This is a genomic window from Pseudomonas sp. NY15364, from assembly GCF_048068235.1.
GTDB classification, from domain to species: domain Bacteria; phylum Pseudomonadota; class Gammaproteobacteria; order Pseudomonadales; family Pseudomonadaceae; genus Aquipseudomonas; species Aquipseudomonas mendocina_D.
The window spans coordinates 52,310-97,063 of record NZ_JBLUPX010000016.1; the positions used below are offsets into that span (position 1 = coordinate 52,310).

General features: G+C 64.0%; 44 protein-coding genes, 2 tRNA genes and 2 pseudogenes. 17 read left to right on the forward strand and 31 right to left on the reverse strand.

Annotated features, from left to right (window positions below):
* Nucleotides 1–140 precede the first annotated feature (140 nt).
* Both ACNFCJ_RS14810 and ACNFCJ_RS14815 read right to left on the reverse strand, forming a co-directional pair.
* Nucleotides 141–1,478: a histidine kinase sensor domain-containing protein gene (locus tag ACNFCJ_RS14810; protein ID WP_416772108.1), complete on the reverse strand. Its 1,338-nt coding sequence runs from the start codon at nt 1,476–1,478 to the stop codon at nt 141–143.
* Entirely contained in the window at nt 1,475–2,185 is a 711-nt protein-coding gene (locus tag ACNFCJ_RS14815) for a response regulator transcription factor (protein WP_416772110.1), read from the reverse strand. Before ACNFCJ_RS14815 ends, ACNFCJ_RS14810 begins: the two co-directional genes overlap by 4 nt.
* Nucleotides 2,186–2,305: 120 nt before the next feature.
* Between ACNFCJ_RS14815 and ACNFCJ_RS14820 the strand changes: the two genes are divergently transcribed.
* The 4 genes from ACNFCJ_RS14820 to ACNFCJ_RS14835 are packed head-to-tail and all read left to right on the forward strand — an operon-like array spanning nt 2,306 to nt 6,923.
* Nucleotides 2,306–5,056, forward strand: coding sequence for a response regulator (locus ACNFCJ_RS14820; protein ID WP_416772112.1), 2,751 nt, complete (start codon nt 2,306–2,308; stop codon nt 5,054–5,056).
* A 9-nt stretch (nt 5,057–5,065) separates the two neighbouring features.
* A complete protein-coding gene (locus tag ACNFCJ_RS14825) occupies nt 5,066–6,061 on the forward strand; it encodes a 2-hydroxyacid dehydrogenase (RefSeq protein WP_416772114.1) in 996 nt (331 codons plus the stop codon).
* Nucleotides 6,062–6,088: 27 nt separating this feature from the next.
* Entirely contained in the window at nt 6,089–6,520 is a 432-nt protein-coding gene (locus ACNFCJ_RS14830; protein WP_125834578.1) for a hypothetical protein, read from the forward strand.
* A gap of 4 nt (nt 6,521–6,524) precedes the next feature.
* Nucleotides 6,525–6,923: an META domain-containing protein gene (locus ACNFCJ_RS14835; RefSeq protein ID WP_416772116.1), complete on the forward strand. Its 399-nt coding sequence runs from the start codon at nt 6,525–6,527 to the stop codon at nt 6,921–6,923.
* Between the two features lie 231 nt (nt 6,924–7,154).
* On the opposite strand, the gene dinB is transcribed toward ACNFCJ_RS14835, so the two are convergent.
* Nucleotides 7,155–8,207, reverse strand: coding sequence for a DNA polymerase IV (dinB, locus tag ACNFCJ_RS14840; RefSeq protein ID WP_416772118.1), 1,053 nt, complete (start codon nt 8,205–8,207; stop codon nt 7,155–7,157).
* Between the two features lie 136 nt (nt 8,208–8,343).
* On the opposite strand from dinB, the gene ACNFCJ_RS14845 reads away from it, so the two are divergent.
* The 8 genes from ACNFCJ_RS14845 (at nt 8,344) to ACNFCJ_RS14880 (ending at nt 13,449) form a co-directional block, all read left to right on the forward strand.
* A tRNA-Met gene (locus ACNFCJ_RS14845) sits at nt 8,344–8,420 on the forward strand.
* A gap of 114 nt (nt 8,421–8,534) precedes the next feature.
* Nucleotides 8,535–8,611, forward strand: a tRNA-Met gene (locus ACNFCJ_RS14850).
* A 135-nt stretch (nt 8,612–8,746) separates the two neighbouring features.
* On the forward strand, nt 8,747–9,295 hold the full coding sequence (locus ACNFCJ_RS14855; protein ID WP_416772119.1) for a cytochrome b: 549 nt from the start codon (nt 8,747–8,749) through the stop codon (nt 9,293–9,295).
* 97 nt (nt 9,296–9,392) lie between these two features.
* Complete coding sequence (gene rimO, locus ACNFCJ_RS14860; protein ID WP_416772120.1) at nt 9,393–10,715, forward strand: 30S ribosomal protein S12 methylthiotransferase RimO; 1,323 nt, start codon at nt 9,393–9,395, stop codon at nt 10,713–10,715.
* A gap of 102 nt (nt 10,716–10,817) precedes the next feature.
* Nucleotides 10,818–11,528: an rRNA pseudouridine synthase gene (locus ACNFCJ_RS14865; protein WP_416772121.1), complete on the forward strand. Its 711-nt coding sequence runs from the start codon at nt 10,818–10,820 to the stop codon at nt 11,526–11,528.
* Nucleotides 11,529–11,571: 43 nt separating this feature from the next.
* Entirely contained in the window at nt 11,572–11,778 is a 207-nt protein-coding gene (locus ACNFCJ_RS14870; RefSeq protein WP_416772122.1) for a hypothetical protein, read from the forward strand.
* A 9-nt stretch (nt 11,779–11,787) separates the two neighbouring features.
* Nucleotides 11,788–12,489: a tRNA (N6-threonylcarbamoyladenosine(37)-N6)-methyltransferase TrmO gene (tsaA, locus tag ACNFCJ_RS14875; protein WP_416772124.1), complete on the forward strand. Its 702-nt coding sequence runs from the start codon at nt 11,788–11,790 to the stop codon at nt 12,487–12,489.
* A gap of 186 nt (nt 12,490–12,675) precedes the next feature.
* The gene (locus ACNFCJ_RS14880) at nt 12,676–13,449 is read left to right on the forward strand and encodes an SDR family oxidoreductase (protein ID WP_416772125.1); all 774 of its coding nucleotides are present in this window, start codon (nt 12,676–12,678) and stop codon (nt 13,447–13,449) included.
* Between the two features lie 297 nt (nt 13,450–13,746).
* Here the strand turns inward: ACNFCJ_RS14880 and ACNFCJ_RS14885 are convergent, their stop codons facing one another.
* The 9 genes and pseudogenes from ACNFCJ_RS14885 to ACNFCJ_RS14925 form a co-directional block, all read right to left on the reverse strand.
* Complete coding sequence (locus ACNFCJ_RS14885; RefSeq protein ID WP_372237962.1) at nt 13,747–14,619, reverse strand: methyl-accepting chemotaxis protein; 873 nt, start codon at nt 14,617–14,619, stop codon at nt 13,747–13,749.
* A pseudogene (locus ACNFCJ_RS14890) lies at nt 14,605–15,696 on the reverse strand (HAMP domain-containing protein); the annotation flags it as partial. The pseudogene ACNFCJ_RS14890 and the gene ACNFCJ_RS14885, both read right to left, overlap by 15 nt.
* A 304-nt stretch (nt 15,697–16,000) precedes the next feature.
* Nucleotides 16,001–17,461, reverse strand: coding sequence for a sodium-dependent transporter (locus ACNFCJ_RS14895; protein WP_416772127.1), 1,461 nt, complete (start codon nt 17,459–17,461; stop codon nt 16,001–16,003).
* A 91-nt stretch (nt 17,462–17,552) separates the two neighbouring features.
* Entirely contained in the window at nt 17,553–18,203 is a 651-nt protein-coding gene (gene maiA, locus ACNFCJ_RS14900) for a maleylacetoacetate isomerase (protein WP_416772128.1), read from the reverse strand.
* An 82-nt stretch (nt 18,204–18,285) separates the two neighbouring features.
* Nucleotides 18,286–19,272 (reverse strand): fumarylacetoacetate hydrolase family protein, encoded by a 987-nt coding sequence (locus tag ACNFCJ_RS14905; protein ID WP_143504276.1) that lies wholly within the window; start codon nt 19,270–19,272, stop codon nt 18,286–18,288.
* Between the two features lie 97 nt (nt 19,273–19,369).
* The gene (locus ACNFCJ_RS14910; RefSeq protein ID WP_416772130.1) at nt 19,370–20,509 is read right to left on the reverse strand and encodes a homogentisate 1,2-dioxygenase; all 1,140 of its coding nucleotides are present in this window, start codon (nt 20,507–20,509) and stop codon (nt 19,370–19,372) included.
* 4 nt (nt 20,510–20,513) lie between these two features.
* Nucleotides 20,514–21,596 carry a 4-hydroxyphenylpyruvate dioxygenase gene (hppD, locus tag ACNFCJ_RS14915; protein WP_416772131.1) on the reverse strand — a complete coding sequence of 361 codons (1,083 nt, stop codon included), beginning with the start codon at nt 21,594–21,596 and terminating at the stop codon, nt 20,514–20,516.
* 224 nt (nt 21,597–21,820) lie between these two features.
* Complete coding sequence (locus ACNFCJ_RS14920) at nt 21,821–22,147, reverse strand: antibiotic biosynthesis monooxygenase family protein (protein WP_125834650.1); 327 nt, start codon at nt 22,145–22,147, stop codon at nt 21,821–21,823.
* A complete protein-coding gene (locus ACNFCJ_RS14925; protein WP_416772133.1) occupies nt 22,144–22,881 on the reverse strand; it encodes a CTP synthase in 738 nt (245 codons plus the stop codon). The genes ACNFCJ_RS14920 and ACNFCJ_RS14925 overlap by 4 nt, the downstream gene beginning before the upstream one ends.
* A gap of 94 nt (nt 22,882–22,975) precedes the next feature.
* On the opposite strand from ACNFCJ_RS14925, the gene ACNFCJ_RS14930 reads away from it, so the two are divergent.
* A complete protein-coding gene (locus ACNFCJ_RS14930) occupies nt 22,976–23,839 on the forward strand; it encodes a LysR family transcriptional regulator (protein WP_416772135.1) in 864 nt (287 codons plus the stop codon).
* Between the two features lie 354 nt (nt 23,840–24,193).
* Here the strand turns inward: ACNFCJ_RS14930 and ACNFCJ_RS14935 are convergent, their stop codons facing one another.
* From ACNFCJ_RS14935 to ACNFCJ_RS14955, 5 genes are all read right to left on the reverse strand, one after another.
* Entirely contained in the window at nt 24,194–25,975 is a 1,782-nt protein-coding gene (locus ACNFCJ_RS14935; RefSeq protein WP_179576195.1) for an ABC transporter ATP-binding protein, read from the reverse strand.
* Complete coding sequence (locus ACNFCJ_RS14940; protein WP_416772137.1) at nt 25,968–26,600, reverse strand: DsbA family protein; 633 nt, start codon at nt 26,598–26,600, stop codon at nt 25,968–25,970. Before ACNFCJ_RS14940 ends, ACNFCJ_RS14935 begins: the two co-directional genes overlap by 8 nt.
* A 2-nt stretch (nt 26,601–26,602) precedes the next feature.
* Nucleotides 26,603–27,541, reverse strand: a complete 939-nt coding sequence (locus ACNFCJ_RS14945) for a rhodanese-related sulfurtransferase (protein ID WP_416772138.1) — start codon at nt 27,539–27,541, stop codon at nt 26,603–26,605.
* A 277-nt stretch (nt 27,542–27,818) separates the two neighbouring features.
* Entirely contained in the window at nt 27,819–28,112 is a 294-nt protein-coding gene (locus tag ACNFCJ_RS14950; protein ID WP_112212171.1) for a BolA family protein, read from the reverse strand.
* Nucleotides 28,113–28,123: 11 nt separating this feature from the next.
* Nucleotides 28,124–28,621 (reverse strand): DUF2059 domain-containing protein, encoded by a 498-nt coding sequence (locus ACNFCJ_RS14955; RefSeq protein WP_106733859.1) that lies wholly within the window; start codon nt 28,619–28,621, stop codon nt 28,124–28,126.
* A 278-nt stretch (nt 28,622–28,899) separates the two neighbouring features.
* Between ACNFCJ_RS14955 and ACNFCJ_RS14960 the strand changes: the two genes are divergently transcribed.
* From ACNFCJ_RS14960 to ACNFCJ_RS14970, 3 genes are all read left to right on the forward strand, one after another.
* Nucleotides 28,900–29,910 carry a DUF2804 domain-containing protein gene (locus ACNFCJ_RS14960; protein WP_143504290.1) on the forward strand — a complete coding sequence of 337 codons (1,011 nt, stop codon included), beginning with the start codon at nt 28,900–28,902 and terminating at the stop codon, nt 29,908–29,910.
* A 106-nt stretch (nt 29,911–30,016) separates the two neighbouring features.
* A complete protein-coding gene (locus ACNFCJ_RS14965) occupies nt 30,017–31,411 on the forward strand; it encodes a class II fumarate hydratase (RefSeq protein ID WP_416772139.1) in 1,395 nt (464 codons plus the stop codon).
* Entirely contained in the window at nt 31,404–32,021 is a 618-nt protein-coding gene (locus ACNFCJ_RS14970) for an NAD(P)H-dependent oxidoreductase (RefSeq protein ID WP_099525231.1), read from the forward strand. The genes ACNFCJ_RS14965 and ACNFCJ_RS14970 overlap by 8 nt, the downstream gene beginning before the upstream one ends.
* Nucleotides 32,022–32,051: 30 nt before the next feature.
* Here the strand turns inward: ACNFCJ_RS14970 and ACNFCJ_RS14975 are convergent, their stop codons facing one another.
* From ACNFCJ_RS14975 to phnC, 14 genes and pseudogenes are all read right to left on the reverse strand, one after another.
* Nucleotides 32,052–33,251 carry an MFS transporter gene (locus ACNFCJ_RS14975; protein WP_416772141.1) on the reverse strand — a complete coding sequence of 400 codons (1,200 nt, stop codon included), beginning with the start codon at nt 33,249–33,251 and terminating at the stop codon, nt 32,052–32,054.
* A gap of 98 nt (nt 33,252–33,349) precedes the next feature.
* The gene (gene phnP, locus ACNFCJ_RS14980) at nt 33,350–34,099 is read right to left on the reverse strand and encodes a phosphonate metabolism protein PhnP (protein ID WP_416772143.1); all 750 of its coding nucleotides are present in this window, start codon (nt 34,097–34,099) and stop codon (nt 33,350–33,352) included.
* Nucleotides 34,090–34,671: a phosphonate metabolism protein/1,5-bisphosphokinase (PRPP-forming) PhnN gene (gene phnN / locus ACNFCJ_RS14985; protein WP_041978246.1), complete on the reverse strand. Its 582-nt coding sequence runs from the start codon at nt 34,669–34,671 to the stop codon at nt 34,090–34,092. The genes phnP and phnN overlap by 10 nt, the downstream gene beginning before the upstream one ends.
* Complete coding sequence (locus tag ACNFCJ_RS14990; protein ID WP_416772144.1) at nt 34,671–35,816, reverse strand: alpha-D-ribose 1-methylphosphonate 5-triphosphate diphosphatase; 1,146 nt, start codon at nt 35,814–35,816, stop codon at nt 34,671–34,673. The genes phnN and ACNFCJ_RS14990 overlap by 1 nt, the downstream gene beginning before the upstream one ends.
* Nucleotides 35,806–36,522 (reverse strand): phosphonate C-P lyase system protein PhnL, encoded by a 717-nt coding sequence (gene phnL / locus ACNFCJ_RS14995; RefSeq protein ID WP_416772146.1) that lies wholly within the window; start codon nt 36,520–36,522, stop codon nt 35,806–35,808. The genes ACNFCJ_RS14990 and phnL overlap by 11 nt, the downstream gene beginning before the upstream one ends.
* A gap of 83 nt (nt 36,523–36,605) precedes the next feature.
* A complete protein-coding gene (gene phnK, locus ACNFCJ_RS15000) occupies nt 36,606–37,415 on the reverse strand; it encodes a phosphonate C-P lyase system protein PhnK (RefSeq protein ID WP_416772148.1) in 810 nt (269 codons plus the stop codon).
* A pseudogene (locus ACNFCJ_RS15005) lies at nt 37,412–38,277 on the reverse strand (alpha-D-ribose 1-methylphosphonate 5-phosphate C-P-lyase PhnJ); the annotation flags it as partial. The gene phnK and the pseudogene ACNFCJ_RS15005, both read right to left, overlap by 4 nt.
* Nucleotides 38,278–38,280: 3 nt before the next feature.
* Entirely contained in the window at nt 38,281–39,357 is a 1,077-nt protein-coding gene (locus ACNFCJ_RS15010) for a carbon-phosphorus lyase complex subunit PhnI (RefSeq protein WP_416772149.1), read from the reverse strand.
* The gene (gene phnH / locus ACNFCJ_RS15015; protein WP_416772151.1) at nt 39,357–39,968 is read right to left on the reverse strand and encodes a phosphonate C-P lyase system protein PhnH; all 612 of its coding nucleotides are present in this window, start codon (nt 39,966–39,968) and stop codon (nt 39,357–39,359) included. The genes ACNFCJ_RS15010 and phnH overlap by 1 nt, the downstream gene beginning before the upstream one ends.
* Nucleotides 39,968–40,417: a phosphonate C-P lyase system protein PhnG gene (gene phnG, locus ACNFCJ_RS15020; RefSeq protein WP_416772153.1), complete on the reverse strand. Its 450-nt coding sequence runs from the start codon at nt 40,415–40,417 to the stop codon at nt 39,968–39,970. The genes phnH and phnG overlap by 1 nt, the downstream gene beginning before the upstream one ends.
* An 11-nt stretch (nt 40,418–40,428) precedes the next feature.
* On the reverse strand, nt 40,429–41,133 hold the full coding sequence (phnF, locus tag ACNFCJ_RS15025) for a phosphonate metabolism transcriptional regulator PhnF (RefSeq protein WP_416772154.1): 705 nt from the start codon (nt 41,131–41,133) through the stop codon (nt 40,429–40,431).
* Between the two features lie 38 nt (nt 41,134–41,171).
* The gene (gene phnE / locus ACNFCJ_RS15030; protein ID WP_416772156.1) at nt 41,172–41,963 is read right to left on the reverse strand and encodes a phosphonate ABC transporter, permease protein PhnE; all 792 of its coding nucleotides are present in this window, start codon (nt 41,961–41,963) and stop codon (nt 41,172–41,174) included.
* Nucleotides 41,964–42,026: 63 nt separating this feature from the next.
* Entirely contained in the window at nt 42,027–43,028 is a 1,002-nt protein-coding gene (phnD, locus tag ACNFCJ_RS15035) for a phosphonate ABC transporter substrate-binding protein (RefSeq protein WP_416772157.1), read from the reverse strand.
* 54 nt (nt 43,029–43,082) lie between these two features.
* Nucleotides 43,083–43,907, reverse strand: coding sequence for a phosphonate ABC transporter ATP-binding protein (phnC, locus tag ACNFCJ_RS15040; RefSeq protein ID WP_143504304.1), 825 nt, complete (start codon nt 43,905–43,907; stop codon nt 43,083–43,085).
* A gap of 383 nt (nt 43,908–44,290) precedes the next feature.
* Between phnC and ACNFCJ_RS15045 the strand changes: the two genes are divergently transcribed.
* Complete coding sequence (locus ACNFCJ_RS15045; RefSeq protein WP_003461866.1) at nt 44,291–44,617, forward strand: Arc family DNA-binding protein; 327 nt, start codon at nt 44,291–44,293, stop codon at nt 44,615–44,617.
* The last annotated feature ends 137 nt before the right edge of the window (nt 44,618–44,754 follow it).

A 44,754-nucleotide genomic window follows, 5' to 3' on the forward strand; every position in this document is an offset into this window, starting at 1 on the left:
ATGTAGAGGACCGGAGCAAAACGGCGCAGCGTCGCCAGCGACGCATCAGGAAGGAAAAAGCATTGCGACTATCCGCCGGCCCTGACAGGCTCGGCGCAAATAGTATTTATTTACATTTGAGAGTAAATCGAATTTACGAACTATACACTTTGCAGGCGCAGCTTGAGCCGCAGCCCTGGCCTGGCGTTTTCCGCCCATAGATGACCGCCCTGGGTGGCGATCATGCTGCGAGCGATGGCCAGCCCCAGACCGAAGCCATCGCCACCAGGCCGTGCGGCACTGAGCCGGGTGAAGGGACGAAAGATGGCTTCCAGTTCGCCCTCGGCGACTCCCGGTCCCTGATCCTCGATCCACAGCAACCACTGCCCCCCTTCACGCCGCCCGGCCAGGCGTACCACACCGCCGTCGGGCGAGTGGCGAATGGCATTGCGCAGGATGTTCTCCAGAGCCTGTGCCAGGCCGTTGAGGTTGCCCAGCACCCGACAGTCTGCAGGCAGCTGGCAGGGCATGCGCTCGATGGCCCAGCCGCTCTCGAAGCAGGCGTTCTCCCTGATCACGTCCCAGAGCCGACCGAGATCGACCTCTTCCAGTGGCAGGCTGGGCCGTTCGGTATCCAGCCAGACCAGCTCTAGGGCGTCGCCGACCAGCTTTTCCATTTCCTCGATCTCACGCGCCAGGCGCTGACGCAGCGCCTCGCCGTCCTGCTCGCTCTCCCCTGCCACGCGCAAGCGGGCCAATGGCGTACGCAATTCATGGGACAGATCACGCAGCAGCTGGCGCTGGAAGGCCACGGTGCCATCCAGTCGTTCGGCCATATGATCGAAGGTTCGCGCCAGCTCGCCCAACTCATCCTTGCGCCTTGTCACCTGCGGCCCCAGTCGGGCGGAAAGGTCGCCAGCGCTGAGCGCGGCAGCCTGCCGCCGGAGGATCGCCAACGGAGCGATCAGCAGACGGTACAGCAGCAGCGCCACGACGATTGCCAGAATCGCCGGCAATACGCGCTGCAGCAGCAGCTCCCATAGCTCGTTGTACCGGCGCGGATTCAGGCGCTGCGGCAGCTCCATCACCAGCCGGGCATCGCTGTCGGCAAAGGGGATATAGAAGGTTGGCGTACCGCCCGGCCGTCCTACGGAGAAATCGAGCCTGCGAACGAAGTCCAGGCGCTGCTCCTGCTCGGTGTTCAACGGCTGCGAGGACAGCGAGTGCTTGTGCGAATCGACCACCACGGCCCAGATTCGCTCGCGCTCCTGCAACCGCTGGAGAAAGGTATCGACACCCGGCGCGCCCTCCTCTTGCCACGCCGTTTCCGCTTCTCGGGCATAACCCTTGAGCGTCTGCCGGGTGGAATCGGGCAGATAAGACGTCGCCTCGATCAGCTCGCGGCCGACGTCCACATGCAGGCTGACCAGCAGCAGACAGAACAGGGCCAGCGCACCGGCCAGGCGCCAGAGCAGTGAGTGTCTACCCGGCAGACTCATATGCAGGAATTGACCAGAACGTAGCCCTTGCCCCACACGGTATCGATGCGCGCGGCCTCGTAGCCGAGGGCCTGCAGCTTGCGACGGATATGGCTGACGTGCATGTCCAGGCTGCGGTCATGCTGAGAATAAGCACGACGTAATGCCTGCTGATAAAGGAAGGGCTTGCTCAGGGCCTCGTCGCGATGCCGCCAGAGCAACTCCAGCACGCGGTACTCACTGGGCGTCAGGCCCACCCAGGTACCTGAGAAGGCGACATCGCTGCGCCCTTCATCGAACTGCAAGCCACCGTCGACGCTGCCGAGGTGCTGCTCGCGACGCTCATAGGCGACCCGACGCAGAATCGCCTCGACCCGCACGCCGAGTTCACCGAGGCTGAAAGGTTTGGGCAGATAATCGTCGGCACCCTGACTGAACCCGGCGATGCGATTCTGCTCATCGCCCAGGGCCGACATCAGCAGTACCGGCACGCTGCGGCGCTGACGCAGACGCTGCAGCACCTCCAGGCCATTGGTGCCGGGCAGAAGGATGTCCATCAGCACCAGATCGAAATCTTCGCTTTCGGCCAACTGCAAACCTTCGCTGCCATCGTGACTCAAGGTCACGTCGAACCCGCAGCTCATCAGGTGCGACTGCACGTGGCTGGCAAGCAAGGGGTCATCCTCGACGGCAAGGATGCGAGCCGAGGTAGGTGTACGGGTCATCATGGTGGTCAACCGGGAGACATTGAATGCGAACAATTCTATCTACTAAACGCTAATCTCACACCTACAGATTCCCCCGCGCCGAATCGCTACACTGCCCAGATGTTCCGAAGGAGGAAGGTCGTGTTCAAAGATCTCAGCATCAAAGGGCGCGTACTGCTGCTCACCCTGCTGCCCACCAGCCTGCTGGCCTTGGTGCTGGGCGGTTATTTCACCTGGGTGCAGCTATCGGGCTTGCAGACTCAATTGCTGCAGCGCGGCGAGATGCTGGTCGAACACCTGGCCCCCCTGGCGGCGCCGGCTCTGGAACAGAAGGACGTGAAGAAGCTCGAGCGTATCGCCCAGCAGGCGCTGGAGCACCCGGACGTTCGTGCGGTCGGTTTTCTTGCCCCTGAGCGCGCCTCCCTGGCGCACGCCGGCCCCAGCATGCTCAACCCCACGCCCAGCGGCCAGCCGGGCGTCAGCCTGCTCAGTGGCCAGGATGCCACGCGCTTTCTGCTGCCGGTCTACGACCAGCACCTGGTGCTCAACGACACCCTCGCCGAAGACGGTCAACTGGAGCTGCTCGGCTGGGTCGAGCTAGAACTCTCGCACCAGGGCACACTGCTCAGCGGCTACCGCAGCCTGTTCGCCAGCCTGCTGCTGATCGCCGGCGGCCTTGCCGTCACCGCCCTGCTCGCCCTGCGCATGAGCCGCAGCATCAACGGCCCACTGCGCGCGATCAAGGCCGGGGTCGCACAGCTCAAGGACGGTCATCTGGAAACCCGCCTACCACCATTGGGCAGCCATGAAATGGACGAGCTGGCCTCTGGCATCAACCGCATGGCCGAGGCGCTGCAGAACGCCCAGGAAGAACTGCAACACAGCATCGAGCAGGCCACAGAAGACGTGCGTCAGAACCTGGAGACCATCGAGATCCAGAACATCGAACTGGACTTCGCGCGCAAGGAGGCCCTGGAAGCCAGCCGTATCAAGTCCGAATTCCTGGCCAACATGAGCCACGAGATCCGCACCCCGCTCAACGGCATTCTCGGCTTCACCAACCTACTGCAGAAGAGCGAGCTCAGCCCGCGCCAGCAGGACTATCTGTCGACCATCGAGAAGTCCGCCGACAGCCTGCTCGGCATCATCAACGAGGTGCTCGACTTCTCCAAGATCGAAGCCGGCAAGCTGATGCTCGAATCCATCCCCTTCAACCTGCGTGACCTGCTACAGGACACCCTGACCATCCTCGCCCCCGCAGCCCATGAAAAGCAGCTGGAACTGGTCAGCCTGATCTACCGCGACACGCCGCTGGCCCTGCGCGGCGACCCGCTGCGCCTGAAGCAGGTACTGACCAACCTGGTCAGCAACGCGATCAAGTTCACCCGCGAAGGCACCATCGTCATGCGCGCCATGGTCGAGGACGAGAGCGCCGACAGCGCGCAGCTGCGCATCAGCGTGATGGACACCGGCATCGGCCTGTCGGATGAGGACCTGCGTGCGCTGTTCCAGGCTTTCAGCCAGGCCGACAACTCGCTCAGCCGCCAGGCCGGCGGCACCGGCCTTGGCCTGGTGATTTCCAAGCGCCTGATCGAGCAGATGGGCGGCGAGATCGGCGTCGACAGCACGCCAGGCGAAGGCTCGGAATTCTGGATCACCCTGACCCTGCCCAAGGCACGCGACGATGCCGAAGATCTGCCGCGCGCAGCCTTTCAGGGGCGTCGTGTGGCTGTGCTGGAAAGTCACGAACTGGCGCGCCAGGCACTGACCCACCAGCTTGAGGACTGCGGCCTGGAGGTGGAGAGTTTCTCCGATCCCGCTCAGCTCTTCGAAGCGGTGAACAACCAGCACACGCGCGAACGCCCGCTGAGCCTGGCAGTGCTGGGCATTACCGCCAGCCAGCTGGCGCCCGAGAGTCTCGGCCAACGGATATGGGATCTCGACCGCCTCGGCTGCAAAGCGCTGGTACTCTGCCCGACCACCGAGCTGGGCCTGTTCCACGACTCGCTGCCCGACGCTTATAACCAGCTGCAGGCCAAGCCCCCTTGCACACGCAAGCTGCATAAAGCGCTGCTAGAACTGGTCAGCCCACAACGGCCGATCAGCGAGCCGGTGGTGATCAGCGATACCCGCCGACCACAGATTCTCTGCGTCGACGACAACCCGGCGAACCTGCTGCTGGTGCAGACCCTGCTCGACGATCTTGGTGCCCAGGTGACTGCCGTCGACAGCGGCTACGCGGCGATAGAAGCGGTGCAGCAGGACAGCTTCGACCTGGTGTTCATGGACGTGCAGATGCCCGGCATGGATGGACGCGAAGCTACCGAAGTGATTCGCCAATGGGAAAGCGAACAGAGCCGCAGCACCACACCGATCATCGCCCTCACCGCCCATGCCCTGGCCAACGAGAAGCGCGCCCTGTTGCAAAGCGGCATGGACGACTACCTGACCAAGCCGATCAACGACCGCCAGTTGGCCCAGGTGGTGCTCAAGTGGACCGGCCTTAACCTGCGCAACGCCCCAACGCACAAGGCCGCCCCGCCCGCCCCTGCGCAGTCGCAACCCAAGGTGCTCGACAATGAGGAAGGCCTGCGTCTGGCAGCCGGCAAGCCCGACCTGGCCGCCGATATGCTGAGCATGCTGCTGGCAGGCCTGCCCGGTGACCGTCAGGCCATCCGCCAGGCTCGCGCTAGCGGTGAACGCACAACGCTGATCGAGCGGGTTCACCGCCTGCACGGCGCTACCCGCTACTGCGGCGTGCCCCAGCTGCGCGCTGCCTGCCAGCGCAGCGAGACCCTGCTCAAACAGGACGACCCCGAAGCTCAGCGTGCCCTGGACGAGCTGGACGCAGCGATCGAGCGCCTGAGCGAAGCCGCCGCGCAAAGCGCTTGAGGACCCCATATGCGCATCTGCCTGTTCAGCAGCAAACCCTATGACCGTGACTCGTTTCTCGCGGCAAACTGCCCGCCCGACTGGCATCTGCAGTTCCACGAAACACGCCTGACCGCCGACAGCGTGGCATTGGCCAAAGGCAGCGAGGTGGTCTGCGCCTTCATCAATGACGACCTGTCCGCCCCGGTGCTGGAGCAATTGGCCGCTGATGGCACGCGCCTGATCGCCCTGCGCTCGGCCGGCTACAACCATGTCGACCTGGCAGCGGCGCAGCGTCTCGGCCTGCCGGTAGTGCGGGTGCCGGCCTATTCGCCCCACGCCGTGGCCGAACACGCGGTGGCCCTGATCATGGCCCTCAATCGACGCACCCACCGGGCCTTCAATCGCACCCGCGAAGGGGACTTTTCCCTGCACGGTCTGACCGGCTTCGACCTGCATGGCAAGTGCGTCGGCGTGGTCGGCGGCGGCAAGATCGGCCAGGTCTTCGCCCGCATCATGCAAGGCTTCGGCTGTCAGGTGCTGATCCACGACCCGTTCCCGTTGAGCGGGCTGGAGGCCCTGGGCGCACGCCAGGCGCCGCTGGATGAGGTGATCGCCAGCAGCGACATCCTCAGCCTGCACTGCCCGCTGACCGATGCCAGCTACCACCTGATCGACCGTGAACGCCTGGCCCAGATGAAGCGCGGCGCCATGCTGATCAACACCGGTCGCGGCGCCCTGGTCGATGCTCCCGCACTGATCGAAGCGCTGAAGAGCGGCCAGCTCGGCTACCTGGGCCTGGACGTCTACGAGGAAGAGTCGGAGCTGTTCTTCGAGGATCACTCCGACCTGCCGCTGCAGGACGACACCCTGGCCCGCCTGCTGAGCTTCCCCAACGTCATCATCACCGCGCACCAGGCCTTTCTCACCCACGAGGCACTCGCAGCCATCGCCCACACCACCCTGGACAACATCGAGGCCTGGCTAGCCGGCCGGCCAAGCAATGAGGTCAAGGCCGGCGCGTGATAGCATGCCGGCTGATCCGGAGGACCCATGGCCGAACACGATTTCCGTTATTCCCTGCTCAACCCGCAACACACCCTCACCGAATGCCGCGCACTGGCGCCGGGCCGCTACCAGGTCACCGGCAACGGCGGCTCGATCCAGGCCAACGACGTGCTGCTGGTCACCCTCAAGGGCAGCCGCGACCTGCACATGCGCCTGGAAGTGGAGAAGGTTCGCCACCTGATCAACCCGCCCGGCCAATGGCTGGCCGTGTGCAAGGGTCCGCAGTTCAAGGAACTGGCCATCCATAACTGGCAGGTGAACTGCGACAGCTGCGGCAAGCAGCTGGATTTCGAATTCGCCGTCGATGCGGCTCTTGGCAAAGCCGCGCAAGCGCCAGCCGCCGAAGCCCGCATCACCGAGCTGGGCTGGCGCAACGACGCTGGTCGCCACCTATGCCGCACCTGCCAGGAGGCCTGACAGCATGAGTCGCGCCCTGCCCATCGCCCTGCTCGCCGCCACCTTGGTCGGCTGCGCCAGCGACGCACCGCAGTTGGAAACCGAACGCAGCTACCAAGTGGAATGGATCGGCGAACGCCCGCTGATAGACCGCAGCCACCTGACCGTGACTTTTGCCGCTGACGGTCGCGCTCACGGTCACGCCGGCTGCAATCACTGGTTCGCTGGCTACATCTTAAAAGGTGACGCCGTCCGTTTCGAAACCCCGGGTAGCACCCGCAAGATGTGCGCGCCTTCATTGATGGAACAGGAGCAGCGCTTTCTAGCAGCATTGACGGAAGTGCAGCGCTGGGACTTCAACGACATCGGCCAACTGCAACTGTGGCCGGCCAGCGGCAAACCGATTCGCCTCTGGCCGCAATAATCGAGCCGCGTGGATACTCTGTGGGAGGCGCTTCAGCGGCGACGTCTTTATCGATGATCGCGGCTAAAAGGCCGTTGAAAAACGTAGGCGAGGCAGCCAGTGCAAGGCAAAAACAGGCGAAAAAGCGGAGTTTACGATCTGTAAATGAGCATTTTGAGCCTGTTTTTAACGCAGCAATGGCAACGCAGGTAGTTTTTCAACAGCCTGCTAAAGCCCCTCCCACAACAGCACCTACGCGAACAGCTCCAGCTGCTCCTGCCGCCCGCGCAGATCATGCAGCCTGACGCCCACCCCGAGCAGGCGCACCGGCTTGCCGCCCCGGGCAAAGGCGTTGCTCAGCAATAGCCGATAGCTTTCCAGATCCCGACTGGCCCCCGCCTGCTCAAGGGTGGTCTGGGTAAAGTCGTGAAATTTGACTTTGACGAAGGGTTTGTCCGGTCGATAGCTGGCGTCCAGCCGCTGCAAACGACCGTTCATCTCCTCGAGCAGCGCCGGCAGCTTCTTCAGGCAGGCCTCCAGGTCGGGCAGGTCCTGATCGTAGGTGTTCTCGACGCTCAGTGATTGGCGACGACTGTCCACCTGCACGGCACGTTCGTCTATGCCGTGGGCCAGGCGCCACAAGCGCTCACCAAAACTGCCGAACTCACGCACCAGCGCCAGCTTGTTCCATTCACGCAGATCCAGGCAGGTACGAATCCCCAGGCGCGTCAGCTTGTCGGCCGTTACCTTGCCGACGCCATGCAGCTTGTTCACCGGCAACTCGGCAACGAAATCGTCGACCTGATCCGGGGTGATCACGAACAACCCGTTGGGCTTGCGCCAGTCGCTGGCGATCTTGGCCAGGAACTTGTTCGGCGCCACCCCTGCCGACACGGTGATGTGCAGCTCCTGCGCCACGCGGCGGCGAATTTCCTGGGCAATGCGCGTGGCGCTGCCAGCAAAATGCGCCGACTCGCTGACATCCAGATAGGCTTCGTCGAGCGACAACGGCTCGATCAAGTCTGTGAACTGGCGAAAAATGCCGTGAATCTCGCGGGAAACCGAGCGGTATACCTCGAAGCGAGGCTTGACGATCAGCAGGTCCGGGCACAGCTTCAGCGCATGCCGCGAGGACATCGCCGACCGCACGCCATAGGCACGTGCCTCGTAGTTGCAGGTGGCGATCACTCCACGACGATCAGCCGAGCCGCCAACGGCTAGCGGACGATTGGCCAGGCTCGGGTCGTCACGCATCTCGATGGCGGCGTAAAAGCAGTCGCAGTCAACGTGGATTATCTTGCGCACAACACCCTCGAAAGCCTTGCCAGGTCTGGTCTAACTCGCTGGAGTCTAACAGTTGTTTGAGGCTAACCATCTGAGTTGAAAACAGTTTTTTGAAGATAATAGTTGACGCAAAGCTCTCTACCGGTAGAATGGCGGCCGCGGGATGGAGCAGTCTGGTAGCTCGTCGGGCTCATAACCCGAAGGTCGTAGGTTCAAATCCTGCTCCCGCAACCACCTTCCGAAAAGGCCACTCTCGCGAGTGGCCTTTTTGTTTGCCTGTCGATTAGCATTTTCGATCAAAAGCAAGAAACCGATTGACAAAACTTTCTCCCCGAGTAGAATGGCCGCCGCGGGATGGAGCAGTCTGGTAGCTCGTCGGGCTCATAACCCGAAGGTCGTAGGTTCAAATCCTGCTCCCGCAACCACCTTCAGATAAAGGCCACTCAAACGAGTGGCCTTTTTCGTTTCCGAGTATTGATCTTCCTCAGCTTCACATAAGCCAAGCGGGCCTATGCTGGAGACACCTGCCACAGATGCAGGACATTACCGAGGAAGCCTGTATGAACTGGAAGAACACCCCACCACGTTATGGAAGCCTGTCCATTGGCCTGCACTGGCTGATGCTGATTCTGATCGCCGCCGTCTACGCCTGCATCGAACTCAAGGGCAATTTCCCCAAAGGTAGTGATACCCGCGAGCTGCTCAAGCAATGGCACTTCATGCTCGGTCTGAGCGTCTTCGCCTTGGTCTGGTTGCGCCTGCTCGCTCGTGCGCTGAGCCCTACCCCGGCCATCCAGCCCGCGCCACCGAGCTGGCAAAACCTGCTCGCCAAGCTGATGCACCTGGCCCTGTACGCCCTGATGATCGGCGCGCCGCTGGCTGGCTGGTTGATTCTCAGCGCCGCCGGCAAGCCCATTCCCTTCTTCGGCCTGGAGCTGCCGGCACTGGTCGGCCCGGACAAGGCACTGGCCGGGCAGATCAAGGAACTGCACGAACTGGCTGGCAGCGCCGGCTACTGGCTGATCGGCCTGCACGCGGTCGCTGGTCTGTATCACCATTACGTGGTGCGCGATAACACCCTGACGCGCATGCTGCCGGGGCGCAATTGAGGTGAAGACGCCTCTGGTCAAGTGCCCGATCCGCCGCTAGAATTGCGCACTTTTTGATCAGAGGCGCCCACAAGGCGCCCGTTAGAGGTTAGCCCGCATGTCCACCGCCACCCCGAAAGTCGGCTTCGTCTCGCTCGGCTGCCCGAAAGCGACTGTCGACTCCGAACGCATCCTGACCCAACTGCGCATGGAAGGTTACGAGATCGTACCGACCTACCAGGATGCCGACGTGGTGGTGGTCAATACCTGTGGCTTCATCGACAGTGCCAAGGCCGAGTCGCTCGACGCCATCGGTGAGGCGCTGGCCGAGAACGGCAAGGTGATCGTCACCGGTTGCATGGGCGTGGCCGAGGACAGCATCCGCGACGTACACCCGAGCGTGCTGGCCGTCACCGGCCCGCAGCAATACGAGCAGGTGGTCAATGCCGTGCACGAAGTCATCCCGCCGAAGACCGAGCACAACCCGCTGATCGACCTGGTGCCGCCGCAGGGCATCAAGCTGACCCCGCGCCACTATGCGTACCTGAAGATTTCCGAAGGCTGCAACCATACCTGTAGCTTCTGCATCATCCCGTCGATGCGCGGCAAGCTGGTCAGCCGCCCAGTGGGCGACGTACTGAGCGAAGCCGAGCGCCTGGTCAAGGCCGGCGTGAAAGAGCTGCTGGTGATCAGCCAGGACACCAGCGCCTACGGCGTCGATATGAAGTACAAGCTGGACTTCTGGAACGGCCAGCCGGTGAAAACGCGCATGCTCGAGCTGTGCGAAGCGCTGTCGTCGATGGGCGTGTGGGTGCGCCTGCACTACGTCTACCCCTACCCCAACGTCGATGACGTGATCCCGCTGATGGCCGCCGGCAAGCTGCTGCCCTACCTGGACATCCCCTTCCAGCACGCCAGCCCGAAAGTGCTCAAGTCGATGAAGCGCCCCGCGTTCGAAGACAAGACCCTGGCGCGCATCAAGAAGTGGCGTGAGATCTGCCCGGAACTGACTATCCGCTCCACCTTCATCGTCGGCTTCCCTGGCGAGACCGAGGAAGACTTCCAGTACCTGCTGGACTGGCTGACCGAAGCTCAGCTCGACCGCGTCGGCTGCTTCCAGTATTCCCCGGTCGAAGGCGCGCCGGCCAACGACATGGGCCTGGAGCCGGTACCGGATGAGGTCAAACAGGAGCGTTGGGAGCGTTTCATGGCCCATCAGCAGGCGATCAGCTCGGCGCGTCTGCAGGCCAAGATCGGCCTGGAGATGGACGTACTGGTCGACGAAGTGGATGGCGAAGGCGCCGTGGCGCGCTCCTGGGCCGACGCCCCGGAGATCGATGGCAGCGTGTTCATTGACTCCCCCAACGTCAAGCCGGGCGACAAGGTGCGTGTGCGCATCGTCGATGCCGACGAGTACGATATGTGGGGCGAGCTGGTCTGAGCCAGATCCCTGCATGACGGCCCCCGCAGCATGCGGGGCTTTTTCTTTCCGGCAGCGCAACGCCTTGTCGGTACAATGACCTTCTTTTTGTCGAGCGCCGTAATGAGCGAAGCCACCCGTCTGTCCAAGCGCGTCATCGAACTGTTCGGCTGCTCGCGCCGCGAGGCCGATCTGTACATCACTGGCGGCTGGGTGACGGTGGACGGCCAGGTGGTCGAGGTGCCGCAATTCAAGATCGAAGATCAGCGTATCGAGCTGCATCCGGATGCCACGCTTGAACCGGTAGAGCCCGTCACCCTGTTGGTGCATGGTGCGGCTGGCTGTAACGCCGCGCAGTTGCAACATCTGCTGGTGCGCGAACGACACTGGGAACAAGACCCACACGCCCAGCGCATCCTGCATGGCCACTTCCTGCGCCAGGAGCAGAGCCTGCCATTGCAGACCGGCGCCAGCGGCCTGATGGTGCTCAGCCAGGATTGGCGCACACAGCGCAAGCTGCGCGAGGACGCGGCCAAGCTGGAGCAGGAATACCTGGTCGAGGTCGCCGGCGAGGCGCCCGCCAGCGCGCTGGAGCGCCTGAAGAAAGGCTGGCTGCACAAGGGCACGCAGTTCCCACCGTGCAAGGCCAGTTGGCAGAGCGAACAGCGCCTGCGCTTCGCCCTGAAGAATCCGGCTCCTGACCTGCTGCGGCAGATCTGCACGGCGCTGGGCCTGAAAGTGCTGAGCATGAAGCGCATCCGTATCGGCGGCGTACCCATGGCCAAACTGCCTTCCGGGCAGTGGCGCTATCTGGGTGAGAAGGAACGTTTCTGAGGCCGTGTTAGGCTGTGTGCGTCACGCTCTGGAGACCACCCTCATGCGTACCCTGTTACTCACCGCCCTACTTGCCCTGAGCCTGCCCACCCTGGCCGCGCCAGCCCCCTTCTTCCTCTGGCAGAGCAAGGTCGACGGCCACCTGACCTGCGCCCAGGTCAGCCCTGGTGACGGCTGGATTCGTTTCACCGGCCCCTTCCGCGATGCCGGCTGCCGGGTAGCGCAAGACGCGCCTGTGCACAGCCGCTAAGAGGACGCCATGCAGCATCTGGTTTCGCCTGTCGGTATCGTGCGTTCCTGCTTCAAGGAAAAATTCGCCATCCCTCGTCAGCCGCAACTGGCGCCTGCCGCGCGCGGGGTACTGGAATTGCTGCCGCCCTTCGATCAGGGCGAAGCCGTGCAGGGCCTGGAACAGGTCAGTCATGTCTGGCTGCTGTTTCTGTTTCACCAGGCGCTGGAGGACAAGCCACGGCTGAAAGTCAGGCCGCCGCGCCTCGGCGGTAATCAGTCGGTGGGCGTATTCAGTACCCGCGCCACCCACCGCCCCAACGGCATCGGCCAGTCGGTGGTGCGCCTGGAGCGAGTGGAGCCGGGGCGTCTGCATCTGTCCGGCATCGACCTGCTCGACGGCACACCGGTGCTGGATATCAAGCCCTACGTGCCTTACGCCGATACCGTGGCCGACGCGCGCAACGACATGGCCGATGGCGCGCCACGGCTGATCCCGGTGGAATGGAATGCCGATGCATTGCCGTTGGCGCGCCAGCATGCGCTGCGCCTGAACGAACCGCTGGTGGAGCTGATCGAGCAATGCCTGGCGCAAGACCCACGTCCGGCCTACCAACAGCCAGAGCCGGAACGCCGCTATGGCGCGCGCTTCTGGGATCTTGACGTGCACTGGCACTACCCCGAGCCGGGGCGCATCCGGGTGCTGGATGTGCAGATGGCGAGTCGCGGCTAAAGCCCCACCCACAAATGCGCGAGAGCCTCTGCATGAGCAAATCCCACACAGGGCGCTGATTCCCTGGGAGGGCTTCAACCGCGACCAGACAAAACGCATAAAGCGTCATTTCGGCCGGCAATGATGCCTGCATTCCCCGCTGCCAGGCCCTAGGGTGAAGCCCTCACCATCTCGCGAGGCCTTTCCATGCATCCTTACTTCTCCCTTGCCGGGCGCACTGCCCTGGTCACTGGCGGCACCCGCGGTATTGGCCTGATGATCGCCAAGGCCTTCGTCGAGGCAGGCGCCCATGCCTATGTTTGTGCCCGTGACGGCGAAGCCTGCGCGCAAACCGCCAGCGAGCTGTCGGCGCTGGGCCAATGCACCGGCATAGCCGCCAACCTGGCCAGCGAGGAAGGCGTGCAGGCGCTGGCTGCCGAACTGACCGGGCGCATCGACAAGCTGGACATCCTGGTCAACAACGCCGGCACCACCTGGGGCGCGCCGCTGGAGAACTACCCGGCCAAGGGCTGGGAGAAGGTCATGCAGCTCAACGTCACCTCGGTGTTCGGCTGCATCCAGCAACTGCTGCCTCTGCTGCGCAAGGCCGGCTCGGCGGACTGCCCGGCGCGGGTGATCAATATCGGCTCGGTGGCCGGCATCAGCGCCATGGGTGAACAGGCCTACGCCTACGGGCCGAGCAAGGCCGCGCTGCATCAGCTGTCGCGCATGCTGGCCAAGGAACTGGTGGGCGATCACATCAACGTCAACGTGATCGCCCCGGGGCGCTTCCCGAGCAAGATGACCCGCTTCATCGCCGATGACGAAGCGGCGCTGGCCGCCGATACCGCAGTGATCCCGATGAAGCGCTGGGGGCGTGAGGAAGAGATGGCCGCACTGGCGCTGAGCCTGGCCGGCAGCGCCGGTGCCTACATGACCGGCGCCATCATCCCCATCGACGGCGGTTTTCACCTGGGCTGAGGGGCAGCGCTGCAGGGCGTACTCGCGAAGCAGTACGCCGTCAGAACTTTTGCCACACCGAAGACGGCGGACTGTTCGCTGGCGCTCCTGAGTCCGCCCTACGCCCGTCCGCAGCCGCGTACCGGCTCGCCCTTATCAGGTGCGGAACTGTCGCACCAACTCCCACAGCACTGTAGGACGCACTCGCGAAGCAGTACGCCGTCAGGACTTTTGCCGCGCCGAAGACGGCGGACTGTTCGCTGGCGCTCCTGAGTCCGCCCTACGCCCGCCAGCGGCCGGCGTCCCGGCTCGCCAGCTTCAGGTGCGGAACTGTCGCACCATCCCCTGCAGTTCCACTCCCAGGCGAGCCAGCTCGGCGCTGGACGCGGCGGTCTGCTCGCTGGCAGTGGCGCTCTGCTCACCGATATCGCGCACGCGGGTGACGCTTTCGTTGATCGCCTCGGCTACCGCACTCTGCTCCTCGGCAGCGGCAGCGATCTGCTGGTTCATCTGCTCGATGGTGCTCACCGCCTGGGTGATACGACCCAGAGCATCGCCGGCTTCACCGGCCAGCTCGACGGTACGCCGGGTCAGATCGCGGCTGCTGTCCATCTGCTGCACCGCGCCTTTGGCCATGCGTTGCAGGCCGGCGATCAGGCTTTCGATCTCCTCGGTGCTCTCCTGAGCACGCTTGGCCAGTGCCCGCACCTCATCGGCGACCACGGCGAAACCACGGCCCTGCTCGCCGGCGCGCGCCGCCTCGATGGCCGCGTTGAGCGCCAGCAGGTTGGTCTGCTCGGCGACGTTGCGAATCACTTCAAGCACACTGCCGATACGCGCACTTTCCTGATTCAGGTCGGCGATGGCCTTGGCCGACTGCTCCACTTCGCTGGCCAGGCTGTCGATCTGATCCACGGCCTGCTGCACCACGCGATTACCCTGCTGTGCCTCCAGGTCGGCATCGCGCGCGGCCAGTGAAGCCTGCTCGGCGTTCTGCGCCACTTCCTGCACGGTGGCGGCCATCTGGTGCATGGCGGTAGCGGTCTGTTCGGTTTCCAGTTTCTGCGTCTGCACCCCGGCGCTGGTTTGCGCGGTGATCGCAGACAGTTGCTCGGCAGCCGCTGCGATCTGCCCGACACCACCGCCAATACGGCCAACCAGATTGCGCAGGCTGACGGTCATGTCCTGCATGGCTGCAAGCAACTGGCCCACTTCGTCGCCGCGGTCCTGCGGGATGTCCTGGCTGAGGTCACCGGCGGCGATACGCTGGGCGAAGGTCACGGTCTGGCGCAGCGGCGCGACGATCAGACGAGTGATCAGCAGCGAGGCACACAGGCCCAGCACCACGGCAGCCAAGCCCATGATGCCGAGCATCACCAGTGCGCGCTGAGTGTCGGCGAGCATCCGGGTTTCGGCGCTGGCCTGGGCCGACTCGGCCAGGTCGACGACCGAGCGGGCGCGCTCGATCATGGCCTTCTCGGTGGCCTGGTTCTGCTCACGCAGCTGTTGGTAGTAGAGGAAGGAGCGCTGGTAGAGAGTCAACGCCTGCAGGGCGGTTTCGATGGAGGCTTTCTGATCATCGTTGAGCCAGACGGTCAGGCTGCGGGCAACGGTCTGCAGGTCTTCGCTGACGTACTCCCACTCTTCCAGCGCTTCGGGCGAGCCATCGATGATGTACAGGCTTTCCTGGCCGCGCAGGTCGAGCATGCGTTTGCTCAGGCCGGATGCGGTTTCCGCCAGGGTCAGGGGGTCGCTACCCCGCAGACGATCACCCTGCAGGCGCAGCTCACGCACGGCGTCATACATGTCCAGCTCGATCACCTCGAACTGGTCACGGGTTTCTCCAGCAGCAGTGCGCATGTCCTGGCGAGCCTCACGGGCCTTACCCTGCTGCTCGACATAGTTGTCGAACTGCTTCAGGTACTCGGCAGTAGCCTGCTGCATGGTCTGCACACGCGTGCTTTCGGCTGCATCCTTGCCCAGGTGCTCCAGCATGCCCTGTACCTTGAGCAAGCTTTCGCGCACACGCTCTGCGCTCTCCTGGGTCTGTTCGATAGCGAAACTGCGTTCCAGACGACGCGCCTGGAGAATCTCCTGGTTCACCTGCGCCAACTGCCCAACCTGCTCATGCCCATGTAATACCGCTTGAACCGCCAGATAGCCACTGACCGTCATGGCGGCGGTAAGCAACAGCACGAGGCCGAAACCGATAAAGAGTTTCTTGCCGACGGCAAGATTGGCGAAAAAGCGTGCGGCAGGCTTGAACATAACGGCGACTCCAGATTCTTCTTATACAGCCGCGCATCGTGGGCGCGACCTGGTCGACTGACTACGCAACTGCTGTGCCATGTCGAGTCCGGTTTATCGGCAAAGAGTGTCCCCGCTTGAGTGCTGGCAATTAGCCAACCCATGGCTCTCAGCATAGCCAATGAAATGGCCAAGACAGGCAACTATCCGCTTATTGACGCCGAATAAATGGCGAAATACCGCCTACTGAGGCGCCGTTTCTGGTTTATCGCAATAAAAAAGGCGCAGCCTCTGCCGAAGCTGCGCCTCTGGATTCGAGCCGCGATCAGCGCCCGGCGAGCGCCGGCATCACTCTCGGCCGCAGAACCTCCCCAGCCACAGCCAGCAGGCCGATGGCACCGGCAATCCAGTACCACTGCAGTACGGGATCGAACATCAGCCAGCCCAGCGCATGCAGGAACACCACCATGATCAGCACCGGGCTGACGTAGCGCACCATGAACAGCCACAGCGCGTACCCCGCAGGCGGCAGATCCAGCTCGTCACGCATGATCTCGCCGCGCAGTGCGTAGCCTGCGAGTACGACCATCAAGATGCCACCCAGCGGCATCATCCAGCGCGAGGTGAGGTAATCCAGCCAGTCGAAGAAGTTCTTGCCCAGCGGCGTCCAGCCCGCCAGCAGGTTGAACGACAGCATCGCCAGCAGGCTGATCACCAGCAGCACCACGCCGGCCCCAATGGCAGCGCGCAGGCGGCTGATACCGTGCTTTTCGTTCAGGTAGGCCACGCTGGCCTCGATCATCGAGATCGCCGAGGTCAGTGCCGCGATCGATACCATGGCGAAGAACAAGACGCCGAAGGCGGTGCCGAATGGCATCTGCTGGAAGGCCAGCGGCAGACTCATGAAGATCAGCCCCGGCCCAGCGCTAGGGTTCATGCCGTTGGCGAAGATGATCGGGAAAATCGCCAGACCGGCCAGCAACGCCACGCAGGTATCGCAGAGTGCGACGATGAAGGTGGTCCGCGCGATGGATTGCCCATCCGGGATGTAGGAGCCGTAAGTGAGAATGGCGCCCGAGGCCAGGCTCAGGGTGAAGAAGGCGTGCCCCAGTGCCGCCAACAGTGCCTCACCGGTGATCTTCGAGGCATCGAAGTGGAAGAGGAAGCCGAAGCCTGCACTGAAACTGCCACTGGTGAACGCATAGCCGACCAGCGCCACCAGCATCAGCGCCAGACCCGGCATCATCCGGCGCACGGCATTCTCGATGCCTTTCTGCACGCCCTTGGCGACGATCCACAACGTCAGCAGCGCCACCAGCACGCTCCAGCCACCGAGTTGCCAGGGGTTGGCATTGTGCGCCTCGAACACCCCGCCCAGTGCCTCGACGCTGGTGGCCGCCAGCGAACCGTCGAGCATTTTCCACGTATAGGCGAAAGCCCAGCCGGCAACGACCACGTAAAAGCACAGGATCATGAAACCGGCGAGCATGGCCATACCGCCCACCGCCTTCCACAGCGGGTTACCACCGTTCTCGCGGACCACGCGGCCGATGGCGTCGATGGGGCTGCCGCGCCCACGGCGACCGATGGCGATCTCGGTCATCATCACCGGAATGCCGATGGCCAGGATGCACGCCAGGTACATCAGCACGAAGGCGCCGCCGCCGTACTCGCCAGTGATGTAAGGGAATTTCCAGATATTGCCCAGGCCGACGGCCGAGCCGGTTGCAGCGAGGATGAAACCCCAGCGAGAAAGCCAGAGGTTCTTCGGTTTTTCACGGGTCATGCGTCACCTGTTTGTTTTTATCTGTGACGGAATCGGACCCGCCGCGCTTATGGCGCAGCGGAATGCAAGGCTTGGGTGGAAGCCAAAGGTGTCACTGAGCGTCGGCTTGTGCCTCCGGCAAGGCCAGTTGGAAGGCCTCCAGGGGTTCACAGCCCGCCGCCATGGCGACAATGCGTGGGTACGCGGCAAGGTCACAGTTAAAACGCCGCGCATTATACAGCTGCGGAATCAGGCAGGCTTCCAGATATCCAGGCCGGTCGCCGAGCGACAGGCGACCGTCGAATGCAGCCAGGCCCTCCTCCACGGCGGTCAGACCGAGCGCGACCCAGTGCCGGTACCAGGCGTTCTTCGCCTCGTCGCCGGCACCCAGTTCGCTGGACAGGTACTGCAGCACGCGCAGGTTGTTCAGCGGGTGCACGTCGCAGGCAAGGTGCAGCGCCAGCGCACGCACCTGCGCACGCTCGGCCGGATCAGCCGGCAGCAGCGCCGGCACCGGGAAGATTTCTTCGAGGTACTCGATGATCGCCAGCGACTGGGCAATGCGCACGCCGCCGTTTTCTTCATCCACCAGCAGCGGCAACAGGCCCTGCGGGTTCAGCGCGCGATAGTCGGCGCCGTGCTGCTGGCCGCCGTCCTTGACCAGGTGCACTGGCACCTGCTGGTAAGCCAGGCCCTTCAGGTTGAGGGCGATACGCACACGGTAGGCAGCGCTGGAGCGCCAGTAGCCGTAGAGTTTCAACATTGCGGATTCCTTTCGAAACGCGGTAGGAGCGGCTTCAGCCGCGATCAGCTGACAACATCGCGGCTAAAGCCGCTCCTACGAATCAGCGGGCGTCGTAGTGCTCCACCACCTGATCGATGGCGCCGAAGATGCTCTGCCCGGCAACGTCGAACATCTCGATGCGCACCCGATCACCGAACTTGAGGAACGGCGTCTTCGCCTCGCCCTGCTCGACGATTTCCAGCATGCGCTTTTCCGCCAGGCAGGAAGAGCCCGCGCTGCGGTCGTAGTTCGACACGGTGCCCGAGCCGATGATGGTGCCCGCGCCCAGCGGTCGGGTCTTGGCTGCGTGAGCCACCAGAGTCGGGAAGTTGAAGGTCATGTCCACACCGGCGTTCGGCTGGCCGAACAGCGCGCCGTTGATATGCGACACCAGCGGCCGGTGCACCTTGCCGTCCTTCCAGCTTTCGCCCAGTTCGTCTGGGGTGATGGCCACCGGGGAGAAGCTCGACGACGGTTTGCTCTGGTAGAAACCAAAGCCCTTGGCCAGCTCGCCAGGGATCAGATTACGCAGCGAGACGTCGTTGACCAGCATCAGCAGACGGATATGGCCGCCCGCTTCGGCCGGTGTGGCGCCCATCGGCACATCGTCGGTGACCACTGCCAGCTCGGCTTCCAGGTCGATGCCCCAGGCTTCGTCGGCCAGGCTGATCGGGCTGTGCGGCGGGATGAAGGCATCGGCGCCGCCCTGGTACATCAGTGGGTCATGCCAGAAGGATTCGGGCATCTCGGCGCCGCGCGCCTTGCGCACCAGCTCAACGTGATTGACGTAGGCGCTGCCGTCGGCCCAGTGATAGGCACGTGGCAAGGGGCTGTGGCAGGCGGCCTGATCGAAGGCGAACGCGCCCTCTTCCATACCGTCGTTGAGGCGCTGATAGACCGCTTCGAGCTTGGGCCGGGCCACGGCCCAGTCGTCCAGTGCAGCCTGCAGGGTGAAAGCGATCTGCGGCACAACGACGGCACGGGTGAGATCGCGGGAAACGACGATCAGCACGCCATCGCGGCCTTGGTTCAGTGATGCAAGTTTCATCGATAATCCTTCGAATTCTGAGGTAGGAGCGAGCTCTGCTCGCGAACCCTGACCGAACAAAAAGCTTCGCGAGCAGAGCTCGCTCCCACAGCGTCGTTTAACCCGACAGACCCGGCGCACGCCAGGAATTGACGTACTCGGCCACGTCCACCGCAGCAGCGGCATCGCTCACTTCCAGGGCGCGGCGGGTGTCGATCATCACCGCCACCTCGTCGATGAAAGTGGCCGGATCTTCCTGGCTCTTCTTCAGCGCCTTGGGGTGCGGCCCATGGGGGAAGCCGCACGGGTGCAGGGTGACCATGCCCTGCTCGATGTTGTCCCGGCTGAAGAAGTTGCCACGGTGGTAGAACAGCACTTCGTCGTAGTCGTCGTTGTTGTGGAAGAACGGCACCTTGAGCACACCGGGGTCGGATTCCACCGGACGCGGGGTGAAGGTGCAGATCACGAAGCCATTGGCGACGAAGGTGGTGTGCACCGACGGCGGCAGGTGGTAGCGGTGGCTGATCAGCGGACGGATGTCGCGCCAGTTCAGGCGCACCACGGTGTTGTCGCCATGCCAGCCGACCACATCCAGGGGGTTATAGGGGTAGGTCACGGTGCTGATCTGGCCGCGCCGCTTGATGCGGATCTGCCAGGTGCTCTCGTCCTGCTGCGCCTTGAAGGCGTCGTCGATATGCGGGTGCTCCAGCACCGCCAGGTCGAAGATCGCCTGCGGGCCGAGCAGGCCCTTGTCCGGCAACTGGTAAGCGCCGTCGGTGTTCTCGATCAGCAGGAAGTAACTCGGCGTGCTGGCCTCGATACGCCAGGCGGTGCCGCGGGGGATCAGCAGGTAATCGCCGTCGCGGTACTGCAGATGGCCGAAGTCGCAGTAGAAATGCCCACTGCCTTCATGCACGAACAGCAACTCGTCACCATCGGCGTTGCGCACCAGATGGCGCATGGCGCCGTGGGTGCGCCAGACGCGCAGCTTGACGTCGGCGTTGTGCAGGGTCAGCGGCGCCGCCAGCGGGCAATCGCGCTCGCTGGGGATGTCGTTGAAGTTGAAGGCATGCGGGCGCAGCGGGCCTTCCCAGTCGATCCAGCCGGTGGGCGGATGCTTGTGGTGCAGGTGCGCGGTGGGGCCGAAGAAGCCCTCACGGCCCATCTCGCGCTCGTAGGTGCCCTGCGGCAGGTCGCAATGCGCCTGGCGCGAGCACTCGCCTTCACGCAAGGGAAAGCGGATCCATTGGCGGCTCATGGCATCACTCCTCGGAGATCACACCGCGACGCAGCTGGTCTTCCTCGATGGATTCGAACAGGGCCTTGAAATTGCCCTCGCCGAAGCCCTGATTACCCTTGCGCTGAATGATCTCGAAGAAGATCGGGCCGATCACCGTATTGGTGAAGATCTGCAGCAGGATGCCGTCATCGCCCGGCGCACCATCGATCAGGATGTTCAGTTCACGCAGTACCTCGGTCGGCTCGCCATGGCCGGCGACGCGGGTATCGACCTTCTCGTAGTAGGTATCCGGGGTGGTCATGAAGTCGACGCCGTTGGCGCGCAGTTGGCGCACGGTGGCGTAGATGTCGTCGGTGGACAGGGCGATGTGCTGAATGCCTTCGCCGTGGTACTCGCGGATGAATTCCTCGATCTGCGACTTGTCATCGGCCGACTCGTTGATCGGAATGCGGATCTTGCCGCAGGGCGCGGTCATGGCGCGGGAGAACAGGCCGGTGAGCTTGCCTTCGATATCGAAGTAGCGGATCTCGCGAAAATTGGCGATACGCTCGTAGAAGCCGGACCACACGTCCATCTGTCCGCGACGCACGTTGTGAGTCAGGTGGTCTATGCATTGCAGGCCGACGGCGTTGTCGTTGGCACTGCGGCCTTCGATGTACTCGAAGTCGACGTCGTAGATGCTCTTTTCACCATAACGGTCAACCAGATACAGCAGCGAGCCGCCGATACCTTCGACGCAGGGGATGTTCAGCTCTCCGAAGTTGGCGTGGCTGCCCACCAACGTGGCACCCTGCTGTTCGACATAAGCCGCAGCCTGGGCGGCGTTCTTGACCCGGAAGGCCATGGCGCAGGCGCTGGGACCGTGCTTCTCGCCGAAGGCGCGCACGTGGCCGGTGGGGCTGCCGTTGAGCACGATGTTGATGTCGTTCTGCTGGAACAGCCACACCTCTTTCGAGCGGTGCTTGGCTGTTTCGGTGAAGCCCATGGCGGTGAACAACTGGCGCAGTTGCTCGATGCCTTCGGCGTTCGGTGCGGTGAATTCGACGAACTCGAAACCGTCGGTTCCGATGGGATTGTGCTGCTCGATCTTGGCCACGGCGGTCATTTCGCCTCCTGATTGTCATTGTTATGGCAGCCGCACGAATGCGTTGCGGACAACCTCATGACAACCGAGCGCAGACCCGCTCTCAAGATGCGTTGCGACACTTAGACGCGTCGGCCGAGTGCGACAGTGGCAAATTTTCCTTACGCCTTTCAGGCAAGGCAGGCAACGCCCTGGCAACCGTAAAATAATCCTTACACGACGGTCAGCCGGCTTGCCACTATCACTCAGCTCGGGCGCGAGAATGTGTAGGCCCGCTCCACCTTGGCCACGCGAGTGGTGAAGGCGGCGTACCAGTCGGTGCGTCCCTGCTCGCGAACGGCGCTGTGCTCGGCATGCTCGCGCCAGCCGCGAATGGCCTCTTCGCTCTGCCAATAGGACAGGGTGATGCCCAGGCCGTCGCTGCGCGCCGACTCCACGCCGAGAAAGCCGGGCTGCTGTGCGGCCAACGCCAGCATGCGCTGTGCCGCCTCGGCATAACCGGTGTCCACGTCGGTACGCTCCGAGGTGAACATCACCACGTAATAGGGTGGCTCCGGCGTGGCCGCGATCAAGCCACTGCTTCCTGCTGCGCCTCATGCACCGACTGCACCGCGCAGGCACCAACCAGGCCGGCGACCAGCGGCGGCAGGCGCCCTTCCAGCGCCGCACGCTCGGGCTGGAACAGGGTGGCGATGAAGAACGGATGATCTTCCAGCTCGATGGCACCCACGGCACCCGCCTCGTCATGCCCGGAAGCCTTCAGCGCCTGCGCCATCAGCGGCTCGACGAAGGCATCGGAAAGGCCGTAGCGACACAGGTACTGCTCGCTGATCTCGCGTACACCGTAGAGCTCGGCGATACGCGAACCGGAAACCAGGCGCACATGCTCGCTGACATCCAGCAAGGCGCAGCTCAGCGGCGCGATCAGAGGGTTCTGCGCTTGCGACGACAGCTCGGCGTGTTCGGCATCCACCCACCCCAGCTGATTGCGTGCGTATTCCAGCAGCGCGTGCTGGAAGCCACCACAGGTGCCGAGAAATGGCACGCCCTGCTCGCGGGCGAAACGGATCGCGCGCAGCGCACCCTCGGTAGCAACATAAGGGCTGCCCGGCACGCACCAGATGCCGTCATAGGCCTGCAAAGTCGCGTCATCGAGAATACGCTCAGTGGCCAGCCAGTCATATTCGACCGCCACTCCCAGCGCTTCACCAGCCAGGCGTAGCGCCTCTGGAATGGCACGGTGCGCGGTAACTGCCGCACTGTAATCACCTACCAGGGCGACCTTGACTCGACACTTGCTGTACATACGCCTATCCCCTCTTGCATGACCGTCTCCCTGCCACTATAAGATGGCGCTCGCGCAATAATAATTGGCGAATAGACAAGCAGAGATTGCAGCCATGCAATATCAGATCGACCATACCGACCTCTCTCTGGTGCTCGCCCTGGTGCGTGGTCGCTCCCTGGCGCGGGCGGCAGAATTGATGCAGGTCGACGTGTCCACGGTGTTCCGTGCTGTACGCCGGCTGGAAGCCGCCCTGGGGGTGGCGCTGTTCGAGAAGAGTCGACGCGGCTATGAGCCCAGCGAAACCGCTCGGGCCCTGGCCGAGCAGGCCGAGCGCGCCGAACAGGCACTGGATGCCGCCCGTGTGGCGCTGGAGCAGGGCAAGCAGGTGGTCAGCGGCACGGTACGCCTGACCTGTACCGACGCAGTGCTGAGCAGCCTGCTGCTGCCGGCGCTGGCGCGCTTCATGCCCAACTATCCGGCACTGTCGCTGGAACTGGTGACCTCCAACGACTTCGCCAACCTCAGCCGCCGCGACGCCGACCTGGCCCTGCGCCTGACCAACCAGCCGCCGGAGCATCTGGTCGGCCGCCGTCTGGCCAAGGTGTCCTACGTGGTTTGCGCACGCGACGATGGCCAGGATCGCAGCGACCTGGCGCGACAGAGCTGGATCGCCCCGGACGAGTCGATGCCGGATCACGCCACGGTACTCTGGCGTCTGCGCGAATTGCCGAGCGTCACTCCCAACTATCGCTGCAGCAGCATGTATGCCGTGGCGCAACTGGCACGCGCCGGCCTGGGCGTCGCCGCCCTGCCCGACTTCGTACTGCACGCCCACCCCGAACTCAAGCCACTCGGCCCGCCGCTGGCAGGCTGCGACACCGAACTCTGGCTGCTGACCCGCCCGGACTGCCGTGCCTTGCGCTCGGTGCAGACGCTGTTCGAGGAGTTGAGCGAAGCGCTGATGAGCAGCGATTGAGATAAAGCGGCGCCGCTGAAGCGCCTCCCACAGAACGGGGGGCAGCCTGTCAGTGCAGCAGCGAAACCTTGTAGGAGGGGCTTTAGCCGCGACAGCCCAGGAAGCTGAGCCCGGATGCAATCCGGGGACATTGGTTGCGCAAAAGAGCATCGCGGCTGAAGCCGCTCCGTAGAAGCGGCTTCAGATCCGTAGGGCGGGTGCAACCCGCCACCCATTTATGGCGGGTCGCACCCGCCCTACAACATTACAGATGCCCAACTGCCTCGTAGGAGCGGCTGGGCGGCGTTACGCTTCAGCCGCGAAGAACTTCCCGAAAATCCTGATCGCTGCGGTGCGTACGGCGCACCCTACGACTCAGCCCTGCTGCAAATGCCCGTAGAGCTTGGCGTACAGGCCACCTTCTGCGATCAGTTGCTGGTGGTCACCATCCTCGGCCACGCTGCCGCCGTCGAACACCAGTACCCGATCGGCCTGCTTCACCGCGCTCAGGCGGTGGGCGATGATCAGCGTGGTGCGGCCTTCAAGGAACTGCGCCAGCGCTTCGTGCAAGGCGTACTCAGTGGCGGCATCCAGTGCCGAAGTGGCTTCGTCGAGGATCACCACCTTGGGCTCGGCCAGCACCATACGCGCGATGGCCAGGCGCTGGCGCTGCCCGCCGGACAAACGCACACCGCTACGCCCGACCACGCTGTCCAGCCCTTGCGGCAGTTGCGCAATGGTGTCGTGCAGCTGGGCGATGCGCAGCGCCTGCCAGCAGGCCTCATCGCTGCGCTCGCGGCCCATGGTCAGGTTGGCGCGTACCGTATCGTTGAACAGCGCCGGGTGCTGCAGCACTACCGCGACGTTGTCACGCACGCAGTCCAGGCCGATCTCCTCCAGCGCGCTGCCGCCGAAGCGGATGCTGCCGGCCTGCGGCGTGTACAGACCCAGCAGCAACTGCACCAGAGTGCTCTTGCCTCCGCCGGAGGCGCCAACGATGGCCACCTTCTCGCCAGGGCCGATGGACAGATCGAGCCGATCCAGCACCGGCTCGTCGCCATAGCCGAAGGTCAGCCCGCGCACCTCGATACCCACCGTGTCACGACCTTTGAAGGGATCGACGCGCCCGTCGTACTGCGGCTCGTCCTTACGGGCCAGCAGCTCGTTGATCCGCGTCAACGCCCCGCCTGCGGCATAGAAGGCGTACTGCAGGCTGAGCAACTGCTCCACCGGGCCGATCATGAACCATAGGTAGCTGAACACCGCGAGCATCTGGCCGATGGACAGGTCGGAGAACAGCACGGTGAGCATCGCCGCCGCACGGAACACATCGATACCGAACTGGAACAGCAGGCCGCTGGCACGGTTCGACGCGTCGCTCTTCCATTGCGAGGCCACGGCATAATCGCGCACCTCACGCGCCCGGCCGCCAAGGCGACCGAGGAAGTAGCCCTGACGATTGCCGGCGCGCACTTCCTGAATCGCCTCAAGGGTTTCGGTCAGCGCCTGGGTGAAACGCGAGGTGCTGTCATTCTCCAGCTTCTTCAGGTGCTTGACCTTCTTGCCCAGCAGCACGGTGGCGTAGATCACCAGCGGGTTGAACAGCAGAATCAGCAAGGCCAGCTGCCAGTGCATCCAGATCAGGATGGCCGAGGTGCCAACCAGGGTCAGGATCGCCACCAGAAAGCGGCTCAGGGTCTCGCCGACGAACTTGTCCAGGGTGTCCAGATCGGTGACCAGGTGGGTGGTCACGGTGCCGCCGCCCAGGCTCTCGTACTCGCCAAGGGAAATGCGTTTGAGCCGCTCGATCAGACGCATGCGGATGCGGTAGACGATGTCCTTCGACAACCTGGCGAACAGCCGCGCCTGCAAGACGTTGAAGATCAGCGCCGAGCCTCGCAGCAGCAGGGTCAGCACCAGCATCAGGCCGATATAGCCGGCTGCCGTTTCCCACTCGGTCGGGAGGAAGTTGTCCATCACCTTGAGCGCCGCATCGCCGTCGTTCAGCAGCACTTCGTCCACCAGCAACGGCAACAGCAATGGGATCGGCACACTGCACAGGGTCGCCAGCACGGCGACCAGATTGGCCAGGATCAGCGCTTTCTTGTGACGCAGGGCCAGGCGACGAATTTCTGCCCAGCTCAACCGATCAGGCATTGGCGGCGCGCTCCAGCCAGCGCCCCAGCAGCGGCGATAACACCTCGAGCGGCTGATAGCCGTTGGTCAGCAGCGCCAGTTGGCCATCGCGCTCGGCCAGCAGCGTCGGGAAGCCGGCGATGCCCAGGTCCTGCACCCAGGTGAAATCGGCGGCGGTCGCGTCCTCCATGGCCCGGCTGTCGAAGGCCTCGGCAAACTCGATGCGCGGGATGCCCGCCTGCTCGGCCAGTTGCACCAACACGCTGGCCTGGGTGACGTCGGCCCCTTCGGTGTAGAAGGCTTGCTGAATCAGCTTGAGCAGCGTCCAGGCGCTCTGCGCATCGAGATTACGTGCAGTGACCAGCGCGCGGCAGGCGGGTTCGGTGTCATACACCATCCCTTCCGGCAGGCCGCGTTCGAAGTCGAACAGTTGTCCGGTGCTGGCATTGACCGCCTGCCAGTAGCCCAGGTAACGCACCCGTGCGGCGGCATCGACAGCCACCTGATCACGGCGCAAGCCGCCTACCACGATTTGCAGCGGCACATCGGCAGCGGCCGCCTGCTCGACGAGGGTTTCGATTACCGGTGCAAAACCCCAGCACCAGGAGCACATCGGATCCATCACGTAGAGCAGGCGGCTAGCCATGGTCAGGCCTCGTTCAGTTGGCGGGGATCGCGGCCGATGGGGTGCGGTTGATTGCGCGCACGGGCCAGTTCGATCTGTTTCTGCCGTTCGCGTGCGCCTTCACGGGTCTTCTCCGGCAGCGAATCCCAGCAATGCGGGCAACTGACGCCAGGGCTGTAGAACTCGGACTGGCGCTCTTCCACGGAGATCGGCGTGCGGCAGGCGTGACACTGATCGTAATCGCCTTCAGACAGGTCATGGCGTACGGTCACGCGATTGTCGAAGACGAAGCAGTCGCCCTGCCACTTGGTCTCTTCCTGCGGCACCTCCTCGAGGTATTTGAGAATGCCGCCCTTGAGGTGATAGACCTCTTCGAAACCCTCGCCGAGCATGTAGCTGGAGGCCTTCTCGCAGCGAATACCGCCGGTGCAGAACATCGCCACCTTCTTGTGCTTGCTCGGGTCGAAGTGCTCGCGGATGTACTCGGGAAATTCGCGGAACGACTTGGTCTTCGGGTCGATGGCGCCCTCGAAGGTGCCGATGGCCACTTCGTAGTCGTTGCGGGTATCGATCAACAGCACTTCAGGGTCGCTGATCAGGGCGTTCCAGTCCTGCGGCTCGACGTAGGTACCGACGCGCTGATTGGGGTCGACGCCAGGTACGCCGAGAGTGACGATTTCTTTCTTCAGTTTGACCTTGGTGCGATAGAACGGCTGCTCATCGCAATAGGATTCCTTGTGGTCGATATCGGCCAGACGGGCATCCAGGCGGAACCAGGCGAGCAGTGCATCGATAGCGGCACGGGTACCGGAAACGGTGCCGTTGATACCCTCCTCGGCGAGCAACAGGGTGCCCTTGATGTCGTTATCGATGAGGGTTTTCAGCAGGGGTTCGCGCAGCGCCTGATAGTCCGGCAGGGAGACGAATTTATACAACGCCGCGACGACGATCTTGTCGGTCATAAATATTCTCTCAGTAGTCGCCCACGTAAAGGGCGGACTGGCCCTCGATCAGCTGCGCGTCGGCCGTGCTGCGTTACTAACGCAGCGACTTGCATGGCTGCAGCTCGCTGGATCGAGAATCTAAACGAAAGCGCCGGCGTGGGCCGGCGCGGACGGATTGTAGCAAAGCAGGGATACGCCGGGGTGGCTTGGCGACAAGGCGCGACAGCCTGTCACGTCGCCTGGATGCAATCCTGGAATTACCGGCGGGTTCCCCCCGGATTACAGCCGAGCTAAATCAATGGCCGCCGCGGCAGGTCGGCGAAGCCGGCGCCACGCCCTGCGCCGCCCACTCCTCCGGGGTGTAGGTATGCAGCGCCAGCGCGTGGATCTGTCCCATCAGCTCGCCGACCGTCGCATACACCTTCTGATGCCGCTTGACCGCATTCAGGCCGGCAAACGCCGGGCTGACGATCACCGCCTTGTAGTGGGTTTCCAGACCGCGACTGTGCATATGGCTCTCGTCCAGCACTTCGAGGTGCTCGGGTTGCAGCGCGGCCAGGGCGGTGACGATAAGGTCTTGCTTGGACATCTCGGGCTCCATCAGGGCTGTTTAGGCAGGCCGAGCTCGTTGCTCATGTCGGCCAGCAGCTTGTTCACCTCAGGCACCGCGGACTCAAGTTTGCTCTGGGTGATCTGCGCGGACTGTGCGGTGAGAGTCGGCATTTTCTGCAGCACCTTCTGTCCCAGCGGCGACTCGTAGAAGGCGATCAGGTCCTTGAGCTCCTGCTCATTGAAGTTGCTGGTGTAGAGCTTGACCATGTCCGGCTTGAGCTTGTCCCAGCCGACCGCCTTGTCCAGCGCGGTATTGGCCTTGGCCTGATAACTCTCGAGTACCGCTTTCTTGCCATTCGGCGCCTCGGCGAAACGCTGGGCGAACATCTGCTGCACCTGGCCGTAGACCGGCACGGTCAGCTTGTCGGCGTGAGCCAGCTTGAGAAAACGCTCGGCATCGGCAGCGTGACTCGCGGCATCGGCCATGGCCAGGGATGCGCTCGCGCTGAGCAGAACGGCGGTGCAGAGTTTGGAAAAACGGAGCATGGAGAGCGTCCAGAGGTTGTGAATGAGTCTGGGTAGACTACGAAGGCGGCATTTTGTGCCCTGTGCGGAAATCCCTCAAGCGATGCGCGTTGTGCGCTGGCTCACACCCGTCATGTTGACCGGCGCACCCACTGGTCAGTTGCCAAAATGCCAGTACTTGCTCATGCTCGGGTGGGCTCGGCATTCTTTGCGACCTCCCCACTATTATTCAACAAGGCGTGCGCACCTCAAGAGCCGGCAATTGATCGCCAGCCCGCGCACACACACGGACGTGCCCGATGACCAGCCTCACCTCACACGCTCCCCTTCCGCTCCAGCCGCTTTGCGACAGCAAAGGCCGATTGCTGGACGAGGCCATTGGCTGGTCCAGCCGCCCGCAGGTGGACTGCACCCTGCACGGCCACGCCGGGCGGCGCAAACGCTGGAATCACTGGTGCATCACCACGCCGCAGTGGATGCTCTCGCTAACCCTGGCTGACCTCGACTACCTGGGCTACGGCGCCGCCTACTTCCTCGACCTGGACACCGGCCAGGCCGTCGCCCATACCCAGCTCCGCCCCTTCGCTCTGGGCTGCCAACTGCCAGACCTGCCACTGGAGAGTCACTCCTTCAGCCACTCTCGCCTGCAACTGCGCATCGATGAGCACCCCGGACGCCTGCGCCTCACCGCTGCCGCCCCGGATATCGGCGGCCAGCCCCTACAGGTTGCCCTGGACATTCAGCGCCCTGCCCATCTGCAATCGGTCAATCTGGTCGCCCCCCTGCAGAATGGCGGCTTTCACGCCACCTGCCGCCAGCTTGGCCTGCCCACCGCCGGCAGTCTGCAGTTGGGCGGCAAGCATTACAGCTGCATGCCGGGCCAGAGCTTCGCCGCGCTGGATTTCGGTCGCGGTGTCTGGCCGCTGAACACTTACTGGCAGCGCGCTGCTTTCGCTGCTGCGGGCGGCATTGCCGGTAACTTCGGTGCTGGCTGGCTCGATCACAGCGGCCTGTCGGAAAACTCCCTGTGGTTCGGCGGTGAGGTGCAATTACTCGACAGCCCCCTGCATATCGAGCGCAGTTCGCAGGCGCCGCTGGCTACTTGGCGTCTGGACAGCGAGGATGATCGTGTGGCCCTGCGCTTCACTCCCTGCCAACTGCACAAGGCCTGCCCCAAACTCGGTCCGCTCCACGCCAACACCGTGCAGCGCTTCGGTCATTACGACGGTGTGCTGCGCGGCCCGAGGGGCGAGCGTGTGCCAGTGGACGGAGCACTGGGCTGGCTGGGTGAAACCCACGCCCGCTGGTAGTCGCTCTTTCAAAGGCTCCAATCAACCTGATAGATAAGTTGTGGAACCAGTCTCCAGCGGCGCGACCTAAACTGCCAGCAATCTTGCACTTGCCCCGGAGAACGCCATGAGCCGCACCGAAACCGACAGCATCGGTCCCATCGAAGTCCCTAACGACGCCTACTGGGGCGCGCAGACCCAGCGCTCGCTGATCAACTTCGTCATCGGCCAGGAGCGCATGCCGCTGGCCGTGTTGCATGCTTTGGCGCTGATCAAGAAAGCCGCGGCACGGGTCAACAGCCGCAGCGGCGAGCTGCCGGCGGATATCGCCCGACTGATCGAACAGGCTGCCGACGAAGTGCTCGAAGGCCAGCACGACGCGCAATTCCCCCTGGTGGTCTGGCAAACCGGCAGCGGCACGCAGAGCAACATGAACGTCAACGAGGTGATCGCCGGCCGAGCCAACGAACTGGCCGGCGGCCAACGCGGCGGCAAGACCCCGGTGCACCCCAACGACCATGTCAACCGCGCGCAAAGCTCCAACGACTGCTTCCCTACTGCCATGCACATCGCCGCTGTGCAGGGCGTTCGCCACGCCCTGCTGCCGGCGCTGGCCGAACTGCGTGACGGCCTGCAGGAACAGGCGCAGCGCCACGCCAACCTGGTCAAGACCGGGCGCACCCATATGATGGACGCCACCCCCATCACCTTCGGCCAGGAGCTGTCGGCCTTCGTCGCCCAGCTCGGCCATGCCGAGGCCGCGATTCGCGCTGCCCTGCCCGCCGTCTGCGAGCTGGCCCAGGGCGGTACTGCCGTCGGCACCGGGCTGAACGCACCAGCCGGTTTCGCCGAAGCCATCGCTGCTGAACTGGCCGCACTCTCCGGCCTGCCGCTGACCAGCGCCCCGAACAAGTTCGCCGCGCTGGCCGGCCACGAGCCGCTGGTGCAGCTCTCCGGCGCGCTGAAGACTCTGGCCGTGGCCCTGATGAAGCTGGCCAACGACCTGCGCCTGCTCGGCTCCGGCCCGCGCGCCGGCTTCGCCGAAGTGCGCCTGCCAGCCAACGAGCCGGGCAGTTCGATCATGCCTGGCAAGGTCAATCCGACCCAGTGCGAAGCGCTGTCGATGCTGGCCTGTCAGGTGCTGGGCAACGACGCGACCATCAGCTTCGCCGCCAGCCAGGGCCACCTGCAGCTCAACGTATTCAAGCCGGTGATCATCCACAACCTGCTGCAATCGATCCGCCTGCTCGCCGATGGCTGCCGCAACTTCCAGCAGCATTGCGTCGCCGACCTGCAGCCGGATGCCGCGCAAATGGCTGCGCATCTGGAAAACGGCTTGATGCTGGTGACAGCGCTCAACCCCCACATCGGCTATGACAAAGCCGCCGAAATCGCCAAAAAGGCCTACGCCGAAGGCAGCACGCTACGCCAGGCCGCACTGCAGCTCGGCTACCTGAACGAAGAGGAGTTCGACCAATGGGTACGACCGCAGGACATGCTCGGAGCCGGGCGGCATGACTGAAGGCAAGAGTGGCGCCACACCACTGGAAGGCGATGGCAAACGCATCCTGCTGATTCTCGGCAACCCCAAGAAGGACAGCCTCTGCCACGCCCTGGCCGAGGCCTACAGCCTGGGAGCACGTAGCAAGGGGCACGTGGTGCGCCAGCTCAGACTAGGCGAAATGCAGTTCGACCCAATCCTGCGTGAAGGTTACGAGCAGAGCCAGAATCTGGAGCCGGACCTGCTCGAAGCTCAGCGTCTGATTCACTGGGCCGAGCACCTGGTGTTCGTCTACCCCGTCTGGTGGGGCGGCATTCCTGCGCTGCTCAAGGGCTTCTTCGACCGGGTGTTCCTGCCCGGCTTCGCCTTCAAGTACCGCAACCGCTCGCAACTTTGGGACAAGCTGCTCAGCGGGCGCAGCGCTGACCTGCTGGTGACCATGGACACGCCTCGCTGGTATTTCCGCTGGATCTACGGTGCCCCGGCGCATCGGCAGATGGTGCGTACCATCCTCGGTTTCTGCGGGATCAAAACGCGGCGCCTGAGCGAGTTCGCCCCGGTGCGCCCGTCCAGCGAAGAACAACGCCAGAGCTGGCTGCGCAAGGCCGAGACGCTGGGCAGCAAAGCGTAAAATCCACCACCCAGGCCCGGTAGCCCTGACTCAGAGGCGCGAGCGTTCCTCGCGCCCTCTACCCGCCCACCACAACGCCAGCGGCCCGAGCGTCAGCAACAGGCCCATCAGCGCGAACGCCGCCCACCAGCCGAGCAACTGCTGATCGCCCAAAGCATCCAGAGTCATGCCGAACAGCAACGGACCGAGGAACGCGCCGGTAAAGCCGGTGCAGGAATACAGCGCCATCGCCGCGCCACGGTGACTGGCCGGGGCGACGCTGACCAGTCCAGCGGTCAACGAAGCCGAGTCGGCGGTGACGGTCACCGCGTAGATCAGAGTCAGCACCAGCATCACCCAGAACGGCAGCGCCGCGCCCAGGCCAACCACGGCGGCAAGCAGCGCGGAGCTGAGCATCACGCCGATCAGCCAGCGCTGACGCCCGAAACGCAGCGCCAGTTCATTGCCGAGGATACTCGACGGCATGCCGATCAAGGTCGCCAGCATCGCCACCCAGGTGCCCGATAGCCAGGGATCGACGCTCTGCAGATGCCCGGAGAACACCACGAAGGCCACCAACCAGGCGCGCAGGGCGAACAGCTCCAGGTTGTGCATCGCATAGGCTAGGCAGTAAGCCAACACCGCGCGATTTCCCAACGGCGCCAGATCCAGCAGATTACGCGGCGCATGTGCCTCGACCGCTTTCGGCGCCAGCCCCCAATACACCAACGCCCAGGCCAGCAACGCACAGGCACCGCTGAGCAACGCCGGCAGTTGCCAGCCGCCGAGCTTGGCCAATTCACCGGACAGGGTGAAGGACAGCGCCGTACCCAGGCCGAAACTAGCGGTGTAGAAGGCGATGGCACGCGACTGCGAGGCACCGTCGATACGTTCCGACAACGCCTTGAGTCCCGGCATGTAGGTGCCGGCCAGGCCAATACCGGCAAGTACGCGCCAGAGCAATGCGGACCAGAAACCATCGGCGAAAACGAAGCCGGCGCTGGCCACGGCCGTCAGCAACATGGCCGCCAGGTAGATAAGCCGGGCGTCGTGCCGATCAGTCAGGCCGGCGAGCACAGGCACGGCGAGCATGTAACCAAGAAAGAAGCCGCCGCCGATCCAGCCGGCCTCGGTATTGCTCAACCCCCAGAGTGCCTGGAATTGCGGTAGCAGCGCGGCGAACAGGGCGAAACCGGCCATGCCGAGGGTTTCGGCCGTACACAGCAACAGGGTAATGCGGCGGGCGTTCATGCAACCTCTTTGCTGGGGGCAAACACGTTGGAAGGCCCAGCACTGTAACGGCAAGCCCGGCGAATCTGAAATCTTTGGTTACAGACAGCAGTTTGGACTCACAACACCAGGCCATCGCTTGCCAGCGTCACACCTGGCGGTAAGGCGTCGGGATGCTCCAGCAGCCAGGCATCGAAGCTGTGGCCGATATGGGTCAGCACTGCCTGTGTCGGCTGCAGGCGCTCGACGACCTCCAGCGCACGGGTCAGGTCGTTGTGGTTGCGCGGCGCGACGGGTTGCGGCGCGGTGGAGCAATCAAGCACCAGCAGATCCAGCGGCGCGCGCTGCAGTTCCGCACAACTCGCTTCCGGCACGCCGACGGTATCGGTGAGGTAGGCGATGCGCCTGCCCTGCCCCTCTAGTAGGTAGCCGAAGGTCGGCTTGGAGTGGGTCAGCGGTAGTGCGGTAACGCTCAGCTCACCCAGTTGGCGACGCTCGAAGGCAGCGAACGGCTGGCTGAAGTCGAGAATGCCGGGGTGCTTGTACAGGTCGGCCAGGCCTTCCGGATCATCCGGGCCATGCACCGGGATCACCAGGCCCTGGCCCCAGCGCAGGTGCAACAGACCCTGGGCATGGTCGGCATGGTAGTGGGTCTGCAGGATGCCGCTGAGGCTGTGCGGTGCGAAACGCTCGGTGAGATCGGTCAGGCCGCTGTCGATCAGCCAGCGCTGCGCGCCGCATTCGATCAGGGCGCAGCAAGGGCCACGGCGCCGCGCCGGCTGCACGCGCGCCGCTGTGCAGGCCGGGCACTGGCAGTTGTACACGGGCACCTGGCGGGCATCGCCGGTGCCGAGCAGGGTCAGGCGCATCGACGGTGCTCGTCGAGCAGTTGCAGCAGGCGGCCGACGGTTTGCTGCAGAGGCCCGGAGTTGTTCAGCACGCAGACGCCATCCTCTGCGACGGTCGCCACTGAAGCGCCTGCCACGGCAGCGAAGCTCCGGCTGCGCGCCAGGCGCTGCTCGATCTGCTCCGCGGTTTCCCGACCGCGGGCCAGCAGGCGCTGGCGCAGCACCGCCTCATCGACCTGCAGAACGATCGCCAGCAGTTGCGGATAACGCTGCCGGGCCGCTTCGAGATGACCGCGCGAACCATTGATCAGCACGTCCTGCCCGGCGCTCAGCCAGTCGTCGATCTCACGGGGAATGCCATAGGCCAGGCCGTTGGCGCGCCAGCTCAGGGCGAAGGCGCCCTCAAGCTCCAGGCGCTCGAACGCGGCCGGGGTCACCCCCAGCGCGTCCTCGCCCACAGCCTCGGCGCTGCGGGTGATCACCCGCCGGGCGAAACGGCAGCCGCGTGCCTCCAGTGGCGCACGCGCCGCCTGCAACAGGCTGTCCTTGCCCGAGCCCGAAGGCCCCATCAGATAGATCAACCTGCCCTGCATCAGAACACCCTTCGTGCTTGCCGCCACACCTGCTGGATCACCGGTTGCTGGCCATGCGCCCTGGCCTGTACCAGATCGGCGCGCAGGCCAACGCGAATCTCGCCGCGGTCATCCATCCCCGCCGCCCTGGCCGGTGCGCGGCTCACGGTGGCGATGGCCGCTGGTAAATCATAGTCGTTGTCCTGCCCGGCCAGCAGCCAGGCCGCATGCAGCAGGCTGGCCGGGTAGTAGTCGCTGGAGAGGATATCCAGCACGCCATGCTGAGCCAGCTCGGCGGCGGCGATATTGCCCGAGTGCGAACCGCCGCGCACCACGTTCGGTGCGCCCATCAGCACTTTAAGGCCCAGATCGTGGCTAGCCTTGGCCGCTTCCAGGGTGGTGGGAAACTCGGCAATGGCCATGCCGAAATCGGCCGACTCCTGCACGTGGGCCAAAGTCGCGTCGTCATGGCTGGCCACCGAGATACCCCGGCTGTGGCAGTCCTCGACGATGGCATGGCGCTGACGGTCGCTGTACTGGCGCGAGTTGGCGATCTGCTCCTGAAGAAATTCCTCCATCTCCTCCGGGCTCAGGTGGTACTTGCCCATGTAGTACTCGCGGTACTTCTCCACCTTGGCAAACTGACGCTGACCGGGCGAGTGATCCATCACCGACACCAGGGCCACCAGCGGATGCTCCACCAGGTCACGGTAGATGGTCAGGGCATCGGGATGGCACAGCTCGCAGCGCAGGTGCAGGCGGTGCTCGGCGCGAGTCTGCCCGGCTGCTTCGCTGGCGGCGATGGCTTCGATCATCGCCGGCAATTGCTGCATGCGCCGGCCACGCGGGTTGATGTCGCCGATGGACAGCGCATCGAACACCGTGGTGATGCCGGCGGCAACGATCTGCGCATCGTGGGTCAGCACCGCCGAGGTCGACGGCCAGTCCACCCCGGGGCGCGGGCTCATGTGTTTCTCCAGGTTGTCGGTGTGCAACTCCACCAGCCCCGGTAGCAGGTAATCGCCGCCCAGGTCCTGGGCTTGCGGCAGGCGACTGACGCCCTCGTTCACGGCTGCGATCAGCCCGTCACGCAGCACCAGCGTACCGAGGAACTCGCGCTCGGCGGTGACGACGCGGGCGTTGCTGAGAATCTGTTCAGACGACATAGACGTACTCCGCTTGCGCCGCCTTGGCGCTCATGTCGAGGTAACGGTCGGCCACCGCCTCGCGCGCGGTGCGGTCGTGAAAAATGCCGATAAGCGCGCTACCCGTGGCCTTGGCCTCGTTGATCAGCGCCAACACCACCTGGCGGTTGGCGTCATCCAGCGAGGCGGTTGGCTCATCGAGCAACAGCACCGGCCACTCGACCATGAAGCCGCGGGCGATATTGACGCGCTGCTGCTCGCCGCCGGAAAAGGTGCCCGGCGCCAGTTGCCAGAGCGCCTCAGGAATATTCAGCCGGCCTAGCAGCGCCTTGGCCCGCGCTTCGGCGTCGCTGCGCGTCCAGCCACGCGACAGCGCCGGTTCCATCACCACGTCCAGGGTCGACACGCGCGGGATCACCCGCAGGAACTGGCTGACGTAACCCAGGCTCTGCCGACGCACCGCCAGCACCTGGCGCGGCTCGGCGCCGACCAGCTCCACTGGCGAGCCCTGGTGACGGATGCGAATACTGCCGCCGGCGGCCAGGTAGTTGCCGTACAGCGTGCGCAGCAGGGTCGATTTACCGGCGCCGGACTGGCCGTGCAGCACCAGGCACTCGCCGCCGCGCACGGCGAAATTCAGATCACGCAGCACCTGCAGGACGACGCCGTTCTGCTGGTGCAGGGTGAAGGTCTTGCTGAGGCCGCTGACCTCGATCAGGTTTTCCATGGTCAATACTCTCTGCGTTCGTGGGAGGGGCTTTAGCCGCGACAAAGAGGGGTCGCGGCTAAAGCCCCTCCCACAGGACGAAATCAGGGCTGCAACACCGACGACACCAACAGCTGCGAATACGGATGCTGCGGGTCGTCGAGAATCTGGTCGGTCAGCCCCGCCTCAACCACGCGCGAGCGGCGCATCACCATCAGCCGGTCGGCCAGCAGCCGCGCCACCGCCAGGTCGTGGGTGACGATCACCACCGCCAGGTCCAGCTCGCGCACCAAGCCGCGCAGCAGGTCGAGCAGGCGCGCCTGCACCGACACGTCCAGCCCTCCAGTCGGCTCGTCCATGAACACCAGACGCGGCGCCGAGACCAGGTTGCGGGCGATCTGCAGGCGCTGCTGCATGCCGCCGGAGAAGGTGCGCGGCAGGTCATCGATACGCGCCGGGTCGATCTCCACCTGGCTCAGCCAGTCGAGCCCGGCGGCGCGCAGTTCGCCGTAGTGGCGCACACCCTGGGCCATCAGCCGCTCGCCGATATTGGCGCCGGCCGACACTGTCATGCGCAGGCCGTCACGCGGGTTCTGCTCGACGAAGCCCCACTCGGTGCGCAGCAGCGTACGCCGCTCGGCCTCGCTGGCGCTGTACAGGTCTAGCCACTGGCCGTCGCGACCGCGATAACTGACCGCGCCGCGATCCGGCGGGCAACGCCCGGAGAGCAGGCTGAGCAAGGTGGACTTGCCCGAGCCGGACTCGCCGACGATGCCCAACACTTCACCGGAATAGAGGTCGAAACTCACGCCCTGGCAGCCCTTGTCCGGGCCGTACAGGCGGGTCAGGTCACGCACAGAGAACAACGGCTCGGTTGCAGCCATGGCAGGTTGCAGACGTTCGGCGGCGCTCATTGTAGGTTCTCCTCGGTTCGCTGACGGCAGAAGTCGGTGTCGGAGCAGACGTAGCGCTTGCTGCCGGCGTCGTCCACGATCAGCTCGTCAAGGAAGGACTCGCTGCTGCCACAGAAGGCGCAGCACTCGTCCCAGCGCTGCACGGCGAAGATGTGATCCTCGAAGTCCAGGCTGACCACCCGGGTAAATGGCGGCACCGCATACAGGCGCTTCTCGCGGCCGGCACCGAACAGCATCAGCGCCGGGCTCATGTCCAGTTTGGGGTTGTCGAATTTCGGGATCGGCGACGGGTCCATCACGTAGCGCTCGTCCACTGTCACCGGGTAGGCGTAGGCGGTGGCGATATGGCCGAAGGTGGCGATGTCCTCGTACAGCTTCACGTGCATCACGCCGTAGTCTTCCAGCGCGTGCATGGTCCGCGTCTCCTGCTCGCTGGGCTCGATAAAACGCAGCGGCTCGGGAATCGGCACCTGATAGACCATGATCTGCCCGGCCGACAGCGGTGTTTCCGGAATACGGTGGCGGGTCTGGATCACGCTGGCCTCAAGCGTGCGCTCGGTGGTGGCGACACCTGCGGTACGGGCGAAGAAGCGGCGAATCGACACCGCATTGGTGGTGTCGTCGGCACCCTGGTCGATCACCTTGAGCACATCGTCTGCACCGAGAATGGCGGCAGTCAGCTGCATGCCGCCGGTGCCCCAGCCATAGGGAAGTGGCATTTCTCGACCGCCGAAGGGCACCTGGTAGCCAGGGATCGCTACCGCCTTGAGCAGACCGCGGCGGATCATGCGTTTGGTCTGCTCATCCAGATAGGCGAAGTTGTAGGCCGACGCTTCGCGGGCGCCGCTTGCGGTGAAAGCGTTCATCAGCGGTTCTCCTCTGCCGGCGCCTGGCGGCGCAGCTTGCGGATCAGTTCCAGTTCGGCCTGGAAGTCGACGTAGTGCGGCAACTTGAGGTGCGAGACGAAGCCGGCAGCTTCGACGTTGTCGCAGTGCATCAGCACGAACTCCTCTTCCTGCGCCGGGCCCTGCACCTCTTCGCCGTACTCGCTGGCGCGCAGCGCGCGGTCGACCAGCGCCATGCCCATGGCCTTACGCTCGGCGTAACCGAAGGCCAGGCCATAGCCGCGGGTAAACTGCGCCTGCTCGGCACTTTCACCGACGAACTGGTTGACCATCTCGCACTCGGTGATTTCGATGTCGCCCAATGGCACGGCGAAACCCAGTTCGGCGGGCGTCATCCACACCTCGACGTCGCCGATGCGGATCTCCCCGGCGAAGGGGTGGTTGCGTCCGTAACCACGCTGGGTGGAATAACCCAGCGCCAGTAGGAAGCCCTCGTCGCCACGGGCCAGCGCCTGCAGGCGCTCGGCGCGGCTGGCGGGAAAGGCCAGCGGCTCGCGGGTGATGTCCGGCACCGGTGCGCCGTCGTCCTGCTCGCGGGCCATCAGCCCTTCGCCTGCGAGAAAATCCAGCACCCGAGGACAGGGCTTGGGCTCGTCGGCAAGCGTGGTGTCCGGTGTCGGATACTCGCCCTCGGCCAGCAAGGTGAAATCCAGCAGACGGTGGGTGTAATCGAACGTAGGGCCGAGCAACTGGCCGCCGGGCAGATCCTTGAAGGTGGCGGATATGCGCCGCTCCAGCTGCATCTTCGTGGTGTCCAGCGGCTCGCTGGCACCGAAACGTGGCAGCGTGGTGCGGTAGGCGCGCAAGAGGAAGATGGCCTCCATCAGGTCGCCGGCCGCCTGTTTGATCGCCAGTGCGGCCAGCTCCTCGTCGTACAGCGAGCCTTCGCTCATGACCCGGGCCACAGCCAGCGGCAGTTGCTGGCGGATCTGTTCAACGCCCAGTTCGGCGACGGCGGTATCGCCACGGCGACGGCTGGCCAGCAGTTGATGGGCATTGTCGATGGCGCGTTCGCCACCCTTGACGGCGACATACATCAGGCAGCCTCCTCGGTTTCGATCAGCACGCGGGTGCTGCGCGGCAGGCCGATGACTTCGCCGCCTGCGGCAAAGAAGCAATCCAGGCCACGGGGAAAGGCATTGCGTGCCTGACGCTGCTGCCAGAACGAGGTAGGTAACGGCAGACTGACGCTGCGCACGTCCTTGATGCCTGGGCCGCGCCAGCGCAGGGCCGGGCCGGCGTGCAGATCAGCCAACTGGATCAGTAGCGTGCAGGACTGATCCGGGTAGCGTTCGCTGCCATTGTCGAAGTCCGACAAATCATCCAGTTCGCTCTCATCAAGCAGGGCGAACAAAGCGATCTCACGCTCGGCGACAATCGGGCAGCCGCAGTGGAACGCCAGGTTGGCGCGAATCAGCGGCGTGTCGAAACGCGGCGCCAGCCAAAGAGGCGTATCACTGTCGAGGAAGGCCAGACACAAGCCATAAGTAGCTGGGGCCAGGTCGCCCAAGGCATGGGCACGATCCATGGCGCGTGGCAGCCCCGGTTCGGCCAGGGCTCCGAGGGCCGCGCGGAAGCTGACCTGGGCGTCCAGCACCGGGTCGTCGAAAGCCGGTTGCAGCCAGTGCGAGCTGTGCGGCGTAGTCATCAGTCCTCTCCTCTGACCAGGGTGAAAAATTCCACCTGAGTGGTGGCGGTACGGGCGGCCCGGTTCAGGCGCCGTTCGCGCTGCTCGCGGGCCAGGGGTTCGATCAGGTCATCCAGCCAGCGCGCCTGGTCGCTGCCCTGCAGGTGCGCGTCGGCCAGGGCGGCCAGTTCGGCGCGGCGCTTGTCGCGGCCTGCCAGATAGCTGTAACCGGTTCGGCCGTCGGCCAGACGCACCACACAGCGGGTCACGGTCATCTCGCCGAGGTTGAAGGCGCTACCGGTGCCGCCCATGCGCCCGCGCACCAGGGTCATGCCCACCTCGGGGGAGCGGATCAGTTGGTAGGCGCTGTCTTTCAGCGCCGCCTCATGGCTATCGAGAGCGCTGCCGGCGCGGGCCAAGACGCCCATCCAGCGCTGACGCGCGGCGATGTTCGGATCGGTTTCGTTCATGCGGGTCTCCATCAGGTCGCTACCTGGTACTGGAAGCGGTCGGCACGGCTGCTGGACTGCGCCAGCTCCACCGCCCGGCCAGCGGGATCGCGGGACAAAGTGAGTACGCTGAGCAGCGGCGCATGGCGCGGCATCAGCAGATGCGCAGCCTCCTCGCGACTGGGTAGGCGCGCGCCGATCAGGCTGAAGGTGCGTGTTAGCGGCAGATCGCGCTCGGCCAGGTACTGGCGCAGCGAGCCGCCCTGATAGTCGGCCAGCAGCGGCGCCAGGCTGATGCAGAAGCGATGACGAATCAGACTCAGCGGCTGGCCGTCGAGCAGGCGCAGGGTGACCAGCTCGAGCAGTTCGCTGCCATCGGGCAGTTGCAGGTGGCGGCATTCTTCGCCGCTGCCAGTGCGATGCTGACGCTCGACCAGTTGCGCCTCGACGCGGTGGCCAAGCGCCGACAATGACTGGCTGAAGGCACTACCCGCCTCTACCGGATACACCAGCGGCTTGGCCAGCACCTGGGTGCCCTTGCCTTGACGGCGCAGCAAGCGGCCTTCGAGCACCAGCTCGTCGACAGCGCGGCGCAGGGTGTGACGGTTGACGGAAAAGCGCGCAGCCAATTGCATCTCGCCCGGCAGGTAATCGCCCGGGCTCATGTGCTGCACGTCTTCGCGCAGCACGGCGGCCAGTTCGCGGTATAGCGGTTCGCTTTGTCTAGACAAGTTCATCGTTTGAAAAGGGCGCGCACAGGCGCCCTCCCTCTCCTTCAGATAAAGAGCTTGCGCAGGCGCTGGGACAGGATGTCGATGGCGCTCACCACCAGGATGATCACGATCAGCAGCGCGCAGGTCTGGGCGAACTGGAAGCCGCGTATGGCCTCCCAGAGGATCACGCCGATGCCACCGGCGCCGACCATGCCGACCACCGTGGCCGAACGCACGTTGGACTCGAAGCGGTACAGCGAATAGGAAATCCACAGCGGCAGCACCTGCGGGATGACGCCGAAGATCACCTCCTGCAGGGCACTGGCGCCGGTGGCGCGCACGCCTTCGACCGGGCCCGGATCGATGGCCTCGACCGCCTCGGCGAACAGCTTGGCCAGTACCCCGGTGGTGCTGATGAACAGTGCCAGCACGCCGGCGAAGGGGCCGAGCCCGACCGCGACGACGAAAAGCATGGCGAAGACCATTTCGTTGATCGAACGACAGGCATCCATCACCCGGCGTACCGGCTGGTACACCCACCAGGGCACGATGTTCTCGGAACAGAGAATGCCCAGCGGAATGGCGCAGACGATGGCCAGCACCGTGCCCCAAAGAGCGATCTGTACGGTGACGACCATCTCCTTGAGGTAATGCTGCCAATTGCTGAAATCCGGCGGGAAGAAGTCGGCGGCGAAGGTGGCCATGTTGCCGGCATCGCGCACCAGCGCCAGCGGATTCATTTCCGCACCCTGCCAGGACCAGGCGAGTACGGCGAAGAACAGGCCCCAGCCGATCAATTGCAGCCAGCTGCGTTTGCTATCGGCAGTCGGGGTATGGGTGGTCAAAGTGGTCATCAAGGCATCTCGGGGAAAACGACTGCAGTCAGCCCCTCGGTCGATACCGAGGGGCTGCCAGGATCAACCGGCGCTGGCGCCGCCCTGCTTCTCACGCTCGGCCATGCGCTGCTCGAGCTTGGCCAGCTCGGCGTCCAGCTCCTTGAGCTGAGCCTGCTTGTCGGCGTCCTTGAGCTTGTCGTTGTTGGCCACTTCGGTGCGTTTCTTGAACAGCTCGAGCTGACGAATCGGCAGCAACTGATCATTGTCCGACGGCTTGAACTGGCCCCACTGCAGGCCTTCGAGCACCTTCTTCTCTTCCGGCTTGGCGCCGTAGGTCATGAAGAAGTTGCGCAGCTTGTCGCGGGTTTCCTGCGGCAGGTTCTTGCGCCAGACGATCGGGTCGGAAGGGATCAGCGGCGAAGTCCAGATCACCTTGAGCTGCGCCGCCTTGTCCGGCGCGGTCACTTCCAGGCGTTCCATGCCTTCGCTGTTGAAGGTGCCGACATCGACCTGCTTGTTGGCCACCGACAGCGCGTTGACCTCATGGCTGCCATTGAGCGAGCGCTTGAATACCTTGCCGGCGTCGACGTTGTTCTGGGCGAACACGTAATAACCGGGCACCAGATAGCCGGAGGTGGAGTTGGGGTCGCCGTTGGCGAAGGTCAGGCTCTTGGCGTTCTTCAGCATGTCCTCGACCGAGTTGATCGAGCTGTCCTTGTGCGCCACCAGCAGGCTGTAGTAACCCTGCGCGCCGTTGGCCGCCACGGTTTGGGCGAAGATCTCGCCGCCGGCGCGGTCCACCGCTTCCATCGCCGACTTGTTGCCGTACCAGGCCACGTCGACCTTGTCGAAGCGCATGCCCTGGATGATCCCGGCGTAGTCAGGGGCGAAGAAGGCGTTGATCTTCACCCCGGTCTGCTTGCTCATGTCAGCCAGGAACGGATCCCACATGGCCTTGAGGTTCTGCGAAGACTCGGTGGAAATGATGCCGAAGTTGAGTTCCTCGGCGGCCTGGGCCGAGCCCAGCAGGGAACCGGTGACGAGCGCGGAAGCAGCCAGCACCTGGCCGATGCGTTTGAACATGGAGCACACTCCTGTTGCTAGTTGGCGTTGTTGTTTCGAATGAGAGGGCTGAGATCAGGCCTTGGCCAGTGTCAGCGGACGCTCCACAGCCCGTGGGCGCTGCCCTTGCGGCAGCAGCAGGCTGATATCGAGATCGCCGCCGTAGAGGTCATTGAGGAAATCTGGGTTGAAGCCCGCGGTCGGGCCGTCGAAATGAATTCGCCCGCCCTTGAGCGCCACGGCGCGCTGGCAATAGCGCACCGCGTAATCGACCTGATGCAGGGTCACCACCACCGTCTTGCCGTCGCGGCGGTTGATGTCGGCGAGGATCTCCATCACCTTGCGCGCCGACTCTGGGTCGAGCGAGGCGATCGGTTCGTCGGCGAGAATTACCTCGGCCTGCTGGCACAGCGCACGGGCGATGGCCACGCGCTGTTGCTGGCCGCCGGAAAGAGTCGAGGCACGCTGCGCGGCGAACTCGGCCAGCCCTACCCGCTCCAACGCCTGCAGCGCACGCTGCTTCTCTTCAGGATTGAACAGGCTGAGGCTACCGCGCCAACGCGGCATACGGCCCAGACCGCCGAGCAGGACGTTCTGCAGCACGCTGAGGCGCCCGACCAGATTGAACTGCTGGAAGATGTAGCCGATATCGGCGCGCTGACGGCGCACATCGCCATTCAGGCGCCCGTCGCTCTGCACCTGGCGCCCAAGCACTTCGATGCTACCGGCGTCACCGCGCGCCAGGCCGGCGAGATGACGCAGCAGGGTCGACTTGCCCGAGCCAGAGGCACCGATCAGTGCCACCATCTCGCCCGGCTGCACGGATAGCGCCAGATCGAACAGCGCCTGCTTGCGGCCGAAACTTTTATTCAGACGGTCGACTCGAATCGCTGCGCTCATGTGCTGGCCCTCTACTATCATTTCGATAAGAAGGCCGCTAGCTCGCGCCTTCTGGTGTAGACCAAGGTAGGCGCACGCTGTGTCAGACCCGTGAACCGGGGATGACGATTGAGTGAATGAAACTTGAAACTTTTATGCTCGAGCGAAGCAACAGGATGAGTTCTGCCGAGTACCACGCATTTCAGACAATCGGTGCTGGCATAAAGCCGCTACCTGAATCACAATGTGACACGCATTTGGCGTCAAGGAACTGTTCAGATGACCTGAAGGTCATAATGACGCAGAACGCGGTACCGGTTGAACGGCTAGTGCGAAACACTGTCAAACCGGTGACAATCTCGACACTGGCTACCAGTATCGCACCCTGAACTAACCGGTAATGTATGCGCCCTATGAAACAGGCTATTTACTCCAGCCGCACGGCTGACAAATTTGTCGTTCGCTTGCCAGATGGCATGCGTGAGCGTATCGCTGACGTAGCACGCAACCATCACCGCAGCATGAACTCGGAAATCATCGCCCGTCTGGAGCAAAGCATGCTTCAGGAAGGTGCTCTGGATGACGATCTCAGCCTGCGCCTCGACAGCCCCGAACTGAGCCTCCATGAGCGTGAATTGCTGCAGCGTTTTCGTCAGTTGTCGCGCCGCCAGCAGAATGCTCTGGTCGCTCTGATTGCCCACGACGTGGAAATGGCCGCTGAAGAAGCCTGAAGCGAGCCCATTAAAAAACCGGCCTTGACAGACTGTGTGAAAACGTTCTGAACTGAACCGGTTCAATACAAACGCCCCGATTGATTCGGGGCGTTTGTGTTTTTACTGGTGCAATGATGCAAAGTGCAGCGCTCAGG

Coding starts and splice junctions, on each gene's coding strand:
- ACNFCJ_RS14810 (WP_416772108.1), bottom strand. CDS start 1,478: ATGAGTCTGCCGGGTAGACACTCACTGCTCTGGCGCCTGGCCGGTGCG.
- ACNFCJ_RS14815 (WP_416772110.1), bottom strand. CDS start 2,185: ATGATGACCCGTACACCTACCTCGGCTCGCATCCTTGCCGTCGAGGAT.
- ACNFCJ_RS14825 (WP_416772114.1), top strand. CDS start 5,066: ATGCGCATCTGCCTGTTCAGCAGCAAACCCTATGACCGTGACTCGTTT.
- ACNFCJ_RS14830 (WP_125834578.1), top strand. CDS start 6,089: ATGGCCGAACACGATTTCCGTTATTCCCTGCTCAACCCGCAACACACC.
- ACNFCJ_RS14835 (WP_416772116.1), top strand. CDS start 6,525: ATGAGTCGCGCCCTGCCCATCGCCCTGCTCGCCGCCACCTTGGTCGGC.
- ACNFCJ_RS14855 (WP_416772119.1), top strand. CDS start 8,747: ATGAACTGGAAGAACACCCCACCACGTTATGGAAGCCTGTCCATTGGC.
- rimO (WP_416772120.1), top strand. CDS start 9,393: ATGTCCACCGCCACCCCGAAAGTCGGCTTCGTCTCGCTCGGCTGCCCG.
- ACNFCJ_RS14865 (WP_416772121.1), top strand. CDS start 10,818: ATGAGCGAAGCCACCCGTCTGTCCAAGCGCGTCATCGAACTGTTCGGC.
- ACNFCJ_RS14870 (WP_416772122.1), top strand. CDS start 11,572: ATGCGTACCCTGTTACTCACCGCCCTACTTGCCCTGAGCCTGCCCACC.
- tsaA (WP_416772124.1), top strand. CDS start 11,788: ATGCAGCATCTGGTTTCGCCTGTCGGTATCGTGCGTTCCTGCTTCAAG.
- ACNFCJ_RS14880 (WP_416772125.1), top strand. CDS start 12,676: ATGCATCCTTACTTCTCCCTTGCCGGGCGCACTGCCCTGGTCACTGGC.
- ACNFCJ_RS14885 (WP_372237962.1), bottom strand. CDS start 14,619: ATGCAGGACATGACCGTCAGCCTGCGCAATCTGGTTGGCCGTATTGGC.
- ACNFCJ_RS14895 (WP_416772127.1), bottom strand. CDS start 17,461: ATGACCCGTGAAAAACCGAAGAACCTCTGGCTTTCTCGCTGGGGTTTC.
- maiA (WP_416772128.1), bottom strand. CDS start 18,203: ATGTTGAAACTCTACGGCTACTGGCGCTCCAGCGCTGCCTACCGTGTG.
- ACNFCJ_RS14905 (WP_143504276.1), bottom strand. CDS start 19,272: ATGAAACTTGCATCACTGAACCAAGGCCGCGATGGCGTGCTGATCGTC.
- ACNFCJ_RS14910 (WP_416772130.1), bottom strand. CDS start 20,509: ATGAGCCGCCAATGGATCCGCTTTCCCTTGCGTGAAGGCGAGTGCTCG.
- hppD (WP_416772131.1), bottom strand. CDS start 21,596: ATGACCGCCGTGGCCAAGATCGAGCAGCACAATCCCATCGGAACCGAC.
- ACNFCJ_RS14925 (WP_416772133.1), bottom strand. CDS start 22,881: ATGTACAGCAAGTGTCGAGTCAAGGTCGCCCTGGTAGGTGATTACAGT.
- ACNFCJ_RS14930 (WP_416772135.1), top strand. CDS start 22,976: ATGCAATATCAGATCGACCATACCGACCTCTCTCTGGTGCTCGCCCTG.
- ACNFCJ_RS14935 (WP_179576195.1), bottom strand. CDS start 25,975: ATGCCTGATCGGTTGAGCTGGGCAGAAATTCGTCGCCTGGCCCTGCGT.
- ACNFCJ_RS14940 (WP_416772137.1), bottom strand. CDS start 26,600: ATGGCTAGCCGCCTGCTCTACGTGATGGATCCGATGTGCTCCTGGTGC.
- ACNFCJ_RS14945 (WP_416772138.1), bottom strand. CDS start 27,541: ATGACCGACAAGATCGTCGTCGCGGCGTTGTATAAATTCGTCTCCCTG.
- ACNFCJ_RS14950 (WP_112212171.1), bottom strand. CDS start 28,112: ATGTCCAAGCAAGACCTTATCGTCACCGCCCTGGCCGCGCTGCAACCC.
- ACNFCJ_RS14955 (WP_106733859.1), bottom strand. CDS start 28,621: ATGCTCCGTTTTTCCAAACTCTGCACCGCCGTTCTGCTCAGCGCGAGC.
- ACNFCJ_RS14960 (WP_143504290.1), top strand. CDS start 28,900: ATGACCAGCCTCACCTCACACGCTCCCCTTCCGCTCCAGCCGCTTTGC.
- ACNFCJ_RS14965 (WP_416772139.1), top strand. CDS start 30,017: ATGAGCCGCACCGAAACCGACAGCATCGGTCCCATCGAAGTCCCTAAC.
- ACNFCJ_RS14970 (WP_099525231.1), top strand. CDS start 31,404: ATGACTGAAGGCAAGAGTGGCGCCACACCACTGGAAGGCGATGGCAAA.
- ACNFCJ_RS14975 (WP_416772141.1), bottom strand. CDS start 33,251: ATGAACGCCCGCCGCATTACCCTGTTGCTGTGTACGGCCGAAACCCTC.
- phnP (WP_416772143.1), bottom strand. CDS start 34,099: ATGCGCCTGACCCTGCTCGGCACCGGCGATGCCCGCCAGGTGCCCGTG.
- phnN (WP_041978246.1), bottom strand. CDS start 34,671: ATGCAGGGCAGGTTGATCTATCTGATGGGGCCTTCGGGCTCGGGCAAG.
- ACNFCJ_RS14990 (WP_416772144.1), bottom strand. CDS start 35,816: ATGTCGTCTGAACAGATTCTCAGCAACGCCCGCGTCGTCACCGCCGAG.
- phnL (WP_416772146.1), bottom strand. CDS start 36,522: ATGGAAAACCTGATCGAGGTCAGCGGCCTCAGCAAGACCTTCACCCTG.
- phnK (WP_416772148.1), bottom strand. CDS start 37,415: ATGAGCGCCGCCGAACGTCTGCAACCTGCCATGGCTGCAACCGAGCCG.
- ACNFCJ_RS15010 (WP_416772149.1), bottom strand. CDS start 39,357: ATGTATGTCGCCGTCAAGGGTGGCGAACGCGCCATCGACAATGCCCAT.
- phnH (WP_416772151.1), bottom strand. CDS start 39,968: ATGACTACGCCGCACAGCTCGCACTGGCTGCAACCGGCTTTCGACGAC.
- phnG (WP_416772153.1), bottom strand. CDS start 40,417: ATGAACGAAACCGATCCGAACATCGCCGCGCGTCAGCGCTGGATGGGC.
- phnF (WP_416772154.1), bottom strand. CDS start 41,133: ATGAACTTGTCTAGACAAAGCGAACCGCTATACCGCGAACTGGCCGCC.
- phnE (WP_416772156.1), bottom strand. CDS start 41,963: ATGACCACTTTGACCACCCATACCCCGACTGCCGATAGCAAACGCAGC.
- phnD (WP_416772157.1), bottom strand. CDS start 43,028: ATGTTCAAACGCATCGGCCAGGTGCTGGCTGCTTCCGCGCTCGTCACC.
- phnC (WP_143504304.1), bottom strand. CDS start 43,907: ATGAGCGCAGCGATTCGAGTCGACCGTCTGAATAAAAGTTTCGGCCGC.
- ACNFCJ_RS15045 (WP_003461866.1), top strand. CDS start 44,291: ATGCGCCCTATGAAACAGGCTATTTACTCCAGCCGCACGGCTGACAAA.